This is a genomic window from Rhodococcus sp. IEGM 1302, assembly GCF_030056935.1.
Classification (GTDB): Bacteria; Actinomycetota; Actinomycetes; order Mycobacteriales; family Mycobacteriaceae; genus Rhodococcus_F; species Rhodococcus_F qingshengii.
Genome location: NZ_JASHKY010000001.1, coordinates 253,147 through 308,947, shown reverse-complemented (window position 1 = coordinate 308,947; position 55,801 = coordinate 253,147). Strand labels below are relative to the sequence as shown.

Here is a 55,801-nt window from a genome sequence, read left to right as displayed (position 1 = left end):
GCTCTGCAAGGGCTGGTCGACCAAAAGCATTGAGTCACAGACAGATTCTTGATGCCGCGGCAGAGATCGCCGATACGGACGGCCTGGATGCGGTGTCATTTCGAGTGCTCGCCGAACGACTCGGCATATCGCCGATGTCCGTCCACCGCACAACCGGCGGTATCGACGCCTTGAGGCGAGATCTGATCTCGACTCTCGTAGGCGAAGCCGTCTCGTCGATCGACTGGCCGACCGACTGGCGCGGGGTTGCCCGCACGTTCGCCTACGGCCTCCACGACCTCCTGATGCGCCATCCCCTGGTCCTGGAAGCCCATCGGCAGGCATCACTGGAAGCACCCGGGGCCGACGATACCGCCCACCGAGTCGTGAGCGCCCTTTCCTTGGCCGGCCTCGAGGACGAGCAGGCCACGTACGCATACGGCGCGCTGCATGATTTCGTCACCGGACACGTCGCAATTCAATTGGGACGCGGCGCTTTCGACACCGCACCTGCCGATCGACGCGAGGCATCGGTGTTCGCACTTCATCACGATCCCACCCGAAGGTTCGAGTTCGGAGTCGACCTCATCCTGGACGGTATGGCGTCGATCGCGCAGCAAGGAACCACATCATGACGAGCAGCGTGACCACAACCGAAATTCGCGACGCGTCGGGGCGTCGTATCGCATTCTGCGAGTACGGCGATCCGACTGGCCACCCGGTAGTCGTGGCCCACGGATCACCTGGCAGCCGATACGAAGGGCTCTCACTCCACAACGCGTCTTCGACGGCAGGCATACGGCTGATAGTCCCCGATCGACCCGGCTTCGGACGCACGGATCCCTACACGGACAAGGGATTTCATTCCTGGGACGACGACTTCGTCACCCTGGTCGATCACCTCGAGTTGGGCTCGGCCACACTGATGGGTTTCTCCGGAGGCGGCGGTTACGCGCTCGCAGTCGCTGCAGCCGTTCCCGAACGAGTCTCGAAACTGGTGCTGGCGTGCGCCATGATCCCCGGGGCACCGCGAAATACTTTGCGACGCAGAATAAAACTGGTATCTGCGTTGTACTTTGCCGCCACCTGGGCTCCCCGTGTGGCCGGCGCAATACTCGCAGGAACCGGAGTGTTCTCCAAGCTACGCAGCGACTCAGTCTCGATCTGGCCGGCCGCCGATCAGGCAGTCATGACCGACGAGGTACATCGCCCCGCTCTCCAGTTGGATTCATCCGAAGGGATCGCACAGGGTGGATCCGCAGGGGTTGTCGACTTGGCTCGGTATCGCCTCGAGGTGCCTGGACTCTTCCAATCGATCTCGGTACCAACGGTTTTCCTACACGGAACCGACGACGGAAACGTACCCATCGAAGTAGCCCGCTGGGCACACTCGTTGATTCCCGACTCTCGCTTCGAAGAGATCAACGGAGGCGGCCATCTGTTCGTCGTCGCGGACCCCACTCCACTCCTTCGCGCCCTCGCCTAATTCCCTATTGACTCGAACGCGTGTTCGAGTATGATTTGGGGAGGGGATCGGGGGATTCAATGAGTGTCTTGTTGTCGGATGTGGTGTCTGGTTCTGCGGTGGGGTTACGCGGACGGTTGTGGCAGTTGTCTGCTGCTGAGTTGCGCGCTGCTGCGGTGTCGGCGAGCGCGGAGATTCTTCGTCTCGAGGCTGTGCGGGTGGCAGTGGTCGACGAACTCTCGATGCGCCCGGATGATCAGGTGATTGCCAGCCGCGGTGTGGGGTCCTGGTTGGCGGCTAACACGATGCTGCAGGTTCGGGACGGGAAGAAGATCGCCGCATTGGGTGCAGCTTTGCGGCCGTTTCCGGCGGTGGCTGCTCGGTTCGATGGCGGGGATTGCTCCTTCGAGCACGCCGTGTTGATCGTGGCGTTCTGTGAATCACCACCGAAAGGCATGCCGGAGGAGGCGCTACCGAAGTGCATCGATTTGTTGCTCGCTGCTGCGTCGGGTGTGGAGGCGACGACGACGAAAGTGCGGAACGTGATCGCGACCTTGGAGCGGTTGTTCGAATCGGATGAGATTCCGCCCGCCGAAGATGTCGATCTCAATGAGTTGCGGATCGCGTCGACGCTCAATGGTCGGGTGGTGATGCGCGGTGATTTCGATGCCCTCACCGGGGAAATGCTGTTGTCTGCGTTGTCGAATCTGACGATGCCGACCCCGGCACCGGACGGGACTCCCGATGCTCGGTCGGCGGCGAAACGGACCGCGGACGGGTTCACCGAACTGATCCGGCGTTATCTCGATTGCGCCAAGACTGGTACCGATGGTGGTCAGCGTCCGCATGTGAATGTGCACATCAATGCTCGGGATCTGGCGGAGCATCGGGACTGCGCCGCAACACCCTCCATGGCTGATGGTGAAGAGTCTCTGTCGGATCTTGATGTCGGGCACATGCCCTGGCTCGGGCCACTGTCCGTGTCGCAAACCAGACTCCTCGGGTGTGATTGTTTCCTCTCCACCGTGCTGCTCGACGATCACGGCACGCCCTTGGATGCGAAACCCGGAAAACGATTGGTCACCCCCGAACAGCGAGTGGCGTTGATCGCCCGAGACAGAGGCTGCGCGTTCCCGGGCTGCACATGTGTACCGGCCTGGACGGATGCGCACCATATCCGGCACTGGGCCAACGGCGGCCCGACGGTGATGAACAACCTGGTCCTGCTGTGCCGTTCGCACCACCGGTTGATGCACCGGAAATCAGGGTTCGTCGGGAAGTGGGCGATTCGGATCGGTGTCGACAACAAACCGTGGTTCATCCCGCCACCCTCGATCGACCCCGGACAGCAACCCAGGCCGGCGAACACCACCTTCAAAACCTGAGAGGTCAAACCTCTTTGGCGACAACAGAACACGGACCAGCGCCGCATCGAGGAGACCTCGATGCGGCGCCAAAAAACATGCTCAGCCCAAGTCGGCGACAATCCGCTCGGCGAGAGGCCGTGACGACGCCGGATTCTGACCGGTGTAGAGCTTGCGGTCCACCACGACATAAGGCGACCACGCCTCAGCCTTCGAGAATTTGCCGCCCAATTCGCGTAGGCGAGTTTCGAGCAGCCACGGAGCCTTGTCCGCCAGACCAGCCTGCGTCTCCTCTTCGTTGGTGAACGCGGTCAGCTGATAGCCGTCGAACAGCCAGCTTCCATCGGGTCTCTGGGCCGGCAGGAGTGCCGCCGGCGCGTGACAGACCGCCGAGACCACCTTGTCCGCGTCCAAGAAGTTCACGAGAAGCTCACCGAAGGATGCCGACTCCGCAAGATCCTCCATCGGTCCATGTCCACCCGGTACAAAGACCACGTCGTAATCGGCAGCATCGGCGTTCTCCAAAATCTCCGGCGAATCGAGCACCGGCTGCAGATCGGCGATGTACTTGCGCATACGGTCGGCGCCTTCTTGCCCGCCGTTCACCTCGGGCGCCAGACTTCCCTCGTCCACAACGGGAGCTTTACCGCCAGGCGTCGCGATCACGATCTCGTAGCCGGCGTCGACGAAAACGCGATGCGCCTCGACCAGTTCTTCCGCCCAGTACCCGGTCGGGTGGGGTGTTCCGTCCTTCAGCGTCCAGTGATCTGCAGAAGTGACCGCAAACAACAGCTTTGTCATCGCGCAACCTTTCGTCGGTAAAGGAACCCATTGGTGACAAGACACCATCTTCAAGGCCCGATCAATGAAATAACGTCCAGTCAGTGCAACACGCTGCCCTTGTGAGAATTCCTCACCACCGCAGAATCACGTCACCCGTCAGGTCCCGATCGGCTTGCCGAACAGTCCTGCGACGAGTTCACCGACCGCATCCACCCAGACTGGCCAGGTCCTCTGATCAAGCGCCATGGATCCAGCGTCGAAGGTGCTGCATCCCTGCTGAGCAGGCACACCAGCGAACCGATCACGAAGCCACAGTAGAGCACTCGGCAATGCGACGACTTCCATGCTGACGTGCTCACTGAAGTGGTCTCTGGTGTAAACGACACTCGCAGAAGGATCTTGGCAATAGGTATCGACAAGTTTGTTCACCGGGCCAACAGGCACCAACCAGTCGGGATTCGACTGATAAATGTACATCGGCACGTCAGGAACCGACTTACCCATGGCAGCTCGGGAGAGCGCAGCTCTCACCGTGGGGTGTTGGACGGGATCTCCCGGGACATCGAGGAAGCCCTTGATGTTGAGGAAGGGCACTGCAGCTGACGTCCAGAGCATGCACAGGTTGTCCTTGGCAGCGAAAAGCGCTCGGCCGGCAGGGTTTATGTGCTGATCGATGAAGCCTGCAAGTTCAGGATCTTCTCGGCTCACTCCGATTACACCGGCAGCGACGATCCCGGCCCCTAGAGCGTTGTTGGCATTGTCGAGCAAAGCGCCGAGATCCGCGGCAACACCACCTTCGGCGACTCCGACGATATTCAGTTCCGGCGCGTACGCCTGCCGTATTTCAGCTGCGTGACCAGTAGGAATCGATCCACCCGAGTAGCCGAGCAGCCCTACGCGAGTTGACCGCCCTTGTAGCTCCATGGGTTCGAAGTTCTCAGCAGCACGGATACCGTCGAGCGTGATCCGGGCCGCGACGGGGCCGGAGGCGAAGGAAGAATTGGGTCCCTGATGATCGGGCACCGACAATGCCCAACCCTGCGCCAGTGCCGCCTGCACTTCGAGGAATTGAGCCCCACCGGTCGCAGCGCCCGTCACCAGCCACGGCAACGCGCCTTGCTGCATGACATACGAAGGTGCGCAGTAGTTTCCGAGTGAATCCTCTGCCATCTGAAAGGACAGCAGCGGGCGCGGGCCTCCATCGCGAGTGTCGCCACGCGGCTTGATCACTGTGGTGACAGCAGGAATCGCCTCGCCCGCAGCATTATTGGATCGATACGAGATCTGCCACGCATCCACGTTGGTCGGAATCAGGTTGAGAGTACCGAGATTCACCGCACGAGCGGCGATGATCTCACCCGGTTCCCTGGATTCGACGACCTCGACAGGCGGTTCATAGAAGGCCTGGTCCAGTTCAGGCAAAGGCGGTGCGACCGCAGGCGGCAGGGCAGGCTGGACCTGAATTTGGGCGGGAACACCTTCGTCCGGTGCCGCTGAGGCAGGTGCCGAAAGTCCGATCTGCCCGATTACTGCAATCACGGCAATTGCGAGGCCCCCGCGTTTTCGGTCAGTTGTCCAGCGTCGTCCCATACCAATTCCTCCCCGGAAAAGCACAGATTGCCTTGTGTTGCCGCAGTTCTCATCACGAGCACACAAGTTAGATGCGAGTGTCTAACACATTGAGGACGAGAGTAGAGCGTTGTGGGCCGGATTACAATCCCCTGGTGTTCGTGACCTATTCGTCGGTGCGAAGGGGCGCGTCGTCGATCAACGCATTCAAGAGCACCGTCATCAGATCGACCAGTACCGACACGGGAGGACGAGGCTCCGCAGTGCTCCACTGGTGCACCAGCGCGGTAAGCGCGCCGATGAAAGCGGTGGACGCCCACCGGTAACCACCCGGCGGTTCGTAATCTTCGCCCACGATCCCTTTGATGATCGACTCGAAAAATGTTGCCCAGACCGAACGTTGGTCCACACGATGCTTTTCCACCCGGGGACTGACACCTACGACGTCGATGAAGGCAACGTGTGCGCGTCGTGGGTCACTTCCGACCGACTCGACGAAGGCGGCCATGGCCGTCGCTGCCTTGTCACGGAGATTGACCGAAGGCTCTGCATCGAGTGCGTCGACCATTGCAATTCTGGCGTCGAGTTGAATCTGGTCATACAGCGCGAGGAGTAGATCCTCGCGACTACCGAACTCGTCGTAGAACTGCCTTCTGGCCAGACTCGCGGACGCGCAGATATCCGCCACCGAACTTCCGGCATACCCCTGGTCTGCAAACACACTGAGAGCAGCATTCAAAAAGAGGGAACGGCGTTCGGCCTTCCGAGCCGCGACCGACCTTCCGCCGTAGTTTCTGTCTGTTTCAGCGATTGCCACGTCTGCCAGAGTATGCGGCATCGCGCCGCACACAAAACGCATCTGACCTGCTGCGAAGTTCCTTCACCACCACTACCGGCGCATCGGCACTGCAGCACGATCAGGCCAATACGAAGGCCACGGCAAAAAGTGTCCAGGCGGCAGCGAGAACCGTTGACGCCGCAGTAACTGCCCCGGTCACGGCAGGTCGAGTGCTGCGTTTGCGCGCGGCGATGATCCCGACCGTCATCAAAGTCAACGCCACCAGGAACGACAAAACCACGATTTTCACCAGCAACCCCTTCGACGACGGTCAACAGAACCGGAGACCATTTAGATAGTACACAAATAGATCGTGCATTAATTAAACTCAAAGTCCGTCAGGGGACTCTTGACAGAATTCAACAGCGCCTGTCAGGCTAGTCCTGACGAAAGGAGAACTTCTCATGGAAGACCTGATCGAACGCGCCCTGACTGCGAAGATCGAGACCGCCGCGATCACCACGGTCAACGCCGCGATCACCGAGGCCGGCACTCAGGCAGACAAGATTGTCGGAACAGATCCTTTACCTGGCAGCCCTGGGTGGGAGGCAGAACAGGACACCGACATCCCGGCGCAGCGTCAGATGGCGTGGCAGTTGGCCTGTTTCCGGATTCAGCTCGCCGCAGGTATCGATTCGACGGCAAGCGTCATGAGCCTGCGTAGATTCGGCGCAACATGGTCAACCATCGGCCGCGCTGCCGGAATGACCCGTCAGTCCGCGCATGAACGGTGGGGTCGACGTGTATCGGACATGCTCGATCCCTACGGAGTCGGGATGCCGCCCATGGTGCCCAATGATGATCCGACTCAGCCCTGACTAACAATCGCGTGACTACCGATCCGGCAGCAGCGCATCGGCTTTCGCGACCAGCACAGCGCGCTCACGCTCGTTCCCGGCCAGCCGAGCCGCTTCGAGGAGTTCGGTTCTAGCCTCCTCGGATCGGCCGAGCTGACTGAGCAGCTCCCCCCGAACGCTGGGAAGCAGGTGGTAGTCGGCCAGTTCACCTGAAGCGACAAGCTTGTCGACGAATTCGAGCGCAGGGCCAGGACCGTATGCCATGGATACCGCCGCCGCATGATTGAGGTCGACCACGGGCGATGGCGCCAGTTGCGCCAGAGCCTCGTAGAGGATGACTATTTTCTTCCAATCGGTGTCTTCGAAAGTTGCTGCTCGCGCATGACATTCGGCAATCGCCGCCTGCAGGCCGTACGGGCCTCGTCCACGCCCGACGGCGTCAGCTCGTTCCAGCGCGGCAAGCCCACGCGAGATCTGTAGGCGATCCCACCTCGTCCGATCCTGGTCAGCCAGCAGGATGGGCTCACCGGTCGAGGTTGTCCGAGCGCCGAATCTCGAGGCTGTCAGCTCCATCAAAGCGACAAGGCCGTGTACCTCGGACTCCCTGGGGACCAATTCGGCGAGTATTCGCGCGAGCCGCAGAGCCTCAGCACTGAGCTCCGCCCGCATCCACTCTTCCCCGGAACTGGCTGCATAGCCTTCGTTGAACACCAGGTACAGCACTCCGAGGACGGCGCTCAATCTGCTCGAAAACTCTTCTCGCCCTGGAACTTCGAAAACCGCTTTCGAGGCGGTCAGCGCCTTCTTCGCGCGGACTATCCGCTGCTGCACCGTCGCCGTCGGCGTGAGGAACGCTTTCGCAATCTCTTCCGTGGTCAAACCACCCACCACTCGAAGCGTCAACGCCACCTGCGCTTTTCGATTCAACACGGGATGGCAGGCGATGAACATCAGGCGAAGGACATCGTCGTCGATGCGGTCCGGATCCCAGCTGACGTCGTCGAAATGTGAAGCGTCGTTCTCGAGTTCACGCGCAAAGTGGGCGTAGCGCTCGTCCAACCTCTCACGTCGTCGCCACCCGTCGATTGCTCGTCGTGTCGCCACAGATGTCAGCCAGGCAGCGGGGTTTCTCGGAACCCCCGTCGCGGGCCACTGCTCGACGGCTTCGAGCAGAGCCTGCGCGGCCAGATCCTCGGCGAGATCAAGATCTCCGACGGTGCGAGTCAACGTGGCGACAATCTTCGCGGATTCGATACGCCAGACCGCGTCGACAGCCTTTCTCGTTTCTTCTCGCACCGCCTCGTCGGTCATGGTTCAGCCTGCGACCGGACGATCGGTACCGAGCTCTTCACGCCAGCCGGCCTCTTTCTGGATGTACTCGTTGTCCTGATCGAAGTCCGACATCTCGCTCACGCGGCGTACCTCGAGCTTGCTTCCCGGCCCGAGCGGGCAGCGCTTCGCCCATTCCAAGGCTTCGTCTTTGGTCGACGTCTGAATGATCCAGAATCCCGAGAACAACTCCTTCGTCTCCCCGTACGGGCCGTCGGAGACCAGCGGAGGATCGGACTCGAAATCGACGATGAATCCCTCCTCCATCGCCAGTCCCTCACCGGCCAGCAAGACACCTGCCTTGATCAGGGACTCGTTGTACTGCCCCATCGCGGCGATGATCTCGTCGAAGTCCATGTCTTTGGATGCTTCGATGGCCTCATCGGTGGAACGCATGATCAGCATGTACTTCATGAGAATCTCCTTCGTTCGTGGACCGCTCTGTTCGATCCCTCTGCTTACACGTCGAACGGCGCACTCACCGATCGACAAACTTCCGCAACAATTTTTCCGAGTACATAACCGCCGGTCGCGATACGCTGCCCACGGTATCGGCGGACGGGCCGTCGGGCCGGTCAGAAGTCGAGAAATCCCGGCACAACTTCACGAACGAGCCCGGTCGCGTCAGTGCTCCCGTAGAAATACACCGACCCGTAACCGAATAGGTACTCCTCTACGAAATCGGGGTAGGACTCGGCAACCACCGGCCACCCCTCTTCGTTGATCTGGAACAGGAAGCTGTGTCCATCCGCCTCAACGGCATCGGCGTAGGACGGTTCGTTCTGAATGAGCACCGGTTGCGGAGCTATCAACACCAACGGCATCACCTCGTCGTCCGAGGGAATCCTGATCAACGCCGCACTGCCAAGGCCCGCATGGCTGCCCGCCGATTCCGCACTTCGTGACGACGAGGGGTGCAGGACTGCCCTAACCCCGATGTCCGGGTATTCGAGGTCGTCGTCGCCGATGGAGAAACCTCGACGGATGAAGACCGAAAGCTCTCGCGCGCCGAGCCACGGCGCCGTGTGTGCCTCGAGCGTCAGAAGGTACTCGTGCGAATGCAGAATCGCCTGACCAGCGAAAACCTGCGGAGGTCGTCCACCAATCCGTGCCCCACTTTTCGAATCGCTCGAACCCACCCCGAGATGTACCCTGTCCACCGGCGTCATCCTAGGGAGATCCGACGGGTGTCGGAGGGAGACTCTCCGATTTCCTACAATCCGCTGGTGACGTAGGCCACAATCAGGCTCGATGATGGGTGCATGACAACATTCCCGACTCTCGACCCCGAACTCGCCGCGGCACTCACCATGCTCCCGAAGGTGGACTTCGCTGACCTCCCCAACGCACGGGCCACCTACGACGCTCTGGTCGGCACCATGTTGGCCGACCTGTCATTCGACGGAGTCACGCTTCGTGAACTGTCGGCACCCGGCCTGGACGGCGATCCGGAGGTCACGATTCGTTTCTTCACCCCGGACAACACTGCCGGCCCTGTCCCCGTTCTGCTCTGGATCCATGGCGGCGGATTCGCAATCGGCACCGCAGAATCCAGCGATCCATTTTGCGTCGAGGTGGCGCGGGAACTCGGATTCGCCGTTGCGAACGTGGAGTACCGCCTCGCCCCCGAAACCCCCTTCCCCGGCCCCGTCGACGACTGCTACGCCGCACTCCTCTACATCCACGCCCATGCCGAGGAGCTGGGGGTCGATCCACGCCGCATCGCAGTGGGAGGGCAGAGCGCAGGCGGTGGACTGGCCGCAGGCACTGTCCTCAAAGCCCGTGACGAGGGCGTTGTGCCCGTGGCCTTCCAATTCCTCGAAATCCCTGAACTCGACGACCGCCTGGCGACGGTCTCGATGACGAACTTCGTCGACACCCCCTTGTGGCACCGCCCTAACGCCATCCTGTCGTGGAAGTACTATCTCGGCGGGTCGTATTCCGGTCCCGAAGATCCTGACGTGTCCATTTACGCTGCGCCGTCCCGGGCTACCGACCTCACCGGTCTGCCGCCGACCTACCTGTCCACCATGGAACTCGACCCGCTCCGCGACGAAGGAATCGAATACGCCCTTCGGCTGCTGCAAGCGGGAGTCAGCGTCGAATTGCATTCCTTCCCCGGAACCTTTCACGGGTCGGCACTGGTCGCGACCGCCGCGGTCAGCGAAAGAGGTGCCGCCGAAGCCCTCACTGCGCTCAGGAGAGGGTTGCGTTCGCTCTCGCCGGTCTCGTAGCGTTGCGAGATGCAAGGACTGATGTACCGGCTTGCCGAGCTCGATGCAGACTCGGCAGGCCTGGTACGTGTCATCGATTACTTCGACGCCCTCGTGCGGCACGGCTCCGACACCGCGTCTTTGCTTCGTGCGAGCGCGCAGTTGGCGGACTGCGTCGTGGGTATCGAGATCGTCGAGCGCGGCAGAAGCAAGAAGAATTTGCGCCGTTGCGATCCGCGCGGCCGCTGGTCACCCGATCCTCAGCTCCCACCGAGCATGACCAGAAACATTGCCGTAGACGACGAGGTTCTCGGAACGGTATGGATCGAACGACCCGGGGCCAGCTTGCCACTCGACGAAATGCTCGTCGACCGGATGGCCCTGACCGCAGCGATAATTCTGCAACCGCGACGCCTGCCTACCGAAGCCGAGCACACTCGAAATCTGTTGTTCCCGATGGATGAACTCGCGGTGCTCACCTCCTGCGCCGGTCTCGGTATCGCACCCCAAACCCCAGTCCGTGTAATGGCAACCAAGGCAGTCTCAGACACGGCCGACGGCACTGCACACCTTGTCATTTCGCCAGATTGCACACCTGGCAAAGCCACTGGGATAGCAGCTGACGGCGAGCATCTGAATCTCGTGACGGGTTCGTTCGCACCCACACCCGAGCTGTCCGAGGCCGCGCTGTCGTCATACATTCGCGCCGGAATATCTTTGACTGCTCCCGCTTCCGAAGTGAGCACAATACTGAGCACTGCACGATTCGCTCGAGCACAGGCGTCGGCAACAACACCGATCGTGAACGCCGACGATCTCGGCGCCCTCAACCTCTTGGCGCCGGGACCACACATCGATCACTCGCGAATACCGGATCTGGTTCGTGCCGAAGAGATCGGCGATACCAAACAGGGGTTAGAACTACTCGAAACCTTGAGGTCATACCTGCAGTCCGGAACCTTGAGGGCCGCAGCAGATTCCATGCATCTTCACCACAGCAGCGTCGCGCACCGATTGGCGAAACTGTCCCAGCACGTCGGATTCCACGTCGATTCCATCGAGAACCGAGCACGCGCAACGGCCATGATGCTGGTCCTCGATGGCGGATAGGACCCACCGCGCATCACAGGTACTACGCAGTGGTTGACGATCTTTCGCGTTCAGCGAGCGCAACAAACGGCGCAAGCGCCGGATTCGGATTATCCGGCCGGTAGGTCACTGCCACGTCGAGAGTTGGTTGCTCACCGGCGATCTCACATAGATGGACACCCGGGATGCGGAGCATCCGCGCTCTGCCCTGGGGGATCGGCGCAATACCCACCCCGTCCGAGACGGCATGCAGCACCTGCTCGTCGTCGGCCTCGAATCGAACGATGCTGGGCGCCCCGTTTGGCCAAAGTTGTTCGAGCGTACGCAAATACATCCCCGGGGCGTTGACCTCCGGCCAGAACACAACGGGGACGTCCACCAGATCTCCGAGTTCGAGCGTCGCTCGATCTCCGAACGGATGATCCACGGGCACAGCGACCAGGATAGGTTCGGTGTCGAGGACGATCAGGGGAAGTTCTCGATCGTCTTCATCGAGCGGCGGGCGAACAACCGCGATGTCGACGGCTCCGGTTCGGACGAGGTCGACAGTCTGTGCCGAAGTGCCACGATGAACGACAACTTCGACGCCCGGGTAGAGCCTTCGATAGGTGCTGACCAGATCCGCGACTGCGCCGCCCGCCCACGAACGGGTGTACGCGATGCGCAGTTCTCCGTCCACACCGCGCGCGGCCAACCGAATTCGTTCGACCGCCCGGTCCGCACACCCGATCAAAAAGCGCGCCTCTCGTACCGCCACCTTGCCGGCTTCCGTGAAGGTGAACTGCGGACCCCGACGATCCACCAGCGGAACTCCGAGTTCGCGCTCGAGAACCTTGATCTGCTGACTGAGGGCCGATTGCGCGACGTGGACGTTCGCAGCGGCTCGAGTGAAGCTCCCATGATCCGACAGAGCGATCAGATAACGGGCACGCTGCAGGTTCATACGGCGATTATAAGAAAAACAGATGGTGGTGTCACTACTTGGTCTTGGACACGGCATCACCTGAGGTCGGAGGATCGAGTTCACGTTGATCCACCGTCTGTCTCCCGAAAATTGTCACCCGAACGATCACAAGGTTGCACATGAACCCCCGAACACTCACTGAACCTGCAACAGACGCGAGGCTTCTCGACGCCCTCGCGGAGATCGTCGGCCACACGCATGTCCTTACCGATTCCGAACTGATCGAGGGCTACACACGTGACTGGACGGGACGTTGGATCGGCGACGCGATCGCGGTCATCCGCCCCGGCAACACTTCCGAAGTGTCTGCGGTTCTTCGAGCATGCTTCGACGCGGGGGTTCCCGTCACACCGCAAGGCGGCAACACCGGACTGGTCGGTGGTGGGATCGCCTCGGCTGGGTCCGTGGTGCTGAGTACCAGACGTCTGGAGACGATCGAAGCCGTCGACCCCATCGGTCGGACAATCGCAGCCGGCGCCGGCGTGACCGTTGCTCGCGCCGACCTGGCCGCATCGGCACACGGTCTCCGCTTCGGAATCGATTTGGCATCAAAGGAATCCGCAACACTCGGCGGCATCGTCGCAACCAACGCCGGTGGGACGCGCATGGTCCGATACGGAAATACACGCGCACAGATACTCGGTATCGAAGCCGTGCTCGCGGACGGTTCGGTACTGAGTAGATGGACTCCACTCGTCAAAGACAATGTCGGATACGACATTCCAGGACTTCTCGCCGGCAGCGAGGGAACGCTCGCAGTCATCACCAAGGTCCTGATGAAGCTGGTCACCCCGGCGACCGACACCCAGGTCGTGCTCGCGGGTGTGCGCGACGTCGATCAAGCGCTTCATTTGTGTAATCGCGTGCGTCAGAGCGGATTGACCGTCGAAGCCGCCGAAATCATGACTGACGACGGCATCTCCCTCGTCTGCGCACACACCGATGCCCGTCGCCCGTTCGGCACCCCTTCACCGATGTACACACTCATCGAGGTGTCATCACCGCGCGAAACGGAAGAGTCGCTCCTCGAAGTACTCTCCGACTCTGCCGACCTCATCGAGGACGCGACGGTCGAGCCTGGGCCGGCTCGAAAACTGTGGACTCTGCGGGAAAGCCATACCGAAAGCATCAGCGCGTCGTCGACGACGCCGGTAGTCAAGCTCGACATCTCCGTCCCCTTGTCCGTGATGGGAATGTTCATCGACAACCTCCGAGAAAGCCTGGCACAACGATTCCCCCTCGTGCGGCCAATCCTGTTCGGGCACTTCGCCGACGGAAACATTCATGTGAACCTTCTGGATGCCGAGCCGAGGGTCGCACACGAACTGACCGATATGGTGTTCCGACTCGTCGCCGCCTACCATGGAAGCATCAGCGCCGAGCACGGGATAGGCCGCGCGAAGTCGCCGTGGGTATCGCTGGGGCGCACTGAAACCGACATCGCCGCAATGCAGTTGATCAAATCGTCCTGGGATCCCCGTGGAATCCTCAATCCTGGAATACTGTTGCCGGAAAAAGTCGGGTAAGCAAAAGGGGTCTCATGCAGGATCTTTACGTCGTCACTCATCCTCATGCCGAACACACAGCGCAGGACGTAGTCGGCGGTTGGCACAATTCGGTTCTCACCCCCGCTGGTCGGCGCGATGCAGGTTTGATCGCCGAAGCACTGAAACGACGACGCACCGGAACTTCGCGCGCGGTCCGCATCACCTCGTCCGACCTCGAACGGTGCACCGAGACATCCACGATCATCGCCCGGACACTCGATGCTCCGGCGACAACGGATTCACGATTGCGCGAAATCAGCTTCGGCGAAGCCGAAGGACGCCCGAACTCGTGGCTGGCCCAGCGGCAGGTCCCGGCCCCTGACAACAACCGCCTCGATCACCGTGGCCCCGTTGCCGGTGCCGAGACCCGCCGCGACATCGCATCAAGGGTTCACGAGTGCATGTGCGAACTGATGGACGATCTCGATCACGATCACATCGTCGTAACCCACGGCTTTGCACACACATTCGTCGTCTCCGCCTGGCTACAGATTCCCGTCGAAGCCGCAGGATTTGCGACCTTCGCGACCACCCCGGGTGCAATCACACATCTCCGACACGACGACTACTGGCGCAACCGAACCCTCGTGCAACTAGCTGATACGACGCACCTGGACTGTGGCACGATGGCCTGATGCGCCATGTCTCCGACGACGAACGCCGTGCTCGCATAGGAGTACGTCATGCGCTGGAGCCAATGTTTCACGTCGATTCGCCGGAAGCTGCCACGCGGGCGATGACGGTACTGCACGCCACCGAGTCAGCGACGGTCTATCTGTCTTGCTGGGCGAGGGTTCGGTCCGTGGACGCCGCCGACGTCGACCGCGCCCTGTACGACCAACGCAGTCTCGTGAAGCAATTGGCAATGCGCCGCACACTCTTCACCTTTCCCCGCGACTTGCTGCCGGCCGCGTGGTCGAGTGCGTCCGCCCGCGTCGCGAACACCGAGCGGGCACGAATGGCCAAGGATGTCGTCAAGGCCGGACTCGCCGTCGACGGCAACGACTGGCTCGATCGCGCACGGACGGAAGTGCTGAAGTTGCTCACCGATAGGCCTGAAGGGCTTTCAGCGGTAGAGATTCGTCAGGCCGTGCCGATGATAGACGTCAAGGTCGAGGGTTCGGCAGGTGAAATCTGGTCGGCACCCAGGGTTCTCACGCATCTCGGGGCGACCGCAGACATCATGCGCGGCACCAACACCGCCCGCTTCCCCGTCTCACGCCCACTGTGGACTCTCACTCGACACTGGCTCGACGACGCCCCCGTCGATCTCGAATCTGCAGACGGCTATCGAGAAATAGTCCGCCGTTGGCTCTACACCTTCGGACCGGGCACGGAAGACGACATCGTCTGGTGGCTGGGCTCGACGAAGACGGTCGTCCGGGCCGCCCTCGCCGAACTCGACGCCGTTGCAGTCTCACTCGACGGAGGCGACACCGGCTGGTTGCTACCCGATGACGTCGCCACGGTGCCTGATCCAGGTCCTTGGGTGGCACTCCTACCGGTGCTCGACCCGACGATCATGGGGTGGAAGAACCGTGACTTCTACCTCGGCCCGCACCGCAACCAACTCTTCGACACCCGCGGTAATGCCGGCACCACCGCTTGGGTCGACGGTCGCGTCGTAGGGTGCTGGATCCAAGACGAAACCGGTGTGGTGCACGTCCGATTGCTCGAGACCGTGTCAGCGTCTGCGCGACGTTCTCTCGATGCCGAGGCGGCGCGCCTCACCGAGTGGCTGGGCGGCGTCAGAATCGGCACGGGGTACGTCTCACGGGCTACGAAGCAGGCGGCTGAAATTGCTGGAGCCACGCCTTGACTATGTGACCAGAACACTGTTCTAGCTGGTCTTTCTGCTAACGCCATCCATACGCGGCAAGGCAACCATCGACAAGTGTACGAAACGTACAGTACACTTCGAACTTCACCGATTGACCGATCTAGGAGGATCCATGGAAGGTCAAGCAGTTCGTGAATACGGTGCGTACATCGATGGAGCGTTCCGAGCCATCGGCACATCCACCTTCGAGGCGCGTGACGCCGCTTCCGGCGCTCTACTCGCCACACTGTCCCGATGCGGGGCAGAAGAAATCAATGATGCGGTCGAAGCCGCCAGGCGGGCATTTCCTGCATGGGCGAACCTGACCACTGAAGAACGATCCGCAAAAATCTTGCAGTTTGCCGCCCTCGTGGAGGATCGAACCGAAGAGCTTGCCCAACTCGAGTGCAGGGATACCGGGCGGCATATCAGGGAGATGCGAGAGGACTATCGAGCCGCCGTCTCACACCTGCGATACTTTGCGTCAATCTCGTTGGCCCACCATGGCTTCGGCCGCCAGTTGGCATCGGGATACCTGGTCGCGAAGCGAGTGCCATTGGGCGTATGTGGACAGATCATTCCCTGGAATGATCCCGTGGTGATGACGGCATTCAAGATCGCGCCGGCTCTCGCAGCCGGAAACACCGTCGTACTCAAACCTGATGAAAATGCCTGTGTTTCAGTCATGGAGCTGGCCAGGATCGCCGCCGACGTGTTTCCCGCAGGCGTTTTCAATGTTGTCCCTGGTCTTGGCGAGGAAGCCGGCGCAGCCTTGATAGACCATCCGAAGGTCAGCAAACTCGCTTTCACCGGAAGCACCGAAGTCGGCCGACTCGTGGCACACGCCGCAGCATCCCGGCTGATCTCGACCACTCTCGAACTCGGCGGCAAGAGTCCCAGCATCGTGTTTCCTGATATCGAGGACATCGATGCAGTGGTCGCCGATGCCACCGCGGGTGTCCTCATGTGCAACGGCCAATCCTGCCTGGCCGGAACACGTCTCTTCATCCACGAGGATATCTATGACGCCTTCGTGGAAAAACTCGTCGCAGGATTCCGATCATTGCGAGTCGGGCCGCCACTCGAGGAGGACACCGAACTGAGTGGATTAATCCACAAGGAACATGCCGATCGTGTGATCTCGATGATCAATTCCGGAATCGAAGAAGGCGCACAAGTACTTACCGGCGGCAACCGAACAGTAGTGCCGGGATTCGAAGCCGGAAACTTCGTCGAACCGACAATTCTGGAGGTCACGAACTCGATGCGAATTGCGCAGGACGAAATCTTCGGGCCTGTTTTGTGCGTCCTCAAGTGGAACAATTACGAGCAAGTGATCACAGAAGCCAACGACACTCCATACGGACTCGCTGCTGGGATCTATACCTCAAACCTGAAGAACGCCATGGATACCGCGGACCATCTCGATGCGGGCTGCGTCTGGATCAATCAGTACTTCAATCTGGGAGGCGGCGTCCCCTTCGGCGGATTCAAGGAAAGCGGTCTCGGGCGAGAGTTCTGCCTCGAGACGCTCAACGAATACACCCAACTCAAATCCATCACTGTCGCCACGTCGACGCCCACGACAAACCAAGGAAACACACATTGAATATCTCGGGAAATACCATCTTCATTGCCGGCGGAACCTCCGGTATCGGACTCGCACTTGCAGTGGGCCTGCAGAACGAGGGGAACAAAGTAATCATCGGTGGGCGGCGATCCGCTCTGCTGCAAGAGATCTCGGACAAGTACTCGGGCATCGGCACGGTCGTCATCGATGTGGACGACCCGAAATCCATTCGAACGGCGTATGAATCCGTAACGGAGGACTTTCCCGATCTGAACGTCCTTGTGACGATGTCGGGAATCATGTACCCGGAGGACCTGAAGAACCCGGACTTCCTCGACGTCGCCGAACGAACGATCACGACGAACCTACTCGGGACTATTCGACTGGTCGGCCAGTTCATTCCGCATCTGTTGACGAAGCCGACCGCCACCATCGCCACTGTGTCATCCGCCGTCGGCTTCGTCCCACTTCCCATCACGCCCACGTACAACGCCACGAAAGCTGCCGTTCATCTCTTCACCGAGAGCATGCGCGTTCAACTCGCCGATACTTCGATCCAGTGCATCGAACTCATCCCACCGGGCGTCCGCACCACACTGATGAACCAGGAGAACTCTGAATCGGCTCTACCCCTTGATGATTACATCGAAGAAACCATTGCTCTACTGAAAGCTGACGACAACGCCACAGAGATTGTGGTCGAAGCGGCCAAGCCACTTCGTCATGCCGAGATCAACGGTGAGTACCAGAACGTGCTGAAAATGCTCAGCTGACAGTGCCGAGTTGACACACATCGCGCAACGCTGGAGAGGGCAGTACCCTCTCCAGCACAAAGGATTTCAGCGAATATTCCCTTTAGACACCGTTCCGGAGTCCACGAACCGCATGATCGATGATCGAGCGCACCGTGTTGTCGTCGATACTCGCGTGCCCCACCAACATCCGGTAGATCAAGGGACCGAAGAAGAGATCGATCGCTTCCTCGATCTCGATGTCGTCGCGGAAGTATCCGGACTCAACACATCGTCGAATCAGTTCGGCGAAGCCGCGACGACGTTCGTCGAGGAAGAAGGTACGGAAGTATGCAGCCGTCGTCGGGTCGTTGGCACACGCGCCGACAAGTTCGGCAAAGATCGACCCGAGTGGACCTCGGTAGAACCTTCCGATGTCCTCGAGGTAATCGTTCAAATCGTCTTGCGCACTGTCGGTCTCCGGAAACGTCAAGTGCCGGGCCATGAGCACACCGAACGCTTCAGCGGCGATCGCCTGCCGCGACGGCCAGTGCCGATACAGCGTGACTTTGCTGACGCCCGATTGCTCGGAGATCGCATCGATGGTCGCCGCCTTCATTCCCCCGGATTTCAGAAGCGCTTCCGCTGACCGAAGGGCCTTCTCGTGGGCCGCCTCGCTACGTGCACCGCTCGGAGGAGTGAGCAGTCCAGCCTGGGCGCCGGCCGAGTCTCGAAACACGCCGTCATCGGGAGCGCGCTTACCCATGTCCACTCCTTCGTCCTTCAAGACCGTGCAGCACAGAACATTTCCCGGAATCGGACGACCCGGAACAGCCCAAGGCAGCAGTTCGTCGCGACAGCTACTAGTCGTATCGTACACATGGCATCCTGAGCAGAATTAGCAAGGCCACTTCAAAGATCTCAATCATATTGTGTCCATGCATGATTCAAACAACCAGCGCAAGCCTCTCGTTTATTACTCAAAAGTAAGATAGCGTGTGGTCGTCATCACACCAGCCCGTCAAGTACCGAGAGACATACGAAACCGAAGGGTCGATCGTGGCATCAAAGATTCTCTTTCAGGGAGCGGTGGCGCTGACAGCCATTGCACTCACAGGCATCACAGCACCTACTGTCGCCGCGCAACCGTCGGCGGATTCCTTCTATCAGTACGACGGTTCGGCACCGCTGTCGTCGTATCAGCCTGGGGCCGTGCTCAAAACGAGAACCTTGCCCTATCACGTCGTCAACATTCCTACCCCGTTGCAAGCCGTACAGGTGTTGTACCGGTCGACCGACGCTCTCGGCCGGCCGTCTGCGAATGTCACATCGATTCTTCGACCACCCAATGCCCAGCCGGACAAAGTTGTCTCGTTCCAGTCTGCCTACGATTCGCTGAACCCGGAAGACGGACCGTCACGAGCAATCGCGGGGGACACCCCGATCGGCAGCCTTACCGTCAGCGGGCGCAATGTCGCCTTCGGCGGGACTCTCGCTTCCGGCGAAGCCGTCATGTTCGGTCCTCTACTGGCGCTGGGCTACACGGTCGTCATTCCCGACACCGAGGGCCCGAACGCGGACTTCGCGGCAGGACCCGAATACGGAATGATGACTCTCGACTCCCTCCGTGCCGCTCGCAACACATCCGAGACAGGTATTTCCGACTCAGCCGAGATCGGTCTGATGGGATACTCGGGCGGAGCAATCGCCACCAACTGGGCGTCCATCCTCGCGCCGGACTACGCCCCGGACATCAACGAGGACCTGATCGGCGCCGCCCAGGGTGGTCTGTTGGTCAACCCGGCAAACAACCTCCGGTACGCAAACCGAAGCATCGGTTGGGCAGGCGTTGTCGGGATGGCGGTCGTCGGACTTGCCCGTGCCTACGACATAGATTTCGACCCGTATCTCGGCGATCGCGGACGCGAACTCCTACCTCGGATCGAGGATGCCTCGATCGGGAACGTCATCCTGCAGTACCCGGGGGTGACCTGGCAGGACCTTGCCAAACCAGAGTATGCGAACCCCAACTCGGTGCCCGAGTACGTCGACGTGGCCAACAAGATCAACATGGGCAACGCGCCGATACCCACCATCCCGATGTTCATCGCTCAAGCCGCAAACGGAGCCCTCGAGGGCACCCAGCCAGGTGGACCGGGCGTCGGCCCTGGCGACGGAGTCATGGTTGCCGGGGACGTCCGCTCACTCGCCACTCGCTATTGCGACGCAGGTTTGTCCATCCAGTACGACCAGTACGACACCATCAGTCACGTTCCGGGTGGCGCGCTGTGGCTCCCCGGCGCCATCACCTGGCTCAACGACCGTTTCAACGGAAGTCAGTTGCCGAACAACTGCTCGAACATCGCACCGGGCAATTCCCTGGCGCCGGAAGAACACGCGGTGGGCTGACGAATCCAACAGTCGCATCAGATACCGATTGCCAGATCGTCGATGTCTGCGAGCGTGCCGCCGTTTTCGAGGATGCTCGTGTAGTTCCGAAGTCGGTTCTGATCTATCTCGGTAGTGCTGACCCCTCGCTTCCAGTACCCGAAGACAACTACATCGTCCTTCGCCAGGCCGACTGTCTTGCGGAAATGCGCTCGAATGGCTCGCATCTCGTCCCGTTCCCCGGCACCCCACACCGCGTAGTCTCCTGGGTTTTCGAGTTCGACGGCGTACTCGGCGAGGCCATCTTCGACATGGTGCAGCTCGAGGCCGGGGATCACGGGTAGTTCCGCGAAAGCCTCGGCGTCACCGGTGGCGACCCAGCCGACGCCGGTCAGTCCCTCGGGCCACTGAAGCAGAATCGAATAGAGGGCAGGTATCGCGGTATCGTCGGCGAACAGTGCGACGCGGCGCCCGGCGATCTCGGGAACGAGGAAGTGCGGGCGAGGACCGGTGAGTGAGAACGTGTCACCCACACGCAGGTCGGCGGCCCACCTCATCATCGGGCTGGTGTGGCCGTGCAGCACTACGTCGAAGGTCATCGAACTGCTCGGCGCGTTGCAGGTGCGCACCGTGTAGACGCGAGAGACGTCGCCGTACTGCGGACCGAGCTGGATGCGAAATGCGACGTTGGGCCGCAACCAATTCGGGTCGTCCGCCGACGAAGTCAACTGGACGGCGATGCGCAAGATGCTCTCGGTCGGCCGTTCGACGCGTTCGACGACGGCAACCACGTCGTTGAGACCGCGGTCGTGGTCTTCTCCGCGTGGCGCCTTTGCCGACGCAGACGTTTCAGTTTCTTCAGGTCGAGATGCGGTAGTCATTGATATCTCCTGATCGGTGGTTCAGTTGTGGACGGGTAGCTGACTGACAGGTCTTCGATCACGCGGAACAACAAGTGGCCGCCCGGTTTCCGGGTCTTCGAGAACCAGCGCCTCGAGGTCGAAGACTTCGCGCAGTAACTCAGGGGTGAAGACGTCCGAGGCACTGCCCTGCATGACAATTTTTCCGGACCGCATGGCAACTACGTGCGTGGCATATCTGGCCGCGAGGTTCAGGTCGTGCAGGACCGCGACCAATGTTCGACCGGACTGGTGGAGTTGGGAACAGAGGTCGAGAACCTCGATCTGGTGGGCGATGTCGAGAAAGGTGGTCGGTTCGTCGAGCAACAACACCGGGGTGCGCTGCGCAAGCGTCATGGCGATCCATACCCGCTGACGTTGTCCCCCACTCAGCTCGTCCACCAATTGGTCTGCTGCATATCGTATTCCGACTTCATTCAGGGCCTCGGAGACAACATGCTCGTCTTCGGGTGACCACTGGCGCAGCATGCTCTGATACGGATATCGGCCGCGGGATACGAGGTCTGCGACACTGATCGCTCCAGGCGAGAGCGGGGACTGTGGCAACAGGGCGATTCGCCGGGCGACTTCTTTGGTTCGATAGGACCGAATATCGTTACCGTCGAGCACAACACGACCCGATCGAGGTGTGAGCATTCTGCCGAGCGCACGCAACAATGTCGACTTGCCACACCCGTTCGGTCCGACGACGACGGTGAACCCTCCATCGGGGATCTCGAGACTCAACTCGTCCACGATGGTTCGATCGGCGTACCGTAGTTCGATCTTCTCGGCGCGCAGCCGCGATGTTGGGGTGGCAGTAGTCATGAATCTCTTTCGTAGCGAGTTTTTTCAGGCCTGACGAGCGAGCAGCCAGATCAGATAGGCACCACCGAGCAGACTGGTGACGAGACCGACCGGAGTGCGGAGACCGACCTCGACCGCTTGCGCGATCAAGTCGGCGCCTGCCAGCAGAACTGCGCCGAGCAGGAAGGAAGTCGCGACAAGAACACCGCTGCGCCGTGCCAACCGTCGTGCGATCTGGGGAGCGGCGAGCGCCACAAATGCGATGGGGCCGGTGGCCGCGGTCGCCGCGCCGGTGAGCGCGACCGCAAGCAGAATGCCGGCAAATCGGTATCGCTCCACGGAGATCCCGAGCGAGGACGCTGCGTCGTCGCCCATCTCCATCATGGTGACGCGCCGGGACACCACGACGAGAGCAGGAACGAGAACACCGACGGCGATCGCAACACTGACCGCGTGTGGCCAACCGCGCCCGGTCAGCGAGCCGGCCGTCCACTGCTGCACAACGGTGGCGTCGTCGATATCCGCACGCACCACCAGGAACGACATCACGGCGCTCAGCATCGCGCCCACGCCGATACCGACCAGGACAAGTCGAAGACCGCCGCTGACGCCGTCTTTGCGTGCCAGCGCGTACACCAGAAGCGCCGTCAGCATGCCGCCGAGAACAGCGGCGCCCGCGGTCTGCAGTACCCCGCCTCCGAAGAAGACGATCTGAACCACGGCTGCAGTCGCAGCGCCGGTGGTGAAACCGATGATGTCCGGCGATCCGAGAACATTGCGCGAAAGCGTCTGGAAAACCGCGCCGGCCACACCGAGGCTTCCGCCCACACCGATCGCCGTGATCAGCCGCGGCAGCCTGCGATTCTGGACGGACCGAACCGCCGCTGGGGCGCCTTCGCCGTGCAGGGCACGCCATACTTCGCCCAAGGACAGATCCAGGGTTCCATACATCAGCGTGGCAAACGAGAGCGCCGCCAATGCCGCACTGATTGTCACGGCTACGAACAGCACTCGCGGAACTATCCGCCACGAGTACGGCCCGATTCGAACCACGCAACCGCGGAACAGCGGTGGAACCGGCTGCGCTGCAATCGCGTTCACAGCGACGCCACCCGACGCGAGCGAACGAGCGCAACAAACAAGGGTCCACCGAGCACCGCCACGGCGATCCCCGTCTGCAGATCTCCCGGCGCGGTGGCAACGCGACCGAGAACGTCGGCCAAGAGCAGAAATGCCGGGGCGACAACGAGCACGCACGGCAGAAGAAATCGCAGATCCGGTCCGACGACGCTGCGCACGATGTGCGGCGCAGCCAGGCCCACGAATCCGAGCGGTCCAGCCGCCGCAGTGGCGGCCCCTGCCAGCAGGATGACTGCGACAGCGGATCCGACCCGTGCGGGTCCGGTGCTGGCACCGAGCCCTTTGGCGACATCCTCGCCGAGCGCGATTGCGTTGAGTGGACGAATCAGCAACAACGACAACACGATACCGACGATGACGAAGGGCAGAACAGTGACGATCACGTCTCCGCCGCGGCCTTGCAACGAACCCACTGCCCAAAATCGGAACTGATTGAATGCGGCCTCGTTACTGATGAGAACCATGCTGGTGAGAGCCGTGATCGCCGTCGCAACAGCGGCACCGGCAAGCGCCATGCGCGCTGGGGTCGCGGCGCTGCGATGCGCCGACCCCAACATGTACACACCTACCGAGGCAACGGCCGCGCCGACAAGCGCGAACCACAGATAGCCGCCGACCGAAGTCACCCCCAGATAGGCAATCGCAATCACGACTGCTGCTGATGCTCCGGCGTTCACACCGAGTAGTCCCGGATCGGCCAGAGGGTTGCGGGTGATCGACTGCATCAGCGCGCCGGCCGGTCCGAGCGCGGCCCCGACCACAAGCCCGAGAATTGTTCGAGGCAAACGTGATTCGATCACAATCAGGTGCTCGTTGTTACCGGCGTCGTAGGAAAGAACTGCATCGAGGACAGTGGAGACGGGGATGTTGCGTGAGCCGATGACGAGTCCGCCGACGGATGCCAGCACGATTACAACGATGGAGACGAGGACCAACAACCCCGCACGCGCGGCCGTCCCGGACCGCAGTGGCGCTTCGGTCCGGGACTGCACAGAAACACCCGCGCGGTCATCCACCGAACGTGGACACCAGCGACTCGACCGTCTGCTTTGCACTGAAGTAGTCGAGACGGAAGGCTGCCGTTCCCATCGCGTATACCCGATCACCCTTGACCGCAGGTTGATTCGCAAGGAGCGGGTCGGCCGCGAGTTGCTTCTCCACGTCCTTGGGCCCCATCGAGACGGCAAACAGCGTCTGCGCCCCGTCTAGTGCGGCAGACATGTTTTCGGAGCTGACGATCGCGACGCCGGAGGCACCCCGCTTGTCCGGAGCGACAAACTGCTCGGCGGGCTCGGCATAGGTGAAGCCGAGCGAGGCCAGCAGATTGCCCTGCGGGCTGTCGGCTCGGAACGTCCAGACACCGTCGGCACCCATGTAGACCAGTGCCGTCACCGGCTGCTCGGGAAGTTTGATCTTCGCGGCTTGGGTGGTGACCCAGCTGTCGTATTCGTCGACGGTTTTGGCGGCCTCGCTCTCGAGTCCGGTGACAGTCCCGAGCTGATCAGCGAGCTCCTCCCAGGAGCTGGCGCCGTAGTCGAGAAGAACAGTGGGTGCGATGTCGCTCAGCTGTGAATAGGCATCGAGTGTCGAGTCGCCGCCGTTAGCGGAGCCGATGATCAGATCGGGCTCGAAGGTCTCGATCGCGTCGAGGTCCAGCTCGAGATTTCGGTAGAGCACCGCGACGCCACGATCAGCCGCCACGCCCGACCACTGGGAGAAAAACCCCTGGTCATCGGTCATTCCCGACGGCGTTGTCGCCGCACTCGCGACCACCGGCGCTCCGATCGCAAGCAGCGTGCCGGTCAACGACGGCGAGGTGGACACGATCCGAGTCGGCTTTGCAGTGATCTCGGTACTGCGGCCGCCGTGATCGACGGTGCGCGGCCAGCCCTCGGTGACCCCGGAGGTTTCCTGGGTGCCCTCGGTTCCGGTGTCACTACCTGACGAATTCGAGCAGCCGGCAAGAGCGAGGGCGACGACCGCGGCGAGTACTGCCGCCGTCGGGCGTAGAGATCTGCGCATGAGTATGTGGCTTTCTGAAGATACGAGAGTGCGCCGCTGCGAACACAGTCGGCAGAGGTAAAGTTAGCCATACTTAAGTCGCAAGGGTTGTCCAGGAGTGCCAACGTGTTACCACTATCGGGAAGGTCGGACGCAATCGACTTGGGGCCGATCCGCGCCTGCCGCACCGAGCCAAGCATCGGCCGCTCACCGCTGTTGTTCTGGGTTCTCGCAGGTAGTGGACGCGTCAGGACCGGATCGACCGTCTACGAGGTGCCGGCGGGCGAGTTGCTGTGGATCCCGGCGGGCGTGCGATATTCGATGGAGACGGACTCGGATTCCGTCGCGTTTCCCATCCTGCTTCCGCCCTCGAACGGCGTCAGCGCCGGGCCGGCTACCGTGACGCGTCTGCGCGTTCCGCCCGGATGGGAAGACAGACTGATCCACGAGTTCGTTCACAACCTGGGCTATCTGCGCGGCGACGCTGCACACCCGTCGTCCTTGTTCGAAATGATTACCCGGGCCGACGACGGGGCCACCTCGCTGCCGCAATTGCCGCAATCACGGGAAGCGTTCGAGATCGCGCACGCCCTGTTGCGAACACCTGGCACCGACGACACCGAGGCACAATTCGCGAAGCGTGCCGGAATCAGCATTCGAACGCTCCAGCGGTACTTCGTGGAAGAAACCGGCCTCACCTTCACGCGCTGGCGGCTTCGAGCTCGGATCGCCGCGTCGTTGGAGTACCTGAAGCAGGACCGCGAGATCGGTTGGATTGCAAACGAAGTCGGCTTCGAAACGGGCAGCGGATTCACGCGTGCGTTCCGGTCCCAGATGGGAGAGAGCCCGAGCGACTATCGCCGCCGGGCCCTCTCCGGTCCAACCGATCGCAGCGTGGACACCGACAACGATCAAGCATTGGTCCGCATGCTCGCAGAGCCCAGGCAGCCCGGGGAAACAACGCCGCCGATACCGGCCAATGCGACGTGGCCGCGCGTCAACGGCGCCCACGTCGCCGTGTGGGTCTACCGAGGCCAAGCCCGGGTGGACGTCGCGGACCGCAGTTGGGAACTGCGCACCGGAAAGGCCATGATTCTTCCTGCAGGCGTCCTCAATACCGTCACGGTTCCGAATGGTTCACTGCTTCTGCCGCTCGGCTTCCGTTCCTCGAACGGGTCGACCGTATCTGCCGACGCCCTCGAGACCGTGCAGTTCTCCCCCGCTGACGAGTTGGCATTGCTGCACACTTTCGTCGCCGCATACACGCCCTTGCGCCCGCACGGCCACGACAGTTCCGCAGCATTCGACATCATCGCCACCGGCCCTCTTGCACAACCGGTTTCGAACACCTCGCCCGCCGATTCGATTGCCACACGACTGGCAGCGACGATCGCCGCCCGGCCGGCCGACCCTCGCACTCTGGACGAGTGGGCGCAAGAGTTCGGTACCGACGCGGCCAGGCTGCGCCGGGAGTTCCGTATCGAAACCGGCACCACGTATCCGCAGTGGCGATCGCTTTCACGGATGACCCAGGCACGCACCCAACTCCAACTCGGGGTTGCACCCGGCACGGTGTCGAGGAACCTGGGTTACGCGCACCTGCCCGCATTCAGCCGAGCGTTTCGCACTGCGCACGGGATCTCACCGCAGCGCTTCCAAGCCCAGTCCGTCGAACGCGCCCTCTGGTTACGTTCTGTGCCGCGCGCCGCGGAGCCGAGCGCTCGGGTTCTTCACACCCACTGAACGAGTTGCCACACGATTCCGTTGGCGTCGACGAACTGGCAGTAACGCTCACCCCACGGTTCCGTCTCCGGTTCGGTGACGACGGAGGCACCTTCAGCAGCGATGCGGGCGAACTCGGCGTCGACATCGTCGACCACGAATGCAATGAGCAAGCCTTGACCGGCCGGACCTGCGACGAAGTCGGGCTTGAACGTCCCGAGCCCGATGCGCAGGAAGACCACGTTGACCCCGGCATCCGGATGATTCAGGGAAACGAAGCCGTCATCGGCCATGGCCTCGGTGAAACCGAAATGGGTTTTCGCGAAGTCTGCCGATGCGTCGGTGTCGGCGACGTTCAAGGACAGAGCAGTGCTGGTGATTTTCATCGTGGGCCTCCCATGATCGATAAACCTTATGCAGTGCATACAGTATGCACCGTATAAGGTATACCACCGTTGAGGTATTCCCGATTTCTGGAGACGACTGATGGCACGCGAACTGATCGACCTGCTCTGGCGCGATCACCCCCTCGCGCCGAAGGGTGGCACCCGCGGCCCGCGAGCGAAGGTCACCACCTCACAGGCGGTCGACGTCGCGATCTCCGTCGCGAATACCGACGGCCTCGACGCCGTGACGGTCCGCCGATTGGCCGCCGAACTCGGAATCTCGGGCATGGCGGTGTACACCCACGTCGGATCCCGCGACGATCTGCTGGTGCTCATGGTCGACGCCGTACACGGACACAGCCCACTCCTGCCGTACGGGAACATGACCTGGCGCCAACGTGTGCGTCGGGTCGCCGAGGAAGAACTTGCCCTCTATACGGAGCATTGGTGGCTCCTGGACATCTCCGATCAGCGCTCCGCGTTGGGTCCGGGAACTATCGCGAAGTACGACCACGAACTTCACGCCTTCGACGGCACGGGACTGAGCGACATCGACCGGGACTCCGCCCTGACATTTGTCGCCGACTTCGCCCGATCCTCGGCGCAAGCGCGGCGCCCTGACCCCCGAGCAGCCGACATGGCCGAGGTGTGGTCGTCCTGGAACCAGCGTCTGGCTGCTTATCTCGGCGACGACTTCCCGCTGGCGCAGCGAGTCGGAGGGGCGGCCGGCGAGGCCAAGAACTCCCCGTACAGCCCCGAGGCGGCCTGGGAGTTCGGGCTGGACCGGGTACTGGACGCCCTGGACGGCCTCATTCACATCGAATGACATTCCTGCAATTCGTGGGAGACAATGTGTCCGTGCAGCGTTTCGGTTGGTCTCGACGGTCCGACGGCGACCCTTCGGTGTTCGAACCGCGAGAGCTGTTGCACGCCTACGAGAATCGATCGACTCGAGAGGTACGAGATTCCGGCGAGCTTCTCATCGAGATTCCGCTGAGCGACGCGAGCATCGTCGAGATCACCGTTCTTGATGCCTCTGCGGGCTGGATCGACTCCCGCGTGCGAGGACTCTGCAGTTCCCTGGACAAGATCGACCGCCGGGCTCAACGCGTACTTCGAGGGGGATTCAGCATCGGCTGGATCGAACTCGAATCGGAGCGCCACGGCGTCATCGACTACTGGGAAAACGGGGTCAACAACGAATACCCCATCTCCATCGTGTGGAATGGAAACTCCTGGGAAGAAGCGGCAACCACCTAGCCTCGAAATCAGCGGAATACATCCGCGAAGACGGGGTAGACGAGTACATACCAGCGGCACATCGACTCAACTCCAGGCGTGGTGGACAATGTTTCTCAGCGACCAGTCAATTCGTCACCACACCCGCCGTTTCGGAGCAGCTCTGTCGCCTTCACACAAGTGGCCTCCGCCCACCGAAACACAGCGCATCGCACGCTGGAGTGAGCGGTCTGAGATGCTCGGCGCGCTGTCGGTACTCCTGTTCTGGGCTTTCGGCTTCGGCATCCTGCTGGGCGTCGGCGCGATCACAACAGGAATCTTCGCGCTCCGACGTCACCCGAAGAAGTCTGGCGGGCATCTGCTCTCGAATGCCCGCCAGCTGCCATGGGATGCAATAGTCGGCCTCTTCACCGGATTCATCGGTCTGGCACTGAGCGGCTGGTTCTTCGTCGTGGTCCTACCCAACATGTAGCCCTCTGCTAGCCGAGTCCGTTCGCGGAGGTGGCCAGCGCTCGGAGTTCACGTCGGAGGATCTTGCCGGTAGTGGTGAGCGGCAAGCTGTCGATGAACGTGATCTCCCTCGGGTACTGGTAGAAAGCAAGGCGACTTTTCACGTGGGTCTGCAACTCCTGACGGAGCTCCTCCGAGGAGTTCGACCCCTCGGACAGTACGACAAAAGCGTGAACCGCTTCGCCGCGCAACGGATCCGGAACACCGATGACACCTGCCATGGCTACCTCGTCGTGCGAGAGCAGGCACTCTTCGATCTCTCCGGGGCCGATTCGGTACCCCGCGGACGAAATGACGTCATCGGCACGTCCCTGGTACCAGAAGTTCCCGGCGTCATCAGTCCGACCCAGATCACCGGTGTGAATCCAACCGTCGTACACCTTTTCATCGGTCTTCGACGGCTGGTTCCAATATCCGAGGAACTGTCCGGGGTTGCCTGCCTTCACACAGATCTCGCCTACCTCACCAATCTCGACCGGCTCGCCGAGTGGATCGAGGAGGGTGACTTCGAAGCCGGGGAAGGCGCGGCCCATCGAACCGCTGGCGGGACTCCACTTCGACCGCGACGTGCCGATGGTCAGATTCATTTCCGTCTGCCCGTAGAACTCGTTGACAGCTACGCCGAGAGTGCTCGCAACCCAGGCTTGCAGCGCGTCACCGAGTGCCTCACCACCGGTTCCCAATGCCCGCAGCTGAATACCACGCGCAGCAGTCTTGTCGACGCCGATGCTTCGCATCTGCTTGAGGGCAGTGGGAGGAATGAAGGCGCCCGTCACCTTGTGACGGCTCAGAATCTCGACCGCACGCGAAGGCGTGAATTTGTCGGGCGTCGCAACTACGGGGCACCCCAACGCAAGTGCGGGGAACAGTACGTCGAACAAACCACCGATCCAGGCCCAGTCTGCCGGCGTCCAGAAGACGTCTCCCAGCTGCGGAGCATTGTCGAACGCCGTCCGCATACCGGGCATGTGCGCCAGGAGAATTCGGTGCCCGTGGAGCGCGCCTTTCGGATTCCCGGTCGTCCCTGAGGTGTAGATGATGATGGCATGTGAATCGGGGCCCGTGGCTACCAGTTCACTACTTTCTGCGGCATCGTCGACGAGGCTGTGGAAATCGAGGATTTGCACGGGCGTCGAATCGGAGAGCCGATCGAGCCTTCCGACCACGATTACGGCTTCGAGACCCGGTATCTCACCGATTCCGTCGGCAACTCTCTCATAGCAGTCCTTCTCGACCACAAGAACTTTCGCGCCGGAGTCACGCATCCGATGTACTAACGCATCCGATCCGAACTTGACCGAAAGTGGAACGGTCACCATTCCGGATCGGAAGGCGCCCAGATGTGTCGCCAGAACCTCGATTCCCTGTGGGACCATCACACCGACGCGATCGCCTGAGACCAGGCCGAGATCCGCGAGCACGGTCGCGAACTTTCGGCTCATCGTGGCGACTTCACCGAATGTGTACCGCGCCCAGTGCCCACCGGTGTCTACGACGAGGGCCAGATCATCGGGATTCTGTACATCGACACATGCGTGCGCAATGTTGAAGTGCTCTGGCACAGCCCATTCGAAGTGTTCTGCTTCGAGGTCCTGCCACCATGACATATGCCGCCGAGAACTCACCGAGCACCCACTTCGAGGTCGAGGGAATGGGTCTCGCCTACCAGGAATGAGAATTCGCCGGAGAAGACAAGGTCTCCGTCTTGGTTGACGAGTGAGCCTTTCGACGTCACGATCGCGGTCTCACCGTCCGAGCGAGGGCGCACCGACAGCACTTCCGACACCGCATGCACCGAGTCGCCGAGGTAAGTCGGCCGGTGGAATCTGACCTGATCGAGCCCGTAGAAGCACTGCAGGTAACGGGGGTCCAACTCCACCAGACCGAGCAAGGTGGACAACATGAGGGCACCGTGGGCGATCTGGCGACCGAAGCGCGTCTGCTGCGCGTAGTCGGGGTCGAGGTGAAGGGGATGGCGGTCCCAGGTGAGGTCGGCGAAACTTCGCACATAGTCTTCGGTGACGACCCGCGGGTCCGTCACCGCAATGTCTCCGACAGAGATCTCTTCGAAACTCTTTGTGATCATTGAAGTTTCCTCTATTAGTTGACAACCGTGGAGCGTTGATCGACCGGCGGCAGATACGCCCCGTTGTCATCGATGTACATGTCGCGACTTCCTTCGTCGAGGTCGGTGTCACGGACGAAGTAGACGCTGATCAGCGAAATAACAGACAGGGCAGCGATATACACAGCGACCGCAAGCGATCCACCGGTTGCGCGAACCAACATGGCGGCAACCATCGGCGCGATTGCACCACCCAAGAGCACCCCGATCTGAAAAGCGATGGACGCTGCGCTGTACCGCACCCGTGCGTCGAACAGTTCCGCGATGAACGTCGCCTGCGGCCCGTACGAGATGCTGAGCATGAATGCGCCGACTGCCAATGCGCCGGTGGTGATCCAGAAGTTGCCGGTATCTATCGCGGCGAATGCAACGAAGACCCACACTCCCATGCCGGTGATGCCGACCATCAGGATCCGGCGTCGGCCGAATTTTTCGGACAGTTGACCGAAGATCGGAATGAAGATGACTGCAACGAGCGCGGACACCATGACCGCTCCGAGCATGAGGTTTCCGGACAGCAGATCGAACTGATCGGCGTAGGTCAGGCTGTAGGTGTTGAGGATGTAGAAGTAAGCGCCCGTGCTGATCATCGAACCTGCGGCAAGAATGATTTGACGAGGGTAGTTCTTGAACGCGTCGACCATCGGAATCTTGACCGCAGTGTTCTGCTGCTTCACGCGAGCGAATGCGGGAGTCTCTTCCAACGCGGTGCGAATGTAAAGCCCGACGGCGACCAACGCGATACTCAGCAGGAAGGGAATTCTCCACCCCCACACCAGGAATTGGTCCCCGGTGAGCGCCTTGGTGCCGAACATGACGGCCGTCGCCAGCAGAAGGCCAGCAGGCACACCGACCTGCGGCATACTGCCGTAGAAACCGCGGCGGTTCTTGGGTGCGTATTCCACAGCAGTCAGAACTGCACCGCCCCACTCACCCCCGACGCCGAAGCCCTGAATCAGTCTCAGCAATACGAGAAGAATCGGGGCCCACACACCGATCTGGGCGGAGGTCGGAAGGACGCCGACCAGGAACGTCGCTGCTCCCATCAAGAGAAGTGCGAGCACCAAGACCTTCTTGCGTCCGATGCGGTCGCCGAAGTGGCCCATCACAACACCGCCGAGTGGCCGCGCCAGGAAGCCGACAGCGAAGGTGGCGAAGGAAAGAATTGTCGCCAGCGCGGGGTCTGCGCCCGAAAAGAACAGCGGCGCAAAGACCAACGCGGCGGAGGCGCCGTAGATCTGAAAGTCGTACCACTCGATCGTGGTGCCGACCAGAACCGATCCGGCCACACGCCGCAGGGCAGGCCTGTCGACAGTTGCGGGAGATGGGGGATTCGCGTCGTTCATGTCATTGCTCCTTGTATGGAGTGCCCTGTTAGCTCTCGCACCGAGAGGGAGGCTCGACAAGGAGACTATGCAGTGACCCAGGGCACAGTCAAGCGTATTTCAATCGATCGATTGATTAGTTGAGATGCAATTTGCCAGTACACAAACAGCTATCAATCGACTGATTGACAGCCGGTCGATTTCGGCGGCGATGCTAGCATGATTGGGCAACCAACCGAAATGAGGATCATGGACCTGGGGCGCGTTCAACGGGCGGCAGTCACGCTGTTCGCGACGAAAGGATTCGCCGCCACCGGCATTCGTGAGCTCGGAGCCGAAGCCGGCATCAACTCGGCAACGCTCTACCACTACGTCGGCAGCAAACAGTCACTGTTGGCCTCGATCATTCGGTCCTGCCTCGACGAGCTGACGCAGTCGGGAGAGCGGGCAATGCGCCGAAGCGCCGATCCCGTAGTCCAGCTCGCCGGCCTGGTGTCGTCACACGTCGGCATTACCGCCGTCAACCAACTGACTGCCCGCGTCGCCGAGTACGAGATGCGCGGGTTGACCGGAGACAACCGCATCGAGTTGCAGACCCTGCGCGACGAGTACGAGCAACTTTTCGGACAGATCCTCGAACGCGGACAACGCGTGGGCGCCTTCGACATCGAAGATCTGGCATTGAGCCGACTCGCGATACTCGAGATGTGTACCGGGGTCGCGCATTGGTACCGGCCCGGTGGGCGTCTCGAGTTGGAAGATGTCCAGCGATTCTTCGTCAGCACCACGTGCAAGCTTCTGTCGGTTCCGTCCGACGAACTGCACGGTGTGGAGTTCATTCACGACGTCCGAAAGCTGGACAGCGAGCCCGAGACTCAGTCCTCCGAGATCTGGGGAACCACTGCACAGAGCGAATTCGCGCGACAGTCCGAGCTTTAACCGCCCCCCGAAACTCCCGGCTCTGGTACGAACTGAACGTGCAACTACCCGCGGACAGTCATGTTCACAGCGAGTGGTCGTGGGACACCGGTGGACCGCTGTCGCACGCATCCGGACGAATGCAACAGACTTGCGCGCGCACCGATCCTCGACGTCGACGGCTATCTCGACAGCATCGAACGATGCCGACACCGTTTTCCTGAATTGCGGATACTCACCGGCGTCGAGTTCGGACAACCGCACCTGCACGAAGCGCAGGCGTCGCACCTCCTTGATCTCGGTGTCATCGACCGGGTATTGGGTTCCTTGCACACGCTCGAGGTCGGCGACGATCGGAGTGAACCGAACACTCTGTTTCGAAAGTGGAGTGCCGACGAAGTCATGTGGGCATACCTCGATGAGATCCCGCGTATGGTGGCTGGCTCTCGGACCTTCGAGGTGTTCACCCATATCGACTACGCGGTGCGTGCATGGCCGATCGAAAGTGCCGGACCTTTCGATCCCCGTCGATTCGAAGAGGGATTCCGAAATGCGATGCGCGCCATCGCCGACAGCGACCGGATCCTCGAGATGAACACCCGTCGGCTGTGGCCCTGGATAACCCAATGGTGGAGCGAAGAGGGAGGTAAAGCGGTGACATTCGGCAGCGATGCACATGTGCCCGAAGCTCTGGCAGCCAATTTTCCGGAAGCGACCGCGATGCTCGCGCACTACGGATTCCGTCCGGGTCAACGTCCCGAAGAGTATTGGACCCGCTGATCCGCCTGACTCCCAGACCGATATTTCCGTGAACTCGGGTTGTCGGAGACGGATCAACCCGCAATAGTCGATGTATGGATCGGTACAAAATCACGATGCCCGACGGCTCTTCGACCGAGGAACCTTTCAATTCCGACAAGGAAGCAATCACTTGCGCAGTGGATGCGAACCGAGGAGTCAGCAAGAACCTCGTAGTCGAAAAATACACGGCCGACGGTCATCTGGTTCCAACCGCGCAGGCGCCTGCGAAACACACAGGTCGTCACAAGAAGAACCGTTCGAAGAGTTGAAAACTCGACTAGTTCACAACTCTCGAACTCGGTGTGTGGCGACCGGATGCGTGACGCAGAAGTAGTTGGATCGCGTGCTCGACAGTTGCACCGAGGACAGCTTCGGGGTCGCCCGAGAAAACCTGCTTCTCCGTTTCGGCGGTCCCATGGTCGACGACTCCGAACCACACAGTTCCGGGTCGAACGTTCTCCTGGGTATCAGGACCGGCTTCACCGGTGACGGCCAGCGTTAGCGACGCACCCATCAGTGTGGCGGTGCTGTGCGCCATGACCCTGGCTGCCTCTTCGCAGACCACTGGCCCGTCCGGAACATGAAGTACGGAATGTTTCACCTCGCGGGTGTACGCGACGATCCCACCACAAAACCACGATCCGGCGTCCGGCGCCTTTCCCAGATGTGCGGCGATGTTCCCGGCAGTCAACGATTCCGCCGTCGCCACCGACAGACCGTGTTCCTCTACTGCCGCAGCCAATTGCCTGCACATATCGTCGAGATCCTTGCCCGACGGAAGCTCGGGTCGTGGATCGCCATTCATATGTTCCTCCTCCTGCAGTCCGATCGGTGACTTCGACAAGACATTGAAAGTTCTTGAATGCCCATTCCAACCGTGCCTTACAGTTCACTGCCCCCTTGCGAACTGCACCCTTCGAAAGTGCGTCGAGCGCACTCGTCGATCACATCAGCTACACGTGACCGACGCGTGAGTTGACGACGCTGCACGATCGCCCCGTTTCCGTTGCTGAACACCTTGTCCAAGGAGGCCGTGACCTGCTCGAATTCTCCGAATGCAGTCAACGCAGGTTCGACGTGATCCACCAATTGCCGAACCGCCTGGTGTGCAGTCAGCAAGCGCACGGATTCCACGTCCAGCGACCTCCCGTCGAGTCCGTCACGCGCCGCCCGCCAGCAAGCCGCGCGGAGTAGCTCGTGATCGACGGCAGGCGCTGCTTCACCTTTCGTGATCGCGGCGGATGCGGTACCGACGAGTGCCTGCACCAGTGTGGCCAGAGTCATCGTCTCCTCCACGGTGGCGGGCACGTCGCTGATCCGAATCTCCACGGTGGGAAGGTGATCCGACATGCGCACATCCCAATAGACCATGTGTGGATCGAGAATGACCCCTGTCTCCAGCATTGCTGCAACAGCATCTTCGTAGTGCGCCACGGACTCGAAGTAGGGCGGCGGACCCGAACTGGGCCATCGGCCGAACAGAACGTAACGCCAACTCGCATAACCGGTATCGCGACCGGCGCTGATCGGAGAGTTCGCCGTCAGTGCCAACAAGGTCGGTAACCAAGGGCGCAGATGGTTGATGATCTGGACCGATCGTTCTCGATCTTCCACACCGACATGAATGTGGCAACCACACATCACACCTTCGGTGATCGCTCTGAATTGACCGGCCATTCGCTGGTATCGCGACGTTTGAGTGATCTCGTCTACCGGCGGATCGTAGAACGGCGTCCCGACTGCGATGAGTTGACAACCCACACGGGCAGCGGCGTCGGCGGTGACGGCACGCGACTCACAGAGTTGATCACGAAGATCACGAATATGGTTTCCGATAGACGTGGACGTCTCCACCTGACAGCGCGTGAGTTCGAGTTGCAGCGAGATACCGAGTTCCCGCCCGGCGGCAGCAACCTCGGAGTTGCGCAGAGTGGGATGTCCAGTCTGCGGATCGCAGAGCAAGAACTCCTCTTCGACACCGAGAGTCGGTGTACCTACCGAGAATATGTCGGGAGTCGGCTTCGCGTTCATAGGGCTTCCTCGCACCGGTTTTCATCCACATCCGATACTTCGAGCGTACGACCTTCTACCCCTTTCGGCACTACTCCAACCGTTTCATCCAGTGGCCGATCGGGTAGTTGCCCTGTGAACCGACGACGAGCGAAGAATCGCAAGTCTTCATGAGCTCAGGATGGAGTGTGCCGTGACAAACGCGAGCGAAAGTTCACCGGTAGATGACGAACACACAAATCGATCGCACGTAGGGGAGGCAATCAGCGACGGTCGCAACTATCCCGGATACCTGCTGATCGGGCTGGGTCTGGCAACACTCGGATTGACCTTGGTGGCAGCAGGTTACGGATTTCGTGGTTGGGCAGTCATTGCCGGCGTCGTGTGCGTGGTGTCCTTCATCGTCGGAACACTGGCCATCTTGATGGAACACCGACGGGTCAAACGACTGGAAGGTCAGGAACTCTTCGATCAAGAAGGGCACTGAACCGACCGCTCGAGTCGTATTCTGCACAAGCAGAATACGACTCGAGCAGAACACAGCTCAGTGAGTGCGGAGTTGCTCGATCAGCTCACCCTTGTTCAGCTTCGAATAGCCGTGCAGATCGAGTTCCTTGGCACGTTTCTTCAGCTCGTCGACTGTCCACTCCTCGTACGGCGAGGATTGTCCGCCGGACTTGGCGACATTCGACCGCCCTCGATTGGCGGCCGCATTGGAGATTCGGGCCGCCTTCTCCTTGGAATCGCCCTTCTCGCGTAGCTCTTCGTAGAGTTCTTGATCCTTGAGTTGAGGTTGTGAGTCCTTGCGAGCCACTGTTTCGTCCCTTCACTCGTCTTCACTCCGACGGTGTGGCCGAACTGGCAATTCGGCCACACCGCAGGTTCGAACGTACGTCGGCACTCAGGATGTAGGCGGCACCTCGAAACGCCCCCACACGCGGTGCGTCTTCAGAAGCTGAGCCAGCGAGGCGAGCGCTCCTTCCGCGTCTGCATCGACGACGACTCCCAATGCAGACTCGTCGATACCGGCCGCAGCCAGCGCACTCATGCTCTCTCCCCAACCACCAATTGCCTTGCTGTGACGATACATTTCGTTCAGCAGAGTCTCCACCCGTGGATCCAACTTGCCCTCGCCGATTCGAGAAACGTCGCCGCTCAGCAGGATTGCATCGAATTCGATCGAACGAGCTGTGAGGTACGTTCGCTGCACCGTCACCGCGTCGTCACCGTCCCCGATGGTTCCGCCGTGCGGGCCGAGGATCAGCGGCACCATGCCGGCGTCGAAGATCTTGTCTCGAACGGCGACAACCGTTTCGAGATCGGAGTTCTCATCGACCAGTAGTGCGATGATCCTTCCGTCTACCGGCCATTCCGCACCAACCTGGGACAGTGCAGGGCTGAGCTCCGGATCACTCAACGGCTCGGTCGGTTCGGGAACCGGAAGGCCAAGCCCCCCTGCGACGATCGACACGAGACCCGCGTCGATATTTGCCAAGATGCCCAGATTCCGGGTCTTGATGTTCTCCTCGTAGCACTTACCCAATTCGAAGGTATACGCCTGCGCGACGTGCTCCTGTTCGACAGGGGAGAGACTGCGATAGAAGAGTCGAGCTTGCGAGAAGTGATCGTCGAACGATGCCGGCGCCTGCCTCACCTTTCGCCCTGAAACTTCTTCGGGCACCTCGATATAGGCCGCGCTCTCCGCCGAGGCCAAGAACGGGCACCCACCGTCCAACGAATTGGGATGGTACGGCGCAACTCCGGTATGTACACCGTCCTGATGAAAGCCGTCGCGAAGCATGTCGTTGACAGGCGCGTGAGGCCGGTTGATCGGGATCTGATCGAAATTGGGGCCACCGAGTCGCGTGATCTGGGTGTCGAGGTACGAGAACAAACGTGCCTGCAGGAGACGATCGTTGGTGATGTCGACACCCGGAACCAAGTGACCCGGATGGAATGCAACCTGCTCGGTCTCGGCGAAGAAGTTCGTCGGATTGGCGTCGAGTGTCATCGTTCCGATGACCTGAACCGGCGCGAGTTCTTCGGGCACGATCTTGGTGGGATCCAATAGATCTATGCCTTCGAACATTTCGTCTTCGGTATCAGGGAACACCTGCACGCCCAGATCCCAGGACGGATATGCGCCCGCCTCGATGGCGTCGGCAAGATCGCGTCGATGGAAATCCGGATCCACACCGCCGGCGATCTGCGCTTCCTCCCACACGAGTGAATGCACTCCGGCGGCCGGCTTCCAGTGGAATTTCACCAGATTCGTCTCGCCGTCGGCATTCACGAGCCTGAACGTGTGAATACCGAAGCCCTCCATCATGCGATAGGAGCGCGGGATGCCGCGATCGGACATGTTCCACAATGTGTGCGCCGTGGCCTCGGTGTGCAGCGACACGAAATCCCAGAATGTGTCGTGCGCGCTCTGCGCCTGCGGGATCTCGCGGTCCGGGTGGGGCTTCGCGGCATGGATGATGTCCGGGAATTTTATGCCGTCCTGGATGAAGAACACCGGGATGTTGTTGCCCACCAGGTCGAAGACACCTTCGTCGGTGTAGAACTTGGTGGCGAAACCGCGTGTGTCGCGTACGGTGTCCGCCGAACCTCGTGAACCCAGCACCGTCGAGAACCGCACGAACACCGGGGTTCGAGCACCGGAAGCGAACACCGATGCTTTACAGATGTTTTCGGCCGCGCCATTCGCCAGGAACGTTCCGTGTGCGGCCGCCCCGCGGGCGTGGACGACGCGCTCCGGAATTCGCTCGTGATCGAAGTGTGTGATCTTCTCACGCAGGTGGTGGTCTTGAAGAAGAGTCGGGCCACGCTCGCCGGCAGTGAGTGAGTGGTCGGTCTCGTAGAGACGTGTACCGGTTGCGGTGGTGAGGTACTCCCCCCGCTGGCCGCGACCATTTCCCTTCACCTTCTCCTCGGCACCCGCGACGGTACGCACCTCCGGCTGCCGCTGGTCATCCTTGGGCGGCAACGGCTGTCGAGGCTTGACCGGCTCTTTCAGGTCCGGCGCTTTCGGGGCCGGTGCACCTGGGACGGACTGAGATGAAGGCATCGAACAGCTCCTCTTGATCGTCATGCTGGGCGCAAGAATCTTGTTACGCCTTATGTAAGTAGAGATTTCAAACTGAACGCGGAGCCACGACTCACCCCCGGCTGGGATCAATCCCAGGCCGAGGGTGACGAGTGCGTCAGGGGCTATTGCTCGGACTTCTGTCGCGCTTCGTCCGCGGCCGCTTCTGCGCGAGCCTTCTCGGCTTCTGCCTCTTTCTTCGCGACTTCTCGCTGGCTTTCGGCCTTGTCCTGCTGGGCGCGGCCCTCTCGGGTCAAACTGTCGTTTCCGGAAACCGCACCCACGGCTTCCTTGGCCTTACCCTTGACGTCCTCTACGACGCCTTTGATTCCCTCGCTGGGACCGCTCTTGTCATCTGGCACGTTGACCCTCCAATACGTTTCGGATTGTTGCTCCGGGATCCCACACAGGTAGGAATCCCCCACAGAAGGCCCTACCCCGTCGAAATTCGCATAAACATCCGTGCACCGACACGCCGCAACGCGTACAAGAAGCGGCCACCGAGGGGAGTGCCGTTCACTCTCGTGTGTTATTCAGTGCTCATGAGCCAGTTACAGACCGATCCCCCCGTGGGCGGAACGCTGTCCACGATTCGCGCGCTTGCGCCCAACCTGGCTCCGAGCGAGCGATGCGTCTCGAACATCTCAAATAGCAAACAGCATTCTCAGAAACTGTTTACCGGGCACAGGAATTGGCGGGACTCGTTCCAGAAGGGGAAGAGGTCGGTGGTGGTGGCCGTGGGGTGGTCGATCTCGGCGAGAGTGTAGAAATCGAGAATCGTCCGCCCGGCGGTTGCGCTGACCTCGCATGCCTGCAAGCTCAGTTTCGCCTCCGCCACGAAGCCGATACTGCGGGCGAAAGGTCCGAGGGTCCCGGCATTGACAAAACCCTCGAGGTTTTGTCCCCACTGGTTGTAGTCCGACTGCAAAGCAAAGCTGCATGTTTCACCGAACAACTCGGTGCAGGTTGTCGGCTTCCCACCGATCGTGTGAACCGTATCGGCGAGCTCGTGCGAAGTACCTTCGCGCGGTGATCCGGAAAGGAGAAGCAAGACGGCGACGGCCAAGGCAACCACCAGAAGGATGCTCGCGGCCGTTGCCAGTATCGCCTTCACAATCCCTCGATCCACGTAAGTTCATGAGGGGAACCGTTTTTGGAACACCGGTCACTGGATTTGTACCCGTGACACTCGGGGTCCAAACATCGACCAGGCTGGGAGCCGTGCATCAGGCTGGGGGGTCGCGAGAGGATCTGTGGGAAAAAGCCGAGGGAGGATCGACACTCCCTTCCACAATCAATGTATATCGCACCGGGGGCCTTGCGGCAAGGCCCGGGTAGTGCCGCAGAATGGCTCTTCCGATCCCGCACGACCCACTACGGGATCGGAACAGCCAGCGGAAGTGAGGGCACGTGCCAACCCAGGGATACGAAGAAGAACTGCGATCCGAGCGGAACTATGTGGAGGCGCTCTACGCACGCCTCGATGCGGAGCGCGCCCGAGTCAAGGGCAGGTACAGCACCGCTCTGCGCGGAAACGGCGAAGCACTCATGGAACGCGATGCAGAGGTGCGCGCGCTCGCCAAAGAGGTGAAGAGGCTGGACGTAGCCGACAACGGCCTGTGCTTCGGCCGGTTGGACTCGCTGTCGGGTGAGACTTCGTACATCGGCCGAATCGGCCTTCTCGATGCGGACAACGACTACGAACCGGTGCTGCTCGATTGGCGGGCGCCGGCATCTCGCCCGTTCTACGTTGCCACCGCTGCAAACCCGGAGAACATGCGTCGACGCCGTCAGTTCCACACACGCAGTCGACACGTGGTCGATTTCACCGACGAGGTACTCGGGCGCCCTGACGGCGCAGAACACGACACCCACAGCGATTCCGCCTTGCTCGCAGCAGTCAATGCACCCCGCGGTGAGGGAATGCGGGACATCGTGGCGACCATCCAGGCCGAACAGGACGACATCGTCCGACTCGAACACCCCGGGGTGCTGGTGATCGAAGGTGGCCCCGGTACCGGGAAAACCGTCGTCGCCTTGCACCGCGTCGCCTACCTGCTCTACACGCAGCGAGAGCGAATGGAACGTCACGGCGTCCTCGTGGTCGGGCCGAACCCGGCGTTCCTGAACCACATCGGCCGCGTACTGCCCTCGCTGGGCGAGTCCGACGTGGTGTTCATGACCACCGGTGATCTCGTTCCGGGTTTACGCGTCACCGCCGAGGACGCTCCTGAGGCCGCTGGGCTCAAAGGCTCGCTGAAGATCCTGGACGTTCTCGGCGCAGCGATTGCCGATCATCAGCGATTGCCCGAGAACCCTTTGTTGATCGAATTGGCGGACGTCACAGTGCGAATCGACGCCGAAACTGCGGAGTGGGCCCGAGAAGAAGCTCGTTCGAGCGGACTCCCCCACAACGACGCTCGCACTGTGTTCACCGAAATCGTCACCTGGGCACTGACCGAGCGGGCGATAGCGCGGATCGGCAAGGGATGGTTGACACGCAGTGACCGTGAAGCCTGGGAACAAGTGCGCGCAGATCTGACCGCAGAGTTGGCGGAGAATGACGCGTTTGCCGCCGCACTCGACGCACTCTGGCCGATCTTGACACCGAAAGAGCTACTGACACAACTGTTTACTTCGCCAGAACGCCTACGCAAGGCAGGCGCAGACGAGACACTGTTGCGCCGAGAGGGCGATGCCTGGACGGTGTCCGACGTTCCGCTTCTCGACGAATTGGTGGACATGCTCGGCCGGGACAAGCCCGTCGACCAGAGTGCCGAACGTGAACGCCGCGACGAGGCTGCGTATGCAGCGGGCGTGCTGGACATGATGATCAGTCGTGAAGACTTGATGGACGACGAGGATCATCTCCTCGCCCAGGACATGCTGTACGCCGAGGACCTGGCGGATCGTTTCGTCGAACGCGATACCCGGGAGCTCGCCGAACGCGCTGCTGCTGACCGAGACTGGACGTACAGGCATATCGTGGTCGACGAGGCACAAGAGCTGTCCGAGATGGACTGGCGAGTCCTGATGCGCCGCTGCCCGGACCGGTCTTTCACGGTAGTAGGTGATCTCGCGCAACGACGTTCACCCGCAGGTGCTCGCTCGTGGGCGACGATGATGGAGCCGTACGTCCCCGGCCGCTGGATCTACCGATCCCTGTCGGTGAACTATCGCACCCCCGCCGAGATCATGAGCGTCGCCGCCGCCTTGCTCGCCGAGTTCGCGCCAGACGTCCAGCCACCCGAGTCCGTCCGCGCCTGCGGGGTCCAACCGTGGTCCAAGCGAATCTCCGCCGACGAACTAGCCTCCGCCATCGACGAATTCAATCAGGACGAGGCCGGACGCGAGGGTACGAGCGTCGTCATCGGACCTGCGAGTGTGCCCGGCGCTGTGCCGGTTTCGGAAACGAAGGGCCTCGAGTTCGATGCCGTGCTCGTCGTGGAACCGGAGCGAATCATCGCCGACGGCCCACGCGGTGCGTCTGAACTCTATGTCGCCCTCACCCGCGCGACCCAACGTCTCGGCGTCCTACACGAGGGGCCATTGCCGCACGCATTGACCGGGCTCGTCCGGGTCGGGACGGCCAGATCACCGCAATCGTTCGCGGCGAGCGATCGTGCTGTGTAGGCCTTCGGCAGCAGCGCGCACGTAGGACACCTGGCTCTCGGGGACGAAGCGACTGGTGGGACCGGTGACACTGATGGCCGCGACGGGTTTGTCATTGGTTCCGAATACCGGCGCCGCAACGCATGCGAGACCCGGCGCTGATTCCTCGCGCTCGAACGCAATACCGGTCTCGACCACTCGGTTCAGTTGGGTGTTGAGAATGCCGGGCGCAACAATTGTGTGCGGGGTCCGGCGCGTCATCGGCTCCGACAGCACCTCGCGGCGAAACTCGTTGTCGGAGAATGCCAGGAGCGCCTTGCCGATTGCGGTGCAATACAGCGGTATCCGGCCACCGGTCCGGGACGGCGAGTTGGCTTGCCGGTGTCCGCCGATCTTCGCGACGTATACGACGTCGTGGCCGTCACGGACCCCCAGGTGGACTGTCTCGTGGGTCCGCTCGTACAGGTCCTGGAGGAACGGCATCGCCATCTCCAGGAGGCTACGTTCGAGAGAGGCGAGCATGCCGAGTTCGAAGAGGCCGCCGCTGAGCCGGTAGCCACCGTCGATACGGTCGAGTAGCCGGTTCGCGACCAGTTCGTTGGCCAGGCGGTGCACCGTCGCCTTGTGCAGGCCCGTCCGCTGGACCAGGGTGGCCAGAGGCAACACGTGGTCGTCGGCCCGGAAGGCGCGCAGGATCGTCACCGCCTTGCCGAGCACGGTGTCGAGGTTTGCGCTGCCAGTCACCTCCCCAGCGTATCGCTGAGTGAGACAGTTCCCTGGCGCAATCTCGGTGCCGCGGCGAAAGTAGTGGCCATGAGCCAGCCCACGAATACCAGTACAGCTAGCGAGACCGACATCGCAGCTGCTGCGGACCGCCTCGCAGCCGCCATCGCGAGCGGCACTCCCTGCGCGCCCGTGCGCGATCTGATCGGCGCCGACGACCTCGTCGCCGCCTATGCCGTCCAGCGCCGCGTCGACGAAATCCGTCGGCAGGCGGGGGCCGTGGTCGTAGGCCGCAAGATCGGCCTGACCTCGGTGGCAGTCCAGCAGCAGCTCGGTGTCGACCAGCCCGACCTCGGCGTGCTGTACGCCGACATGGAGTTCCCCGCCGGCGGCGCCATCCCCATGAGCCGTTTGATCCAGCCCAAGGTCGAAGCGGAAGTTGCCTTCGTGCTCGGTGCCGACCTCGTGGACGGACCGCTGGACAGTGCGCAGGTGCGCGGTGCGATCGACTACGCCGTCGCCGCGATCGAGATCTGCGACAGCCGCATCGAGTCGTGGGACATCAAGTTCGGTGACACCGTCGCCGACAATGCGTCCTCGGGCGTGTACGTCCTGGGAACCGAACGACGCACCCTCGACGAGGTGGAACCCGCCGGCGTCGTCATGTCGATGTCCGTCGACGGCACCGAGGTGTCCACCGGCGTCGGAACCGCCTGCCTGGGCGATCCGATCGAAGCCGTCGTCTGGCTCGCCCGCACTGCACGTGAGTTGGGGCAGCCGCTGACCGCAGGGCAGGTGATCCTGTCCGGCGCTCTCGGCCCCATGGCACCGGTCACCGCAGGCAACGTAGTCACCGTGACCGTCTCCGGGCTCGGTTCCGTCACCACCAGTTTCTCCAGCGAAGAGGACAACGCATGAGCAAGGTCAAGGTCGCGATCATCGGATCGGGCAACATCGGCACGGATCTGATGATCAAGGTGCTGCGCAACTCCGACTACCTGGAGATGGGCGCGATGGTCGGTATCGACCCCGCGTCCGACGGCCTCGCTCGCGCGGCGCGTCTGAACGTGCCGATCACGGCAGAAGGCGTCGAAGGCCTTGTCGGTCTGCCGAACTTCGACGAGATCGAGATCGTCTTCGACGCCACCTCGGCAAAGGCTCACGTGGCCAACAACGCGCGGCTAGCTCCCCTCGGCAAGCGCATGATCGACCTGACGCCTGCCGCGATTGGACCGTACGTCGTACCGGCTGTCAACGCGGACGAGCACTTGGACGCACCCAACGTCAACATGGTGACGTGTGGCGGCCAGGCCACCATCCCGATGGTTGCCGCTGTTTCTCGGGTCGTCCCGGTGGCGTACGCGGAGATCGTCGCATCCATCGCCTCCAAGTCGGCCGGTCCCGGAACGCGCGCCAACATCGACGAGTTCACCGAGACCACGTCCGAGGCGATCGTGGCAGTCGGCGGCGCTCGTCGCGGCAAGGCCATCATCATCCTCAACCCCGCTGAGCCGCCGCTCATCATGCGCGACACGGTCTTCTGCCTCGTCGACGCACCGGACCCGGCTGTTCACGACGAGATCCGTCAGTCGATCGAGAAGATGGTCGGCGACGTGTCCGCGTATGTCCCCGGCTACCGGCTCAAGCAGGAAGTCCAGATCACCGAGATCCCGGCCGACCAGCCCGTCGAGACGTTGCTCGTCGACGGCAATCGCCCCACCCACCAGGTGTCGGTGTTCCTCGAGGTCGAGGGCGCGGCACACTACCTGCCTGCGTACGCCGGCAATCTCGACATCATGACGTCCGCCGGAATGCAGATCGCGGAGCGCATCGCCCAGCAGAAGGAAGCAACCAAGTGAGCAACCGCAAGATCTTCGTCCAGGACGTCACCCTTCGTGACGGCATGCACGCTGTCCGCCACCGCATTTCGCCCACCGACGTCAAGCGGATCGTCACAGCTCTCGACGCTGCCGGCGTCGACGCGATCGAAGTAGCACACGGTGACGGCCTCGCCGGCGGCTCGCTCAACTACGGCCCCGGCTCGAACACCGACTGGGAATGGATCGAAGCAGCGGCCGAGGTACTCGAGCACGCTCGTCTCACCACGCTGCTACTTCCGGGTGTCGGCACGATCAGTGAACTCAAGCATGCCTACGACCTCGGTGTGCGCTCGGTTCGCGTTGCCACGCACTGCACCGAGGCCGACGTCTCCGCGCAGCACATCGAAACCGCCCGCGAGATCGGCATGGACGTCTCGGGCTTCCTGATGATGAGCCACATGGCGCCTGCCGAGGAACTGGCCAAGCAGGCCAAGTTGATGGAATCGTATGGCGCGCACTGCGTCTACGTCACCGACTCGGGTGGACGTCTGGTGATGAACGACGTCGCGGATCGTGTTCGTGCATACCGCGACATCCTCGACGAGGGCACCGAAATCGGTATCCACGCCCATGAGAATCTCTCGCTCTCGGTTGCCAATTCCGTTGTTGCAGTGCAGAACGGCGTCACCCGCGTCGATGCTTCGCTTGCCGGTCACGGCGCCGGTGCCGGCAACTGCCCCCTCGAGGCCTTCATCGCCGTCGCCAACATCGAGGAGTGGGAGCACGGCTGCGACCTGTTCGCCCTGCAGGATGCCGCCGACGACATCGTCCGACCGCTGCAGGACCGGCCGGTCCGCGTCGATCGCGAAACCCTCACTCTCGGCTACGCCGGCGTGTACTCGAGCTTCCTGCGCCACGCCGAAGCTGCGTCGGAGCGCTACGGAATCGACGTTCGCACACTGCTGCTCGAAGCTGGACGCCGCCGTCTGGTGGGTGGTCAGGAGGACATGATCGTCGACATCGCGCTCACCCTCGCAGCGCAGGCGACAAAGGAAGCAGTCTGACGCGCTGCCGAGTTCGCTGACACCCGAGTCCCGTCTCCGGACGAGGGCGGGACTCTGTCGCGTAAAGGCCGGTGGTGACCATACGGTCACCACCGGCCTGGGCTGAATGGCTTACTTGGCGATGAAGTCGAGAATGTCTGCGTCCAAAGCCTTCTGGTAGTCGCCGTAGATTCCGTGCGGCGCACCCTTGTAGATCTTCAATGTGCCGTCATTGACCAATTCGATTGCCTTGAGGGCGGCTGCGCCAATAGGAACGATCTGGTCGTCGTCACCCTGCGCAATGAAGACGGGAACGGTCAACGCCTTCAAGTCCTCGCTGAAGTCCGTCTCCGAGAACGCCTTGACACAGTCGTAGGCAGCTGCCAGATTGACCAGCATTCCCTGGCGCCAGAAATCGTCCTTCGCCCCCTGGGACACGTTCGACCCCTCGCGATTTGCGCCGAAGAACGGCTCGGCGATGTCGCGATAGAACTGCGAACGGTCGGTGAGAACTCCGGACCGGATGTCGTCGAACGCTTCGATCGGTGTGCCCTCCGGGTTGTTCTCCGACTTCACCATGATCGGCGGAACGGCGCCGGCGGTGATCACCTTGGCAACACGCCCTGCGCCGTGTTGCGCTGCGTACCGAACGACCTCGCCGCCTCCGGTCGAGTGACCGACGAGCGTCAGATCGTGGAGGTCGAGCGCTTCGACGAGTTCAGCCAGATCACGGGCATAGGTATCCATGTCGTTGCCCTGATAGGTCTTCGAGGACCGGCCGTGGCCGCGACGGTCGTGTGCGATGGCACGGTAACCGGCGTCGGCGAGCACCTTGAGTTCCAACTGCCAGGCGTCCGAGGAGAGGGGCCAACCGTGGCTGAGCAGCACAGGCCTCCCGGCGCCCTGTTCGGTGTAGTAGATCTCGGTTCCGTCGGAAGTGGTGATGTACGGCATGATGTCCTCCTGGGCGAAAGGTTCTCGTTGGGTAACAAGAACATTCGTCCACTTCAGGAGCGATGTCGTCGCTGCTGGCTTCCATTGTGGGGGAGCGCTACCCGGGGAACCCACTACCGGCTAACTGGTAGAGGGATCGATGCGAACGGTGATGGTGGTGCCACCACCGACCGGGCTCGAGATCGTCAGAGTTCCTCCAACCGCGGCAACGCGGTCCTGCAGCCCGATCAGACCCGAACCGCTTTCGGCGTCTGCTCCCCCCTTGCCATCGTCACTGATGGTGAGGTCCAGACGACCCTCTTGCGAGACGGCCGCGATCGTAACCACGGACGCGTCGGCATATTTCGCGGTGTTGGTGAGCGCTTCAGCGACAACGTAGTACGCCGCGACTTCCACAGAATCGGTTAGTCGAGTGACGATCTCGGCTGTGAGCGCGACCGGGATCGGACTGCGGCGAGCCAAAGTCTTCAGCGCCGGCGCGAGACCCCCGCGGGACAGGATCGCCGGGTGAATCCCTCGCGAGAGTTCACGAAGATCGGTATTGACTTGAGCCAGTGTCTCAACGGTGCGGGCCAAGCTGATTCGCAGCTCATCGAATCCGTCGGGAACTGCGGCCTGAGCGCCGCGTAACTCCATCCCGAGAGTGACGATCCGCTGTTGCGCCCCGTCGTGCAGGTCACGTTCGATGGTTCGGCGGGCTTTGTCGGCTGCAGCCACGACGCGCGCCCTGGACCGTGTGAGCTCGCGCCTGGTTTCACCGTTGTAGACCGCGGTTGCGAGCAGGTCTGCGAAGTCGGTCAACCGGTCCTCGACGTCACTCGCGAGAACACGTCCCGTACCGCCGATGATTACAGCTCCCCACGTCCGACCGTCGACGTTGATCGGTACCCCGATTCCCGTACGCAACCCGCGTCCGCGCAGCCTCCCCGCGATCGCCCCTGTCGCAGTGGTGAAGTCGATGGCAATCGGCGCACCCGAAGTCTCGACGATCGTGCAGACGTTGTATCCACCGACAGGGAAGCGTTCACCCGGGATCAATCGTTCTCCGGTTGTAGTATCGTCCCGCGCAGCGAGAATTGTGAAGTAGTCGTCGTCGTCGTAACGCACGACCGACACGTGTTCGATGTCCAGTCCGTCGGCCAACTCCGCGGCGACAGCATGATGGACATCGTCGGGTTCGGCTCTCGAGGCAACAAGTGTCGCTACGCGTCGCAGTGAAGCCTGCTGACGCGCCAACGCGAGAGTCTGTTCGAGAAGTACCCCGCGATCTCGCACAGCGGCAAGCAGGGCCTCGAGCGACGGTACGATTCGTTGAACGCGGCGAGCATCGGCCTGGGTCAACTCTGCCGGTACAAGTAGCGAACCCGCGACACAGGCTCCATCCCGTAGAACGATCCGCCTCTGCCCGCGCCCCACCGGGGCATCCGCGGGCCCTAACTTCGCATACGGCGCGGGCAGGTCGAGCACGGCGGACAATCGCACGCTCGCGTCGTCAAGCATCTCCACTACATTCGACGTCCGAAGCATCGTCCGAGCCAGCGCAGCCAACAGATCCGCCTCACGACGACGCTGATCCGATTCCATGGCGCGAAGACGTGACTGACCGACGAGAACGTTGGTCAGCAAGGCCAGGACGAGAAAAACCACCACTGCCGGTACAAGGCTTTCACGGCTTTCGACGACGTGGATGTAGGCGTACGCGGCAGTGCTGGCAACCGCCGTCGCCATTGACAGCCGAAATCCCCAGCCTGCCGAAACGACGAGGACACCGAAAAGAAAAACCGCGCCGAACGCATTCTCGGGTGCAATCCGCTTCAACATCAGAACGAGAAGAATCTCCACGACAATCAATCCCGTAGCCAGGGCGATGCCCCAACCGAGGGGAGGAGCGCTCGGACGCAGCACGGACGTGACGAGACGGCCGCGCAACGGAACTGACGAAGTCATCGGACGCCCGGGTTCCCCGAGAAATTACGGGTAGCGGTAATGCCGGGTGCGCCGACGTCTGACAGCCTTGACAGGGTGAAGTCTTCCGACCGGAGCTGCCTCATCGTCGACGACAGCGATGCATTCTGCACCGCTGCACGACGAGTGCTCGAGGCCGCGGGTATGACGGTTGTCGGAACCGCATCCAGCCTCGGCACGGCCATCACAGTGGCCGAAGCTACCCACCCCGACCTGGTCCTGGTGGACATCGACCTCGGTTTCGAAAGCGGATTCGACGTGGTGGAGATTCTCCACGCCGCCGGTTTGGCGCCGACGCCGGCCATCATCCTTGTGTCGACACACGACGAAGAAGACTTCGCCGATCTTGTCGAATCGAGTTCAGCCATCGGATTCCTCTCGAAGTTCGAACTGTCCGCAGACTCGATTGCGCGGATTCTTTCGCAAGGATGAGTGTGCCGATTCAAACGCAGACACCCGTCAGCTGACGGCATCGAGATACATGATGACTGCGCGCACGCGGCGATGGTCGTCGGCGGTACTCTCCAGATCGAGCTTGGTGAGGATGCTCCGCACGTGCTTTTCGACGGTGCCCTCGGTGATCCACAGCCGACGCCCTATCCCCACGTTCGACAGGCCTTCTGCCATCAGCGTCAGCACTTCTCGCTCGCGGACGCTAAGTGCCGCCAACGGGTCGTCACGTCGCCTGGCCGCCACCAATTCGTAGACCAGAGCGGGATCGATGACCGAGGCGCCGGCTGCGATCCTGTCGAGCGTCGCGACGAAATCGTCTACGTCGGTCACTCGACTCTTGAGGAGGTACCCGATCCCCTTCCCTCCGTCGAGAAGCTCCAACGCATGATCGACCTCGACATGTGCTGACAGTAAAAGCATTGCAACGGAGGGGAACTCTCTTCTTATACGCAGCGCTGCGTCGAGCCCTTCCGAAGTGTGTGACGGTGGCATCCGGATGTCGATGATGGCCAGTTGCGGATTTTGCCCGTCGACCAGTGTCAGCAGTTCGTCCGCATCCCCTGCCTGTCCGACGATTTCCAGGCCTGCCCGAGTGAGCAGGCTGGCCACCCCCTCCCGTAGGAGCACGTCGTCGTCGGCGATGACCACTCGCAGGGCCGTCACAAGACTCGGCTCGATACCTGTTGCACGAGGGCCGCCTTCCACTTGCAGTCCGCACTCGCAAGTGCGTGGCGGCCGGAGATGGGACCACCGCTTAAAAGATAACGGACATATGCCACCTTCACCGCTCTGATCTCGAGGAGCGAAACCGTCGTGCGCAGATTCCGCACTCAACGCTGCGAGTCTCCCCACATCAATACAAGCCAAACCCTATCGATTTCCGAAAATGCTTGCAGGCGAATGGTTATCCTTTGACACGAAGATGCACTGCGAGTCCCCCAGGTCTCGTCATCGCTCCACATTTCGGCCAAGACCCGATACCACCATGCTCGAAGCCACGAGTTCTATATTCTGAGTCCGTGGAAGCTACCGAATACCGTGACTCGCTGAGGTCCGTCCTCGACACCACATCGTCGGTAGTCGAAAGCCGGCTGGCGGCGATGCGCGCCGCGGCGACAGCACATGCCGAAGGCATTGTCATCGACGTCTCCGTGGACCAGGACGGCGAGGGCACTTTCGGCGTCTGGGCGCGATTCGACGATCCGGATGCGTTCAGTTTGAATCAGCAGATCGGCGACGAGCGGGAGCTTTTCAGCGTGATCTGGGGTGAGGAAGGCTGGGAGCCACCGGTTCCCACTCGTCCGCGAGAGTGGTCACGCACGGAACTCGAGAAAGTTATCGTCGGTGTCGGTGCCGAGTGGATCGGCGCGCTCGTTCCCCCGACTGCATCCGAACTGCACTGGGAAGTAACAACTCCCGACGGAGCGACCGACCCGATACCTGTGGGCCCCGATTTCGGTAGTGGACATTCGCCTCAATGAAGCGCGGAAGCTGTCGGCGAGACGGACGACTTCGAACCACTGTTGTGATCGATGTTGCGATGTCACCGACCGGTCGAACCGTCGATAAGTTCGCGGAGGATGTCAGCGTGCCCGGCATGGCGCCCGGTCTCTTCGCTGAAACGTCGCTTTCCAATCCGTCACGTTTTCGGCGAGAAACATCGATCGTTCGACAAAGGTCAAATGATTGACCAGCCCGAGCAAGGTTGTTCCCGACCGAACAATTGTGGTGCGCACCTGAGGTTCCGGAGCACCTTCAACCTCGGCAGCGATCGAATCACGCAGGTAGTCGAGAAACGCGCGCAGCGTATCGGTCTCGCTAATCCCTGTCCGGGGCGGTGGGACATCACGGCGGCTCCGACGCGACGTTGCCATGGTGGATCTCCTTCCTCGGTGAAGAACGACGAAGAGGCTTCATTCCTGGATAGGCAGTACCGATCCTTCCGAACTCACGCCGATCCCGCATCAAATTTTGCCGTTGCGGCAAAGGCCGGCTTAATTGCCGGTATCACCGCGCCGAATGCAGGTCGCGCACATGTTGAGGCGTCCGCCACTTGCCGACCTCGAACGGCCACCGCCGCAGCGGATAAGCGAGACGGGCCACGAAGTAATTGACGTATTCGACGACGCCGAAAGCCCACACCACCATGATGGCCGCCGCAGTGACGAAATGATCTGGTAGCCAAATGAGCACGCCGAGGAGACCGACCGCCAAGACGACAATGTCGAGGACCCGAAACACACGGTAGAGCGCCGCGAGGCGGGCAGGCATCGGCGCCTGCTCGACCCAGCCTCGGGCAAGCAGCCAATAGACACCCGCTTGCACGAGAACCACGAGCATTGGGGCCAGCGCCGACCACAGCGCCGCGGAGTCTTTCGGACCTTCGAGCCGAGGCATCACGACGCTGACAGCCACGGCGGCAAACACTCCCGCGGCGGCCAGTTCGCCAAGACCGAGGCTCAGGTACCTGCGTCGCAAACTCATTCGCCGTTGATCCACCACGTGAGAGACCATATCCGTTGATCACCGCGCAGCGGGTGCGCAGCAGCTTCGAGGCTTTGCCTGAGATGGATCAGGCTCACAGCCAAAGGAATACGGTTCACCTCGACTTGATTCGGGCGGATCATCCGGCACGTGTTGGCGGATCCGGCGGGAAACCTTTTTTGCCTAGGCAATCCACACTAGGGCTTGTCTGAAAACTAGTCCGAGATCGAGTCCACTGCTCATCCGACAAAGCCTGAAAGTGCGTCACCCGATCAGCAGTACATACATTCGTTCGCATACAGTCGGATGTGTCCCAGCGGCACCCCAGACTGGAATGTCCGCTGTGTCAAATCTGCCGACAGGGGGGCTGGACGGGTGGGATCGCCTGACTTACTGGGTCTGACGGCCTCACTGTCGTCGTCGACGCTTATCCTCGCCTTCGTTGCTGGGCTCATGCCGCGACTGGTCGGTGATGAACCGAATCCCGTTGTCGGCATACGAACGAAGGCAACGATCTCGAGCCCCGAGGCGTGGCAATTGGCCCATCGGATTGCGTGGCCCCTTCTACGCCGGACGGTGTGGACAGCCGTAGTGGGACTGTGCATGCAGGTCACCATCGGTGTCGTGACAGGTTTCGGATCTGTGGTGTCGGCTGTCGCCTCAACAGTCGTGTTTCTAGCGGTGCTCCTTGTCCTGCTCTGTGCAGCGTTGAAGGGCAACGCCGCGGCAAAATCGTTGCGGCGCTGACCACCCGGGCCCGCATTTTTCAGAGGTGCCCTAGTTCTCCGATTTCAGTTCCCGATACGCGGTCGTTCGCGTCGGCGTGGTCCACGGTCCCGCATCGCGAGGATCGCCGCTGCCGTGGACGCGACCGTCTTGTCGTCGTCGCGTGTCAGCCGGGCGAGCGCTTCCCGGGCCGCCGCGCCGGGAATCTCAGCGAGTGCCTGCGTGATTCGCAACCTCGTCGGGGCGTCGTCAGTGCCGTCGAGCCCTGCCTGCACGGCATCGACGACCTCACCGCTTGTCGGTGAGTGCTCCGCGAGAAGACCGAGCACCTCTCCGGCCTCGACGTCGCGTCGCCCGTCGGCGACCATCTCGAGGAGAGCGGGCATCGAGACGGCCTCTCCGCGAGATCCGAGGGTGAGAGCGGCATCAGCGCGGACTATCGCGTCCGAATCATCGAGAGCTCGCTTCAGCGCCCGAGTTGCTTCCTCGGTGTGGATCCCGGAGATGGCCGACGTCGCGCGGCGTCGAACCTCGACGTCCTCCGATTCGAGGCCCTTCGTGAGACCTGCAAGGCCCGCACCTTCGGTCCTCGCCAACGCCCACTGCAACGCTCCGGCCACGTTGGCATCCTTCTCCGACAGGATGGCCTCGACGAGTGCGTCGACGGGCAACGCCGCATTCAGCTCCTGCGACAGGATCGCTTGCTGACGGTGGGCAGCGAACTCGGATTCGAGTGCACGCAACAGCGAGACCATGCGCAGGACGTCATCCCACTCCGAAGGGGCGGATGCGTCGACCCTTTCGAGTTTGGTCAGCAATTCCTCCTCCGCCGCGATCCGTTGCCGAGTGTGTTGCATGAGTTCACCCACCAAATCGGCCGGCGCGAAGTCGGGTTCGTCCAGTGCACGCTTGGCCTCGTTCAACGAGAGCCCCAACGTCCTCAAGCTCTCGACGTGGAAGAGTCGACGGATGTCGTCGGCGGAGTACTCCCGGTAACCGCCGGACGTGCGGCCCGTCGGCTTCACCAGTCCCAAGGTGTCGTAGTGACGCAGCATCCGTGTGCTGACACCACAACGCCGCGAGACCTCGCCGATCAACATCCGTCTCCCCTTCCTACGCGTCCGGGCCGATTGCCGCGACGCGCTTCGCCAACTCGTGTGAGAGTGCGAACCCACCGTCGGGGTCGTGCCAGAGTTGCTTTGTAGCATCAGCATGCGCCCGGACACGCGGATTCGGGTTCATTCCGGCCGCGTCGAGCACCGGGAGTACAGCCTCGCCGAGCCCGGTCAGAGCACGGCTCAGACTGAGCTGCATCTGCAGTTCGCCCCGCCCGAGTTCGGTCGCCAGATCCGCTGCGAGTGCACCCTCGACTCCTGCCGGCACGAGTGCCACTGCGGCGCGCCACGCACTGCGCGCGACCTCGTCGTCCTGGTCGTGCACCAGCGCAGAGACCTCGGGCCACGCGATCGGATCGCCGATCTTGGACAAGGTGTGGAGCGCCTGACTGCGGGCTTGCGAACCATCGGACCCGAGCTCACGGATCAGCCTCGGCACCGTAATTTCGGCCGGCAAGCGGCACAATGCCCAGGTCAGCATGTCGCGGACGAAGAAGTCCGGCTCGACGGCGCACCGATCGATCAGGGCATCCGTCAGCTCAGGGTCCGGGCGCGTGCCGACAGCGAGCGCGGCGCGCAGCCGAACCGAGGGATCAGCCGCGGCCAATGCGTCGACGAGGTGAGCATTCTGCCCACCATGGTTGGTTGTGTTCACGACAACCACCTCCTTCGTCGACCATTGGAGTCCTTGTCACTGTGTCAAGGTCAAGCGTCGCTGTCTCCGACACGGGAAATATCGCCTCGGATCACACGCCGGTTGTCGATCCTGGCCGAAAGATCATCAGCACGACGACAACGACCCAGAGCAGATTGAAGATCCCCGTCGCTGTGCCCAGTCGACGGGTGAGCCGCGTTGCGACATCCACAACGGACCCGGTTCCTTCGATCGCCGCCATTGTCAGCCGTTGGGCGGGAAGCACGACCGCGGTGAGTATCACGGCGGCAACGACGGTGAGTGCGATCGAGGTGAGGATCCACAGGTCACCGAGCACTCCGAGATTGACGGCGGTGGCGACACCGAGCATCGGAACGACAACGCCGATCGTGGCATACACCCGAACGATGCGATGCAGCATGCCCGTCGTCGCAACACTGGCGCTGTCCGGATCGGCGAGCGCGGCGCGGCTCGCCACCGGGAACATACTCGCCGCCACAGCGACGGGGCCGATGGCAAGAATGGCCGCAATCACGTGGAGGGACAGCAGGATTCCGGTCATGGGATTTCTCGCGTTTCGGTACGCACAAGCGTATTCACGCAGCGTCCGGGGCGAAGGTGATTACAGGCTCGGCGCCCTTGGCCGACCACACCGTTCCACGACGCTCGTAGTCGAAGAGCGCTTCGACCTCGAGACTTATCCGGGGCCCGAGGCATCGTTCCAACAGGTACAGGCCAAGGTCGAGACCGGATGTCACACCGCCGGCGGTGATCAGGTCACCGTCGTCGACGATTCGCGCCTGGATCGGAATAACGCCGCCGGCCGCCAGTGCGT

General features: G+C 61.7%; 60 protein-coding genes and 1 pseudogene (2 of these 61 running past the window's edge). 26 read left to right on the top strand and 35 right to left on the bottom strand.

All coding sequences use genetic code 11. From position 1 onward, the window contains the following. The 3 genes in view from QM609_RS01475 to QM609_RS01465 are tightly spaced (at most 59 nt apart) and all read left to right on the top strand, a layout consistent with a single transcriptional unit that may run on beyond the window. Nucleotides 1-614 carry the 3' portion of a TetR/AcrR family transcriptional regulator gene (locus tag QM609_RS01475; RefSeq protein WP_228232299.1) on the top strand. It extends 19 nt beyond the left edge of the window, so 614 of the gene's 633 nt are visible here — the last part of the coding sequence; its start codon lies off the left edge, out of view; the stop codon is at nt 612-614. Beyond that, nucleotides 611-1,465: an alpha/beta fold hydrolase gene (locus tag QM609_RS01470; protein WP_050654972.1), complete on the top strand. Its 855-nt coding sequence runs from the start codon at nt 611-613 to the stop codon at nt 1,463-1,465. Before QM609_RS01475 ends, QM609_RS01470 begins: the two co-directional genes overlap by 4 nt. Before the next feature lie 59 nt (nt 1,466-1,524). Beyond that, nucleotides 1,525-2,829: an HNH endonuclease signature motif containing protein gene (locus tag QM609_RS01465; RefSeq protein ID WP_050654971.1), complete on the top strand. Its 1,305-nt coding sequence runs from the start codon at nt 1,525-1,527 to the stop codon at nt 2,827-2,829. Nucleotides 2,830-2,910: 81 nt separating this feature from the next. Here the strand turns inward: QM609_RS01465 and QM609_RS01460 are convergent, their stop codons facing one another. The 4 genes from QM609_RS01460 to QM609_RS01445 form a co-directional block, all read right to left on the bottom strand. Further along, entirely contained in the window at nt 2,911-3,609 is a 699-nt protein-coding gene (locus tag QM609_RS01460; protein ID WP_283336927.1) for a type 1 glutamine amidotransferase domain-containing protein, read from the bottom strand. A 138-nt stretch (nt 3,610-3,747) separates the two neighbouring features. Further along, nucleotides 3,748-5,181, bottom strand: a complete 1,434-nt coding sequence (locus QM609_RS01455; RefSeq protein ID WP_102999526.1) for a lipase family protein — start codon at nt 5,179-5,181, stop codon at nt 3,748-3,750. Nucleotides 5,182-5,326: 145 nt separating this feature from the next. Next, the gene (locus tag QM609_RS01450) at nt 5,327-6,019 is read right to left on the bottom strand and encodes a TetR/AcrR family transcriptional regulator (RefSeq protein ID WP_080712795.1); all 693 of its coding nucleotides are present in this window, start codon (nt 6,017-6,019) and stop codon (nt 5,327-5,329) included. 58 nt (nt 6,020-6,077) lie between these two features. Beyond that, a complete protein-coding gene (locus QM609_RS01445) occupies nt 6,078-6,248 on the bottom strand; it encodes a hypothetical protein (protein WP_167398225.1) in 171 nt (56 codons plus the stop codon). Between the two features lie 154 nt (nt 6,249-6,402). On the opposite strand from QM609_RS01445, the gene QM609_RS01440 reads away from it, so the two are divergent. Continuing rightward, on the top strand, nt 6,403-6,816 hold the full coding sequence (locus QM609_RS01440; protein WP_042448201.1) for a hypothetical protein: 414 nt from the start codon (nt 6,403-6,405) through the stop codon (nt 6,814-6,816). A gap of 15 nt (nt 6,817-6,831) precedes the next feature. Here QM609_RS01440 and QM609_RS01435 read toward each other — a convergent pair whose 3' ends face one another. The 3 genes from QM609_RS01435 to QM609_RS01425 all read right to left on the bottom strand — a co-directional run bounded on the left by QM609_RS01435 (nt 6,832) and on the right by QM609_RS01425 (nt 9,293). After that, the gene (locus QM609_RS01435; protein WP_042448200.1) at nt 6,832-8,106 is read right to left on the bottom strand and encodes an RNA polymerase sigma factor; all 1,275 of its coding nucleotides are present in this window, start codon (nt 8,104-8,106) and stop codon (nt 6,832-6,834) included. 3 nt (nt 8,107-8,109) lie between these two features. Beyond that, nucleotides 8,110-8,538 (bottom strand): YciI family protein, encoded by a 429-nt coding sequence (locus QM609_RS01430; RefSeq protein ID WP_007735729.1) that lies wholly within the window; start codon nt 8,536-8,538, stop codon nt 8,110-8,112. A 161-nt stretch (nt 8,539-8,699) separates the two neighbouring features. Next, complete coding sequence (locus QM609_RS01425; RefSeq protein ID WP_050654970.1) at nt 8,700-9,293, bottom strand: hypothetical protein; 594 nt, start codon at nt 9,291-9,293, stop codon at nt 8,700-8,702. A 93-nt stretch (nt 9,294-9,386) separates the two neighbouring features. Here QM609_RS01425 and QM609_RS01420 point away from each other — a divergent pair, with 93 nt between their 5' ends. Together QM609_RS01420 and QM609_RS01415 are read left to right on the top strand one after the other, a co-directional pair. Next, the gene (locus QM609_RS01420; RefSeq protein ID WP_030537407.1) at nt 9,387-10,358 is read left to right on the top strand and encodes an alpha/beta hydrolase; all 972 of its coding nucleotides are present in this window, start codon (nt 9,387-9,389) and stop codon (nt 10,356-10,358) included. 9 nt (nt 10,359-10,367) lie between these two features. Next, nucleotides 10,368-11,447 (top strand): helix-turn-helix domain-containing protein, encoded by a 1,080-nt coding sequence (locus QM609_RS01415; RefSeq protein ID WP_228232312.1) that lies wholly within the window; start codon nt 10,368-10,370, stop codon nt 11,445-11,447. 22 nt (nt 11,448-11,469) lie between these two features. Here QM609_RS01415 and QM609_RS01410 read toward each other — a convergent pair whose 3' ends face one another. Continuing rightward, nucleotides 11,470-12,369 carry a LysR family transcriptional regulator gene (locus tag QM609_RS01410; RefSeq protein WP_050654969.1) on the bottom strand — a complete coding sequence of 300 codons (900 nt, stop codon included), beginning with the start codon at nt 12,367-12,369 and terminating at the stop codon, nt 11,470-11,472. A 140-nt stretch (nt 12,370-12,509) separates the two neighbouring features. Between QM609_RS01410 and QM609_RS01405 the strand changes: the two genes are divergently transcribed. The 5 genes from QM609_RS01405 (at nt 12,510) to QM609_RS01385 (ending at nt 18,099) form a co-directional block, all read left to right on the top strand. After that, nucleotides 12,510-13,916 carry an FAD-binding oxidoreductase gene (locus QM609_RS01405; RefSeq protein WP_283336917.1) on the top strand — a complete coding sequence of 469 codons (1,407 nt, stop codon included), beginning with the start codon at nt 12,510-12,512 and terminating at the stop codon, nt 13,914-13,916. A 14-nt stretch (nt 13,917-13,930) separates the two neighbouring features. Further along, a complete protein-coding gene (locus QM609_RS01400; RefSeq protein WP_050654967.1) occupies nt 13,931-14,572 on the top strand; it encodes a histidine phosphatase family protein in 642 nt (213 codons plus the stop codon). Beyond that, nucleotides 14,572-15,756, top strand: coding sequence for a winged helix DNA-binding domain-containing protein (locus QM609_RS01395; RefSeq protein ID WP_050654966.1), 1,185 nt, complete (start codon nt 14,572-14,574; stop codon nt 15,754-15,756). Before QM609_RS01400 ends, QM609_RS01395 begins: the two co-directional genes overlap by 1 nt. Nucleotides 15,757-15,889: 133 nt before the next feature. Further along, entirely contained in the window at nt 15,890-17,365 is a 1,476-nt protein-coding gene (locus tag QM609_RS01390; protein ID WP_050654965.1) for an aldehyde dehydrogenase family protein, read from the top strand. After that, nucleotides 17,362-18,099, top strand: a complete 738-nt coding sequence (locus tag QM609_RS01385; protein WP_050654964.1) for an SDR family oxidoreductase — start codon at nt 17,362-17,364, stop codon at nt 18,097-18,099. The genes QM609_RS01390 and QM609_RS01385 overlap by 4 nt, the downstream gene beginning before the upstream one ends. An 82-nt stretch (nt 18,100-18,181) precedes the next feature. Here QM609_RS01385 and QM609_RS01380 read toward each other — a convergent pair whose 3' ends face one another. After that, the gene (locus QM609_RS01380; RefSeq protein WP_058038428.1) at nt 18,182-18,823 is read right to left on the bottom strand and encodes a TetR/AcrR family transcriptional regulator; all 642 of its coding nucleotides are present in this window, start codon (nt 18,821-18,823) and stop codon (nt 18,182-18,184) included. Between the two features lie 293 nt (nt 18,824-19,116). On the opposite strand from QM609_RS01380, the gene QM609_RS01375 reads away from it, so the two are divergent. Beyond that, complete coding sequence (locus tag QM609_RS01375) at nt 19,117-20,466, top strand: lipase family protein (protein WP_283336912.1); 1,350 nt, start codon at nt 19,117-19,119, stop codon at nt 20,464-20,466. A gap of 17 nt (nt 20,467-20,483) precedes the next feature. Here QM609_RS01375 and QM609_RS01370 read toward each other — a convergent pair whose 3' ends face one another. Genes QM609_RS01370 through fepB form a run of 5 tightly spaced genes read right to left on the bottom strand, consistent with a single transcriptional unit; the run spans nt 20,484 to nt 25,313 of the window. Beyond that, complete coding sequence (locus QM609_RS01370; RefSeq protein ID WP_042448187.1) at nt 20,484-21,326, bottom strand: siderophore-interacting protein; 843 nt, start codon at nt 21,324-21,326, stop codon at nt 20,484-20,486. A gap of 21 nt (nt 21,327-21,347) precedes the next feature. Continuing rightward, nucleotides 21,348-22,172 carry an ABC transporter ATP-binding protein gene (locus tag QM609_RS01365; RefSeq protein ID WP_050654962.1) on the bottom strand — a complete coding sequence of 275 codons (825 nt, stop codon included), beginning with the start codon at nt 22,170-22,172 and terminating at the stop codon, nt 21,348-21,350. Nucleotides 22,173-22,196: 24 nt separating this feature from the next. Continuing rightward, on the bottom strand, nt 22,197-23,252 hold the full coding sequence (locus QM609_RS01360) for a FecCD family ABC transporter permease (RefSeq protein ID WP_081377510.1): 1,056 nt from the start codon (nt 23,250-23,252) through the stop codon (nt 22,197-22,199). After that, the gene (locus tag QM609_RS01355; RefSeq protein WP_228232314.1) at nt 23,249-24,283 is read right to left on the bottom strand and encodes a FecCD family ABC transporter permease; all 1,035 of its coding nucleotides are present in this window, start codon (nt 24,281-24,283) and stop codon (nt 23,249-23,251) included. The genes QM609_RS01360 and QM609_RS01355 overlap by 4 nt, the downstream gene beginning before the upstream one ends. A gap of 16 nt (nt 24,284-24,299) precedes the next feature. Next, complete coding sequence (gene fepB, locus QM609_RS01350; protein ID WP_050654960.1) at nt 24,300-25,313, bottom strand: Fe2+-enterobactin ABC transporter substrate-binding protein; 1,014 nt, start codon at nt 25,311-25,313, stop codon at nt 24,300-24,302. A 105-nt stretch (nt 25,314-25,418) separates the two neighbouring features. On the opposite strand from fepB, the gene QM609_RS01345 reads away from it, so the two are divergent. After that, complete coding sequence (locus QM609_RS01345) at nt 25,419-27,035, top strand: AraC family transcriptional regulator (protein WP_050654959.1); 1,617 nt, start codon at nt 25,419-25,421, stop codon at nt 27,033-27,035. Here the strand turns inward: QM609_RS01345 and QM609_RS01340 are convergent. Continuing rightward, nucleotides 27,023-27,400 (bottom strand): VOC family protein, encoded by a 378-nt coding sequence (locus tag QM609_RS01340; protein ID WP_050654958.1) that lies wholly within the window; start codon nt 27,398-27,400, stop codon nt 27,023-27,025. The two genes, QM609_RS01345 and QM609_RS01340, sit on opposite strands and share 13 nt — an antisense overlap. 100 nt (nt 27,401-27,500) lie before the next feature. Here QM609_RS01340 and QM609_RS01335 point away from each other — a divergent pair, with 100 nt between their 5' ends. From QM609_RS01335 to QM609_RS01325, 3 genes are all read left to right on the top strand, one after another. Next, complete coding sequence (locus QM609_RS01335; RefSeq protein ID WP_007735703.1) at nt 27,501-28,226, top strand: TetR/AcrR family transcriptional regulator; 726 nt, start codon at nt 27,501-27,503, stop codon at nt 28,224-28,226. Continuing rightward, entirely contained in the window at nt 28,223-28,660 is a 438-nt protein-coding gene (locus QM609_RS01330) for a hypothetical protein (RefSeq protein ID WP_007735701.1), read from the top strand. Before QM609_RS01335 ends, QM609_RS01330 begins: the two co-directional genes overlap by 4 nt. A 214-nt stretch (nt 28,661-28,874) precedes the next feature. Continuing rightward, nucleotides 28,875-29,111 carry a hypothetical protein gene (locus QM609_RS01325; protein WP_003942917.1) on the top strand — a complete coding sequence of 79 codons (237 nt, stop codon included), beginning with the start codon at nt 28,875-28,877 and terminating at the stop codon, nt 29,109-29,111. 7 nt (nt 29,112-29,118) lie between these two features. On the opposite strand, the gene QM609_RS01320 is transcribed toward QM609_RS01325, so the two are convergent. From QM609_RS01320 to QM609_RS01310, 3 genes are read right to left on the bottom strand one after another with little or no spacing between them, the layout of a single operon-like run. Then, complete coding sequence (locus QM609_RS01320) at nt 29,119-30,756, bottom strand: AMP-binding protein (RefSeq protein ID WP_050654957.1); 1,638 nt, start codon at nt 30,754-30,756, stop codon at nt 29,119-29,121. A 14-nt stretch (nt 30,757-30,770) separates the two neighbouring features. Beyond that, complete coding sequence (locus tag QM609_RS01315; RefSeq protein ID WP_003943225.1) at nt 30,771-31,235, bottom strand: MaoC family dehydratase; 465 nt, start codon at nt 31,233-31,235, stop codon at nt 30,771-30,773. 14 nt (nt 31,236-31,249) lie between these two features. Further along, nucleotides 31,250-32,620, bottom strand: coding sequence for an MFS transporter (locus QM609_RS01310; RefSeq protein ID WP_007735697.1), 1,371 nt, complete (start codon nt 32,618-32,620; stop codon nt 31,250-31,252). Nucleotides 32,621-32,839: 219 nt separating this feature from the next. Here QM609_RS01310 and QM609_RS01305 point away from each other — a divergent pair, with 219 nt between their 5' ends. Then, the gene (locus QM609_RS01305) at nt 32,840-33,538 is read left to right on the top strand and encodes a TetR/AcrR family transcriptional regulator (RefSeq protein WP_228232323.1); all 699 of its coding nucleotides are present in this window, start codon (nt 32,840-32,842) and stop codon (nt 33,536-33,538) included. A 60-nt stretch (nt 33,539-33,598) separates the two neighbouring features. Next, nucleotides 33,599-34,297, top strand: a complete 699-nt coding sequence (locus QM609_RS01300; RefSeq protein WP_228232324.1) for a PHP domain-containing protein — start codon at nt 33,599-33,601, stop codon at nt 34,295-34,297. Between the two features lie 298 nt (nt 34,298-34,595). On the opposite strand, the gene QM609_RS01295 is transcribed toward QM609_RS01300, so the two are convergent. Next, nucleotides 34,596-35,123 (bottom strand): CinA family protein, encoded by a 528-nt coding sequence (locus QM609_RS01295; protein ID WP_050654955.1) that lies wholly within the window; start codon nt 35,121-35,123, stop codon nt 34,596-34,598. A gap of 77 nt (nt 35,124-35,200) precedes the next feature. Continuing rightward, a complete protein-coding gene (locus QM609_RS01290; protein WP_007735690.1) occupies nt 35,201-36,349 on the bottom strand; it encodes a glutamate--cysteine ligase 2 in 1,149 nt (382 codons plus the stop codon). Nucleotides 36,350-36,509: 160 nt separating this feature from the next. Between QM609_RS01290 and QM609_RS01285 the strand changes: the two genes are divergently transcribed. Then, nucleotides 36,510-36,815 carry a hypothetical protein gene (locus QM609_RS01285; protein WP_007735689.1) on the top strand — a complete coding sequence of 102 codons (306 nt, stop codon included), beginning with the start codon at nt 36,510-36,512 and terminating at the stop codon, nt 36,813-36,815. 57 nt (nt 36,816-36,872) lie between these two features. On the opposite strand, the gene QM609_RS01280 is transcribed toward QM609_RS01285, so the two are convergent. From QM609_RS01280 to QM609_RS01265, 4 genes are all read right to left on the bottom strand, one after another. After that, nucleotides 36,873-37,142, bottom strand: a complete 270-nt coding sequence (locus QM609_RS01280; protein WP_003943161.1) for a DUF7218 family protein — start codon at nt 37,140-37,142, stop codon at nt 36,873-36,875. Nucleotides 37,143-37,229: 87 nt separating this feature from the next. Then, the gene (locus QM609_RS01275) at nt 37,230-39,398 is read right to left on the bottom strand and encodes a catalase (protein ID WP_003943216.1); all 2,169 of its coding nucleotides are present in this window, start codon (nt 39,396-39,398) and stop codon (nt 37,230-37,232) included. A gap of 143 nt (nt 39,399-39,541) precedes the next feature. Next, nucleotides 39,542-39,778: a microaggregate-binding protein 1 gene (gene mbp1 / locus QM609_RS01270; protein ID WP_003943084.1), complete on the bottom strand. Its 237-nt coding sequence runs from the start codon at nt 39,776-39,778 to the stop codon at nt 39,542-39,544. 302 nt (nt 39,779-40,080) lie between these two features. Continuing rightward, entirely contained in the window at nt 40,081-40,545 is a 465-nt protein-coding gene (locus QM609_RS01265; protein WP_225320190.1) for a hypothetical protein, read from the bottom strand. A 281-nt stretch (nt 40,546-40,826) separates the two neighbouring features. On the opposite strand from QM609_RS01265, the gene helR reads away from it, so the two are divergent. Then, the gene (gene helR, locus QM609_RS01260; RefSeq protein WP_007735685.1) at nt 40,827-43,049 is read left to right on the top strand and encodes an RNA polymerase recycling motor ATPase HelR; all 2,223 of its coding nucleotides are present in this window, start codon (nt 40,827-40,829) and stop codon (nt 43,047-43,049) included. Here helR and QM609_RS01255 read toward each other — a convergent pair. Next, nucleotides 43,011-43,772 carry an IclR family transcriptional regulator gene (locus QM609_RS01255; RefSeq protein WP_003942865.1) on the bottom strand — a complete coding sequence of 254 codons (762 nt, stop codon included), beginning with the start codon at nt 43,770-43,772 and terminating at the stop codon, nt 43,011-43,013. The two genes, helR and QM609_RS01255, sit on opposite strands and share 39 nt — an antisense overlap. A 69-nt stretch (nt 43,773-43,841) precedes the next feature. Between QM609_RS01255 and QM609_RS01250 the strand changes: the two genes are divergently transcribed. Genes QM609_RS01250 through dmpG form a run of 3 tightly spaced genes read left to right on the top strand, consistent with a single transcriptional unit; the run spans nt 43,842 to nt 46,635 of the window. Continuing rightward, entirely contained in the window at nt 43,842-44,669 is an 828-nt protein-coding gene (locus tag QM609_RS01250) for a 2-keto-4-pentenoate hydratase (protein ID WP_007735684.1), read from the top strand. Next, a complete protein-coding gene (locus QM609_RS01245) occupies nt 44,666-45,610 on the top strand; it encodes an acetaldehyde dehydrogenase (acetylating) (RefSeq protein ID WP_003943168.1) in 945 nt (314 codons plus the stop codon). Before QM609_RS01250 ends, QM609_RS01245 begins: the two co-directional genes overlap by 4 nt. Next, on the top strand, nt 45,607-46,635 hold the full coding sequence (gene dmpG / locus QM609_RS01240) for a 4-hydroxy-2-oxovalerate aldolase (RefSeq protein ID WP_020909650.1): 1,029 nt from the start codon (nt 45,607-45,609) through the stop codon (nt 46,633-46,635). The genes QM609_RS01245 and dmpG overlap by 4 nt, the downstream gene beginning before the upstream one ends. Before the next feature lie 111 nt (nt 46,636-46,746). On the opposite strand, the gene QM609_RS01235 is transcribed toward dmpG, so the two are convergent. Together QM609_RS01235 and QM609_RS01230 are read right to left on the bottom strand one after the other, a co-directional pair. Next, on the bottom strand, nt 46,747-47,568 hold the full coding sequence (locus QM609_RS01235) for an alpha/beta fold hydrolase (protein WP_030537432.1): 822 nt from the start codon (nt 47,566-47,568) through the stop codon (nt 46,747-46,749). 120 nt (nt 47,569-47,688) lie between these two features. Then, nucleotides 47,689-49,515 carry a GAF domain-containing sensor histidine kinase gene (locus tag QM609_RS01230; RefSeq protein ID WP_050654954.1) on the bottom strand — a complete coding sequence of 609 codons (1,827 nt, stop codon included), beginning with the start codon at nt 49,513-49,515 and terminating at the stop codon, nt 47,689-47,691. A gap of 75 nt (nt 49,516-49,590) precedes the next feature. On the opposite strand from QM609_RS01230, the gene QM609_RS01225 reads away from it, so the two are divergent. Further along, nucleotides 49,591-49,965 (top strand): response regulator, encoded by a 375-nt coding sequence (locus QM609_RS01225; RefSeq protein WP_030537434.1) that lies wholly within the window; start codon nt 49,591-49,593, stop codon nt 49,963-49,965. Between the two features lie 27 nt (nt 49,966-49,992). Here the strand turns inward: QM609_RS01225 and QM609_RS01220 are convergent, their stop codons facing one another. Then, nucleotides 49,993-50,649, bottom strand: coding sequence for a response regulator (locus QM609_RS01220; RefSeq protein ID WP_030537435.1), 657 nt, complete (start codon nt 50,647-50,649; stop codon nt 49,993-49,995). Nucleotides 50,650-51,005: 356 nt separating this feature from the next. On the opposite strand from QM609_RS01220, the gene QM609_RS01215 reads away from it, so the two are divergent. Next, nucleotides 51,006-51,467, top strand: a complete 462-nt coding sequence (locus QM609_RS01215; RefSeq protein ID WP_050654953.1) for a DUF6389 family protein — start codon at nt 51,006-51,008, stop codon at nt 51,465-51,467. Between the two features lie 62 nt (nt 51,468-51,529). Here the strand turns inward: QM609_RS01215 and QM609_RS29240 are convergent, their stop codons facing one another. The 3 genes and pseudogenes from QM609_RS29240 to QM609_RS01205 form a co-directional block, all read right to left on the bottom strand. Continuing rightward, a complete protein-coding gene (locus QM609_RS29240; RefSeq protein WP_370852753.1) occupies nt 51,530-51,622 on the bottom strand; it encodes a mycothiol transferase in 93 nt (30 codons plus the stop codon). A gap of 79 nt (nt 51,623-51,701) precedes the next feature. Continuing rightward, a pseudogene (locus QM609_RS29235) lies at nt 51,702-51,860 on the bottom strand (mini-circle protein); the annotation flags it as partial. Between the two features lie 133 nt (nt 51,861-51,993). Further along, complete coding sequence (locus tag QM609_RS01205; RefSeq protein WP_083745013.1) at nt 51,994-52,470, bottom strand: hypothetical protein; 477 nt, start codon at nt 52,468-52,470, stop codon at nt 51,994-51,996. A 375-nt stretch (nt 52,471-52,845) separates the two neighbouring features. Between QM609_RS01205 and QM609_RS01200 the strand changes: the two genes are divergently transcribed. Continuing rightward, a complete protein-coding gene (locus QM609_RS01200) occupies nt 52,846-53,217 on the top strand; it encodes an SdpI family protein (protein WP_158656626.1) in 372 nt (123 codons plus the stop codon). Nucleotides 53,218-53,261: 44 nt separating this feature from the next. On the opposite strand, the gene QM609_RS01195 is transcribed toward QM609_RS01200, so the two are convergent. From QM609_RS01195 to QM609_RS01180, 4 genes are all read right to left on the bottom strand, one after another. Then, complete coding sequence (locus QM609_RS01195; RefSeq protein WP_050654951.1) at nt 53,262-54,296, bottom strand: HEAT repeat domain-containing protein; 1,035 nt, start codon at nt 54,294-54,296, stop codon at nt 53,262-53,264. 13 nt (nt 54,297-54,309) lie between these two features. After that, nucleotides 54,310-54,975, bottom strand: a complete 666-nt coding sequence (locus tag QM609_RS01190) for a HEAT repeat domain-containing protein (protein WP_179090777.1) — start codon at nt 54,973-54,975, stop codon at nt 54,310-54,312. 82 nt (nt 54,976-55,057) lie between these two features. Continuing rightward, the gene (locus QM609_RS01185; protein WP_003943264.1) at nt 55,058-55,528 is read right to left on the bottom strand and encodes a DUF2269 family protein; all 471 of its coding nucleotides are present in this window, start codon (nt 55,526-55,528) and stop codon (nt 55,058-55,060) included. Between the two features lie 34 nt (nt 55,529-55,562). Next, on the bottom strand, nt 55,563-55,801 hold the final stretch of the coding sequence (locus tag QM609_RS01180) for a DJ-1/PfpI family protein (RefSeq protein ID WP_007735669.1). The gene runs 436 nt beyond the window's last position; the window shows 239 of its 675 coding nt (coding positions 437-675); the start codon falls outside the window, past its right edge; the stop codon is at nt 55,563-55,565.

What these genes read in the sequence shown, in the direction of transcription:
- QM609_RS01460 (WP_283336927.1), bottom strand. Translation starts at nt 3,609, where the DNA reads ATGACAAAGCTGTTGTTTGCGGTCACTTCTGCAGATCACTGGACGCTG.
- QM609_RS01440 (WP_042448201.1), top strand. Translation starts at nt 6,403, where the DNA reads ATGGAAGACCTGATCGAACGCGCCCTGACTGCGAAGATCGAGACCGCC.
- QM609_RS01340 (WP_050654958.1), bottom strand. Translation starts at nt 27,400, where the DNA reads ATGAAAATCACCAGCACTGCTCTGTCCTTGAACGTCGCCGACACCGAC.
- QM609_RS01290 (WP_007735690.1), bottom strand. Translation starts at nt 36,349, where the DNA reads ATGAACGCGAAGCCGACTCCCGACATATTCTCGGTAGGTACACCGACT.
- QM609_RS01425 (WP_050654970.1), bottom strand. Translation starts at nt 9,293, where the DNA reads ATGACGCCGGTGGACAGGGTACATCTCGGGGTGGGTTCGAGCGATTCG.
- QM609_RS01275 (WP_003943216.1), bottom strand. Translation starts at nt 39,398, where the DNA reads ATGCCTTCATCTCAGTCCGTCCCAGGTGCACCGGCCCCGAAAGCGCCG.
- QM609_RS01320 (WP_050654957.1), bottom strand. Translation starts at nt 30,756, where the DNA reads ATGTCATGGTGGCAGGACCTCGAAGCAGAACACTTCGAATGGGCTGTG.
- QM609_RS01415 (WP_228232312.1), top strand. Translation starts at nt 10,368, where the DNA reads ATGCAAGGACTGATGTACCGGCTTGCCGAGCTCGATGCAGACTCGGCA.
- QM609_RS01335 (WP_007735703.1), top strand. Translation starts at nt 27,501, where the DNA reads ATGGCACGCGAACTGATCGACCTGCTCTGGCGCGATCACCCCCTCGCG.
- QM609_RS01380 (WP_058038428.1), bottom strand. Translation starts at nt 18,823, where the DNA reads ATGGGTAAGCGCGCTCCCGATGACGGCGTGTTTCGAGACTCGGCCGGC.
- QM609_RS01245 (WP_003943168.1), top strand. Translation starts at nt 44,666, where the DNA reads ATGAGCAAGGTCAAGGTCGCGATCATCGGATCGGGCAACATCGGCACG.
- QM609_RS01305 (WP_228232323.1), top strand. Translation starts at nt 32,840, where the DNA reads ATGAGGATCATGGACCTGGGGCGCGTTCAACGGGCGGCAGTCACGCTG.
- QM609_RS01250 (WP_007735684.1), top strand. Translation starts at nt 43,842, where the DNA reads ATGAGCCAGCCCACGAATACCAGTACAGCTAGCGAGACCGACATCGCA.
- QM609_RS01185 (WP_003943264.1), bottom strand. Translation starts at nt 55,528, where the DNA reads ATGACCGGAATCCTGCTGTCCCTCCACGTGATTGCGGCCATTCTTGCC.
- fepB (WP_050654960.1), bottom strand. Translation starts at nt 25,313, where the DNA reads ATGCGCAGATCTCTACGCCCGACGGCGGCAGTACTCGCCGCGGTCGTC.
- QM609_RS01450 (WP_080712795.1), bottom strand. Translation starts at nt 6,019, where the DNA reads ATGCGTTTTGTGTGCGGCGCGATGCCGCATACTCTGGCAGACGTGGCA.
- QM609_RS01300 (WP_228232324.1), top strand. Translation starts at nt 33,599, where the DNA reads ATGTTCACAGCGAGTGGTCGTGGGACACCGGTGGACCGCTGTCGCACG.
- QM609_RS01195 (WP_050654951.1), bottom strand. Translation starts at nt 54,296, where the DNA reads ATGTTGATCGGCGAGGTCTCGCGGCGTTGTGGTGTCAGCACACGGATG.
- QM609_RS01235 (WP_030537432.1), bottom strand. Translation starts at nt 47,568, where the DNA reads ATGCCGTACATCACCACTTCCGACGGAACCGAGATCTACTACACCGAA.
- QM609_RS01470 (WP_050654972.1), top strand. Translation starts at nt 611, where the DNA reads ATGACGAGCAGCGTGACCACAACCGAAATTCGCGACGCGTCGGGGCGT.
- QM609_RS01395 (WP_050654966.1), top strand. Translation starts at nt 14,572, where the DNA reads ATGCGCCATGTCTCCGACGACGAACGCCGTGCTCGCATAGGAGTACGT.
- QM609_RS01420 (WP_030537407.1), top strand. Translation starts at nt 9,387, where the DNA reads ATGACAACATTCCCGACTCTCGACCCCGAACTCGCCGCGGCACTCACC.
- QM609_RS01330 (WP_007735701.1), top strand. Translation starts at nt 28,223, where the DNA reads ATGACATTCCTGCAATTCGTGGGAGACAATGTGTCCGTGCAGCGTTTC.
- QM609_RS01285 (WP_007735689.1), top strand. Translation starts at nt 36,510, where the DNA reads ATGGAGTGTGCCGTGACAAACGCGAGCGAAAGTTCACCGGTAGATGAC.
- QM609_RS01410 (WP_050654969.1), bottom strand. Translation starts at nt 12,369, where the DNA reads ATGAACCTGCAGCGTGCCCGTTATCTGATCGCTCTGTCGGATCATGGG.
- QM609_RS01310 (WP_007735697.1), bottom strand. Translation starts at nt 32,620, where the DNA reads ATGAACGACGCGAATCCCCCATCTCCCGCAACTGTCGACAGGCCTGCC.
- QM609_RS01370 (WP_042448187.1), bottom strand. Translation starts at nt 21,326, where the DNA reads ATGACTACCGCATCTCGACCTGAAGAAACTGAAACGTCTGCGTCGGCA.
- QM609_RS01465 (WP_050654971.1), top strand. Translation starts at nt 1,525, where the DNA reads ATGAGTGTCTTGTTGTCGGATGTGGTGTCTGGTTCTGCGGTGGGGTTA.
- QM609_RS01205 (WP_083745013.1), bottom strand. Translation starts at nt 52,470, where the DNA reads ATGAGTTTGCGACGCAGGTACCTGAGCCTCGGTCTTGGCGAACTGGCC.
- QM609_RS01325 (WP_003942917.1), top strand. Translation starts at nt 28,875, where the DNA reads ATGCTCGGCGCGCTGTCGGTACTCCTGTTCTGGGCTTTCGGCTTCGGC.
- QM609_RS01430 (WP_007735729.1), bottom strand. Translation starts at nt 8,538, where the DNA reads ATGAAGTACATGCTGATCATGCGTTCCACCGATGAGGCCATCGAAGCA.
- QM609_RS01230 (WP_050654954.1), bottom strand. Translation starts at nt 49,515, where the DNA reads ATGACTTCGTCAGTTCCGTTGCGCGGCCGTCTCGTCACGTCCGTGCTG.
- QM609_RS01455 (WP_102999526.1), bottom strand. Translation starts at nt 5,181, where the DNA reads ATGGGACGACGCTGGACAACTGACCGAAAACGCGGGGGCCTCGCAATT.
- QM609_RS01400 (WP_050654967.1), top strand. Translation starts at nt 13,931, where the DNA reads ATGCAGGATCTTTACGTCGTCACTCATCCTCATGCCGAACACACAGCG.
- QM609_RS01405 (WP_283336917.1), top strand. Translation starts at nt 12,510, where the DNA reads ATGAACCCCCGAACACTCACTGAACCTGCAACAGACGCGAGGCTTCTC.
- QM609_RS01390 (WP_050654965.1), top strand. Translation starts at nt 15,890, where the DNA reads ATGGAAGGTCAAGCAGTTCGTGAATACGGTGCGTACATCGATGGAGCG.
- QM609_RS01365 (WP_050654962.1), bottom strand. Translation starts at nt 22,172, where the DNA reads ATGACTACTGCCACCCCAACATCGCGGCTGCGCGCCGAGAAGATCGAA.
- QM609_RS01435 (WP_042448200.1), bottom strand. Translation starts at nt 8,106, where the DNA reads ATGACCGACGAGGCGGTGCGAGAAGAAACGAGAAAGGCTGTCGACGCG.
- QM609_RS01295 (WP_050654955.1), bottom strand. Translation starts at nt 35,123, where the DNA reads ATGAATGGCGATCCACGACCCGAGCTTCCGTCGGGCAAGGATCTCGAC.
- QM609_RS01315 (WP_003943225.1), bottom strand. Translation starts at nt 31,235, where the DNA reads ATGATCACAAAGAGTTTCGAAGAGATCTCTGTCGGAGACATTGCGGTG.